The organism is Pseudocitrobacter sp. RIT415, from assembly GCF_003057695.2.
In the GTDB taxonomy this organism is placed as follows: domain Bacteria; phylum Pseudomonadota; class Gammaproteobacteria; order Enterobacterales; family Enterobacteriaceae; genus Pseudocitrobacter; species Pseudocitrobacter faecalis.
Genome location: NZ_QBJC02000020.1, coordinates 1 through 57335, shown reverse-complemented (window position 1 = coordinate 57335; position 57335 = coordinate 1). Strand labels below are relative to the sequence as shown.

52 protein-coding genes, 2 tRNA genes and 2 pseudogenes (1 of these 56 running past the window's edge) are annotated in these 57335 nt (G+C 53.5%); 38 read left to right on the top strand and 18 right to left on the bottom strand.

What is annotated here, in order from left to right:
- Window positions 1-2462: the 3' portion of an urea carboxylase gene (gene uca / locus DBY68_RS17765; RefSeq protein ID WP_108474464.1), read on the top strand. 1141 nt of this gene lie to the left of the window's left edge; the window shows 2462 of its 3603 coding nt (coding positions 1142-3603); the start codon falls outside the window, past its left edge; it ends in the stop codon at window positions 2460-2462.
- 22 nt (window positions 2463-2484) lie between these two features.
- On the opposite strand, the gene DBY68_RS17760 is transcribed toward uca, so the two are convergent.
- A complete protein-coding gene (locus DBY68_RS17760; protein ID WP_108474463.1) occupies window positions 2485-2676 on the bottom strand; it encodes a hypothetical protein in 192 nt (63 codons plus the stop codon).
- 280 nt (window positions 2677-2956) lie between these two features.
- Window positions 2957-3196 (bottom strand): DinI family protein, encoded by a 240-nt coding sequence (locus DBY68_RS17755; protein ID WP_108474462.1) that lies wholly within the window; start codon window positions 3194-3196, stop codon window positions 2957-2959.
- Between the two features lie 214 nt (window positions 3197-3410).
- Between DBY68_RS17755 and DBY68_RS17750 the strand changes: the two genes are divergently transcribed.
- From DBY68_RS17750 to DBY68_RS17710, 9 genes are all read left to right on the top strand, one after another.
- Window positions 3411-4385 carry an aliphatic sulfonate ABC transporter substrate-binding protein gene (locus DBY68_RS17750; RefSeq protein ID WP_108474461.1) on the top strand — a complete coding sequence of 325 codons (975 nt, stop codon included), beginning with the start codon at window positions 3411-3413 and terminating at the stop codon, window positions 4383-4385.
- Between the two features lie 4 nt (window positions 4386-4389).
- The gene (locus DBY68_RS17745) at window positions 4390-5202 is read left to right on the top strand and encodes an ABC transporter permease (protein WP_108474460.1); all 813 of its coding nucleotides are present in this window, start codon (window positions 4390-4392) and stop codon (window positions 5200-5202) included.
- A 2-nt stretch (window positions 5203-5204) separates the two neighbouring features.
- Window positions 5205-5939 (top strand): ABC transporter ATP-binding protein, encoded by a 735-nt coding sequence (locus DBY68_RS17740; protein WP_108474459.1) that lies wholly within the window; start codon window positions 5205-5207, stop codon window positions 5937-5939.
- 55 nt (window positions 5940-5994) lie between these two features.
- The gene (locus tag DBY68_RS17735) at window positions 5995-7392 is read left to right on the top strand and encodes an LLM class flavin-dependent oxidoreductase (protein ID WP_108474458.1); all 1398 of its coding nucleotides are present in this window, start codon (window positions 5995-5997) and stop codon (window positions 7390-7392) included.
- The gene (locus DBY68_RS17730) at window positions 7389-8606 is read left to right on the top strand and encodes an acyl-CoA dehydrogenase family protein (protein WP_108474457.1); all 1218 of its coding nucleotides are present in this window, start codon (window positions 7389-7391) and stop codon (window positions 8604-8606) included. Before DBY68_RS17735 ends, DBY68_RS17730 begins: the two co-directional genes overlap by 4 nt.
- Window positions 8607-9152: 546 nt before the next feature.
- Entirely contained in the window at window positions 9153-10364 is a 1212-nt protein-coding gene (locus DBY68_RS17725; RefSeq protein WP_108474456.1) for an SfnB family sulfur acquisition oxidoreductase, read from the top strand.
- Window positions 10365-10374: 10 nt separating this feature from the next.
- Window positions 10375-11040 carry a methionine ABC transporter permease gene (locus DBY68_RS17720; RefSeq protein WP_108474455.1) on the top strand — a complete coding sequence of 222 codons (666 nt, stop codon included), beginning with the start codon at window positions 10375-10377 and terminating at the stop codon, window positions 11038-11040.
- A 22-nt stretch (window positions 11041-11062) separates the two neighbouring features.
- On the top strand, window positions 11063-11836 hold the full coding sequence (locus tag DBY68_RS17715) for a MetQ/NlpA family ABC transporter substrate-binding protein (protein WP_108474454.1): 774 nt from the start codon (window positions 11063-11065) through the stop codon (window positions 11834-11836).
- A gap of 12 nt (window positions 11837-11848) precedes the next feature.
- On the top strand, window positions 11849-12859 hold the full coding sequence (locus DBY68_RS17710) for a methionine ABC transporter ATP-binding protein (protein WP_108474453.1): 1011 nt from the start codon (window positions 11849-11851) through the stop codon (window positions 12857-12859).
- 97 nt (window positions 12860-12956) lie between these two features.
- On the opposite strand, the gene DBY68_RS23005 is transcribed toward DBY68_RS17710, so the two are convergent.
- Window positions 12957-13124 (bottom strand): hypothetical protein, encoded by a 168-nt coding sequence (locus tag DBY68_RS23005; RefSeq protein ID WP_199538671.1) that lies wholly within the window; start codon window positions 13122-13124, stop codon window positions 12957-12959.
- 249 nt (window positions 13125-13373) lie between these two features.
- On the opposite strand from DBY68_RS23005, the gene DBY68_RS17700 reads away from it, so the two are divergent.
- The 5 genes from DBY68_RS17700 (at window position 13374) to agp (ending at window position 17830) form a co-directional block, all read left to right on the top strand.
- Window positions 13374-14201: an ABC transporter substrate-binding protein gene (locus tag DBY68_RS17700; protein ID WP_233503906.1), complete on the top strand. Its 828-nt coding sequence runs from the start codon at window positions 13374-13376 to the stop codon at window positions 14199-14201.
- 1 nt (window position 14202) lies between these two features.
- A complete protein-coding gene (locus DBY68_RS17695) occupies window positions 14203-15021 on the top strand; it encodes an amino acid ABC transporter ATP-binding protein (protein ID WP_108474451.1) in 819 nt (272 codons plus the stop codon).
- Window positions 15018-15806, top strand: a complete 789-nt coding sequence (locus DBY68_RS17690) for an amino acid ABC transporter permease (RefSeq protein WP_108474450.1) — start codon at window positions 15018-15020, stop codon at window positions 15804-15806. The genes DBY68_RS17695 and DBY68_RS17690 overlap by 4 nt, the downstream gene beginning before the upstream one ends.
- Window positions 15796-16485: an ABC transporter permease subunit gene (locus tag DBY68_RS17685; protein ID WP_108474449.1), complete on the top strand. Its 690-nt coding sequence runs from the start codon at window positions 15796-15798 to the stop codon at window positions 16483-16485. The genes DBY68_RS17690 and DBY68_RS17685 overlap by 11 nt, the downstream gene beginning before the upstream one ends.
- Window positions 16486-16588: 103 nt before the next feature.
- Window positions 16589-17830 carry a bifunctional glucose-1-phosphatase/inositol phosphatase gene (agp, locus tag DBY68_RS17680; protein ID WP_108474448.1) on the top strand — a complete coding sequence of 414 codons (1242 nt, stop codon included), beginning with the start codon at window positions 16589-16591 and terminating at the stop codon, window positions 17828-17830.
- Between the two features lie 187 nt (window positions 17831-18017).
- Here the strand turns inward: agp and DBY68_RS17675 are convergent, their stop codons facing one another.
- The 4 genes from DBY68_RS17675 to DBY68_RS17660 all read right to left on the bottom strand — a co-directional run bounded on the left by DBY68_RS17675 (window position 18018) and on the right by DBY68_RS17660 (window position 21540).
- A complete protein-coding gene (locus DBY68_RS17675) occupies window positions 18018-18245 on the bottom strand; it encodes a YccJ family protein (RefSeq protein ID WP_015964936.1) in 228 nt (75 codons plus the stop codon).
- A gap of 20 nt (window positions 18246-18265) precedes the next feature.
- Window positions 18266-18862, bottom strand: coding sequence for an NAD(P)H:quinone oxidoreductase (gene wrbA / locus DBY68_RS17670; RefSeq protein ID WP_108474447.1), 597 nt, complete (start codon window positions 18860-18862; stop codon window positions 18266-18268).
- 530 nt (window positions 18863-19392) lie between these two features.
- Window positions 19393-20901, bottom strand: a complete 1509-nt coding sequence (lysS, locus tag DBY68_RS17665; RefSeq protein WP_108474446.1) for a lysine--tRNA ligase — start codon at window positions 20899-20901, stop codon at window positions 19393-19395.
- Between the two features lie 96 nt (window positions 20902-20997).
- Complete coding sequence (locus DBY68_RS17660) at window positions 20998-21540, bottom strand: helix-turn-helix domain-containing protein (RefSeq protein WP_108474445.1); 543 nt, start codon at window positions 21538-21540, stop codon at window positions 20998-21000.
- Window positions 21541-21732: 192 nt separating this feature from the next.
- On the opposite strand from DBY68_RS17660, the gene DBY68_RS17655 reads away from it, so the two are divergent.
- From DBY68_RS17655 to rutR, 6 genes are all read left to right on the top strand, one after another.
- Window positions 21733-22026, top strand: coding sequence for a helix-turn-helix domain-containing protein (locus DBY68_RS17655; RefSeq protein ID WP_108474444.1), 294 nt, complete (start codon window positions 21733-21735; stop codon window positions 22024-22026).
- Window positions 22027-22097: 71 nt separating this feature from the next.
- On the top strand, window positions 22098-23423 hold the full coding sequence (gene potE, locus DBY68_RS17650) for a putrescine-ornithine antiporter (protein ID WP_108474443.1): 1326 nt from the start codon (window positions 22098-22100) through the stop codon (window positions 23421-23423).
- 4 nt (window positions 23424-23427) lie between these two features.
- Window positions 23428-25572 (top strand): lysine decarboxylase, encoded by a 2145-nt coding sequence (gene cadA / locus DBY68_RS17645; RefSeq protein WP_108474442.1) that lies wholly within the window; start codon window positions 23428-23430, stop codon window positions 25570-25572.
- Window positions 25573-25865: 293 nt separating this feature from the next.
- Window positions 25866-26042: a general stress protein gene (locus DBY68_RS17640; protein ID WP_015964929.1), complete on the top strand. Its 177-nt coding sequence runs from the start codon at window positions 25866-25868 to the stop codon at window positions 26040-26042.
- 158 nt (window positions 26043-26200) lie between these two features.
- Window positions 26201-27124 (top strand): DMT family transporter, encoded by a 924-nt coding sequence (locus tag DBY68_RS17635; RefSeq protein ID WP_108474441.1) that lies wholly within the window; start codon window positions 26201-26203, stop codon window positions 27122-27124.
- 65 nt (window positions 27125-27189) lie between these two features.
- A complete protein-coding gene (gene rutR, locus DBY68_RS17630) occupies window positions 27190-27828 on the top strand; it encodes an HTH-type transcriptional regulator RutR (protein WP_108474440.1) in 639 nt (212 codons plus the stop codon).
- Here rutR and DBY68_RS17625 read toward each other — a convergent pair.
- Window positions 27825-28226, bottom strand: a complete 402-nt coding sequence (locus DBY68_RS17625; protein WP_108474439.1) for a lysozyme inhibitor LprI family protein — start codon at window positions 28224-28226, stop codon at window positions 27825-27827. The genes rutR and DBY68_RS17625 overlap by 4 nt on opposite strands.
- 197 nt (window positions 28227-28423) lie before the next feature.
- Here DBY68_RS17625 and DBY68_RS17620 point away from each other — a divergent pair, with 197 nt between their 5' ends.
- From DBY68_RS17620 to DBY68_RS17610, 3 genes are all read left to right on the top strand, one after another.
- Window positions 28424-29764: an MATE family efflux transporter gene (locus tag DBY68_RS17620; protein ID WP_108474438.1), complete on the top strand. Its 1341-nt coding sequence runs from the start codon at window positions 28424-28426 to the stop codon at window positions 29762-29764.
- A 165-nt stretch (window positions 29765-29929) separates the two neighbouring features.
- Entirely contained in the window at window positions 29930-30610 is a 681-nt protein-coding gene (locus DBY68_RS17615; protein WP_229837676.1) for a C40 family peptidase, read from the top strand.
- Window positions 30611-30788: 178 nt separating this feature from the next.
- Window positions 30789-31286, top strand: coding sequence for a transposase (locus DBY68_RS17610; protein WP_108474436.1), 498 nt, complete (start codon window positions 30789-30791; stop codon window positions 31284-31286).
- A 196-nt stretch (window positions 31287-31482) separates the two neighbouring features.
- Here DBY68_RS17610 and DBY68_RS17605 read toward each other — a convergent pair.
- Window positions 31483-33195 (bottom strand): annotated as a pseudogene (locus tag DBY68_RS17605) (flagellar biosynthesis protein FlhA); the annotation flags it as partial.
- Here DBY68_RS17605 and lafU point away from each other — a divergent pair.
- Window positions 33167-33943: a putative lateral flagellar export/assembly protein LafU gene (gene lafU, locus DBY68_RS17600; protein ID WP_108474435.1), complete on the top strand. Its 777-nt coding sequence runs from the start codon at window positions 33167-33169 to the stop codon at window positions 33941-33943. The pseudogene DBY68_RS17605 and the gene lafU overlap by 29 nt on opposite strands.
- A gap of 98 nt (window positions 33944-34041) precedes the next feature.
- Window positions 34042-34245: pseudogene (locus DBY68_RS17595) on the top strand (putative lateral flagellar export/assembly protein LafU); the annotation flags it as partial.
- A gap of 131 nt (window positions 34246-34376) precedes the next feature.
- On the opposite strand, the gene putA reads toward DBY68_RS17595, so the two are convergent.
- Window positions 34377-38339 carry a trifunctional transcriptional regulator/proline dehydrogenase/L-glutamate gamma-semialdehyde dehydrogenase gene (gene putA, locus DBY68_RS17590; RefSeq protein WP_108474434.1) on the bottom strand — a complete coding sequence of 1321 codons (3963 nt, stop codon included), beginning with the start codon at window positions 38337-38339 and terminating at the stop codon, window positions 34377-34379.
- 478 nt (window positions 38340-38817) lie between these two features.
- Here putA and putP point away from each other — a divergent pair, with 478 nt between their 5' ends.
- From putP to phoH, 5 genes are all read left to right on the top strand, one after another.
- Complete coding sequence (gene putP / locus DBY68_RS17585; protein ID WP_108474433.1) at window positions 38818-40326, top strand: sodium/proline symporter PutP; 1509 nt, start codon at window positions 38818-38820, stop codon at window positions 40324-40326.
- Window positions 40327-40572: 246 nt separating this feature from the next.
- Window positions 40573-41406, top strand: coding sequence for an iron uptake transporter permease EfeU (gene efeU, locus DBY68_RS17580; RefSeq protein ID WP_108474432.1), 834 nt, complete (start codon window positions 40573-40575; stop codon window positions 41404-41406).
- A gap of 35 nt (window positions 41407-41441) precedes the next feature.
- Window positions 41442-42557: an iron uptake system protein EfeO gene (efeO, locus tag DBY68_RS17575; protein ID WP_108474431.1), complete on the top strand. Its 1116-nt coding sequence runs from the start codon at window positions 41442-41444 to the stop codon at window positions 42555-42557.
- Window positions 42558-42562: 5 nt separating this feature from the next.
- Window positions 42563-43822 carry an iron uptake transporter deferrochelatase/peroxidase subunit gene (efeB, locus tag DBY68_RS17570; RefSeq protein WP_108474430.1) on the top strand — a complete coding sequence of 420 codons (1260 nt, stop codon included), beginning with the start codon at window positions 42563-42565 and terminating at the stop codon, window positions 43820-43822.
- A gap of 611 nt (window positions 43823-44433) precedes the next feature.
- Window positions 44434-45222 (top strand): phosphate starvation-inducible protein PhoH, encoded by a 789-nt coding sequence (gene phoH / locus DBY68_RS17565; protein ID WP_189623323.1) that lies wholly within the window; start codon window positions 44434-44436, stop codon window positions 45220-45222.
- 803 nt (window positions 45223-46025) lie between these two features.
- Here phoH and DBY68_RS17555 read toward each other — a convergent pair.
- The 3 genes from DBY68_RS17555 to DBY68_RS17545 form a co-directional block, all read right to left on the bottom strand.
- Window positions 46026-46113: transfer RNA gene (locus DBY68_RS17555), tRNA-Ser, on the bottom strand.
- Between the two features lie 148 nt (window positions 46114-46261).
- Window positions 46262-46939: an isochorismatase family protein gene (locus DBY68_RS17550; protein ID WP_108474428.1), complete on the bottom strand. Its 678-nt coding sequence runs from the start codon at window positions 46937-46939 to the stop codon at window positions 46262-46264.
- 18 nt (window positions 46940-46957) lie between these two features.
- The gene (locus DBY68_RS17545; protein ID WP_108474427.1) at window positions 46958-47818 is read right to left on the bottom strand and encodes a pirin family protein; all 861 of its coding nucleotides are present in this window, start codon (window positions 47816-47818) and stop codon (window positions 46958-46960) included.
- A 114-nt stretch (window positions 47819-47932) separates the two neighbouring features.
- Between DBY68_RS17545 and DBY68_RS17540 the strand changes: the two genes are divergently transcribed.
- The gene (locus DBY68_RS17540) at window positions 47933-48835 is read left to right on the top strand and encodes a LysR family transcriptional regulator (RefSeq protein WP_108474426.1); all 903 of its coding nucleotides are present in this window, start codon (window positions 47933-47935) and stop codon (window positions 48833-48835) included.
- A 139-nt stretch (window positions 48836-48974) separates the two neighbouring features.
- Here DBY68_RS17540 and DBY68_RS17530 read toward each other — a convergent pair.
- Window positions 48975-49062: transfer RNA gene (locus DBY68_RS17530), tRNA-Ser, on the bottom strand.
- Between the two features lie 267 nt (window positions 49063-49329).
- Here DBY68_RS17530 and ghrA point away from each other — a divergent pair.
- The 4 genes from ghrA to DBY68_RS17510 all read left to right on the top strand — a co-directional run bounded on the left by ghrA (window position 49330) and on the right by DBY68_RS17510 (window position 52253).
- The gene (gene ghrA, locus DBY68_RS17525; RefSeq protein ID WP_108474424.1) at window positions 49330-50268 is read left to right on the top strand and encodes a glyoxylate/hydroxypyruvate reductase GhrA; all 939 of its coding nucleotides are present in this window, start codon (window positions 49330-49332) and stop codon (window positions 50266-50268) included.
- Between the two features lie 93 nt (window positions 50269-50361).
- The gene (locus DBY68_RS17520) at window positions 50362-51099 is read left to right on the top strand and encodes a phosphatase (protein ID WP_189623320.1); all 738 of its coding nucleotides are present in this window, start codon (window positions 50362-50364) and stop codon (window positions 51097-51099) included.
- A 20-nt stretch (window positions 51100-51119) separates the two neighbouring features.
- A complete protein-coding gene (locus DBY68_RS17515) occupies window positions 51120-51674 on the top strand; it encodes a molecular chaperone (protein ID WP_108474422.1) in 555 nt (184 codons plus the stop codon).
- 96 nt (window positions 51675-51770) lie between these two features.
- Window positions 51771-52253: a DUF1097 domain-containing protein gene (locus DBY68_RS17510; protein ID WP_146745478.1), complete on the top strand. Its 483-nt coding sequence runs from the start codon at window positions 51771-51773 to the stop codon at window positions 52251-52253.
- A 43-nt stretch (window positions 52254-52296) separates the two neighbouring features.
- Here DBY68_RS17510 and DBY68_RS17505 read toward each other — a convergent pair whose 3' ends face one another.
- Entirely contained in the window at window positions 52297-52701 is a 405-nt protein-coding gene (locus DBY68_RS17505; protein WP_108474420.1) for a curli assembly protein CsgF, read from the bottom strand.
- A 379-nt stretch (window positions 52702-53080) separates the two neighbouring features.
- Between DBY68_RS17505 and DBY68_RS17500 the strand changes: the two genes are divergently transcribed.
- Window positions 53081-53578 (top strand): hypothetical protein, encoded by a 498-nt coding sequence (locus tag DBY68_RS17500; RefSeq protein WP_108474419.1) that lies wholly within the window; start codon window positions 53081-53083, stop codon window positions 53576-53578.
- Between the two features lie 41 nt (window positions 53579-53619).
- A complete protein-coding gene (locus DBY68_RS17495) occupies window positions 53620-54876 on the top strand; it encodes a hypothetical protein (protein ID WP_108474418.1) in 1257 nt (418 codons plus the stop codon).
- 104 nt (window positions 54877-54980) lie between these two features.
- Here the strand turns inward: DBY68_RS17495 and DBY68_RS17490 are convergent, their stop codons facing one another.
- The 3 genes from DBY68_RS17490 to csgD form a co-directional block, all read right to left on the bottom strand.
- A complete protein-coding gene (locus DBY68_RS17490; RefSeq protein WP_108474417.1) occupies window positions 54981-55943 on the bottom strand; it encodes a CsgG/HfaB family protein in 963 nt (320 codons plus the stop codon).
- A gap of 163 nt (window positions 55944-56106) precedes the next feature.
- Window positions 56107-56487, bottom strand: a complete 381-nt coding sequence (locus DBY68_RS17485) for a CsgE family curli-type amyloid fiber assembly protein (protein ID WP_108474416.1) — start codon at window positions 56485-56487, stop codon at window positions 56107-56109.
- A gap of 5 nt (window positions 56488-56492) precedes the next feature.
- Window positions 56493-57143, bottom strand: a complete 651-nt coding sequence (csgD, locus tag DBY68_RS17480) for a biofilm master transcriptional regulator CsgD (protein WP_108474415.1) — start codon at window positions 57141-57143, stop codon at window positions 56493-56495.
- Between the last annotated feature and the right edge of the window lie 192 nt (window positions 57144-57335).

Genomic DNA, 57335 nt, shown 5'->3' with positions numbered 1-57335 from the left:
AGGTGCCGCCGTTCTTCGACCCGATGCTGGCTAAAATGATTAGCTGGCGTGATAACCGGGCAGAGGCGCTAACGGCCCTGAACAACGCGCTTGCCGAAACGCGTTTATATGGAGTTGAAACCAATCGCCTTTATCTCCAGCAAATTCTGACGTTTGCACCGTTTAGCCAGGGCGAACCCTGGACCCGCTGCCTGGACGCGTTGCACTATCAGGCGAATACCGTTGAGGTGATGAGCGCCGGAACGCAAACCAGCGTGCAGGATTATCCAGGGCGCCTGGGCTACTGGGCCGTCGGCGTGCCCCCTTCAGGCCCAATGGATAACCGGGCACTGCGTCTGGGCAATCGCCTGCTCGGTAACCCGGAAGGGGAGGCTGCGCTGGAGATAACCCTCAGCGGCCCCACCCTGAAATTTAATACGGCGGCGGTGGCGGTTGTCTGCGGCGCATCAATTCCCGTAACGCTTGATGGCATCGCGCAGGTGATGAACCGAACGTTCACCATCCCCGCCGGATCGACGTTGAAAATCGGCGAAATCACGGGGGCTGGCGTGCGAAGCTACGTATGTTTGCGCGGCGGCATCCAGGTACCCATGTATCTCGGCAGCAAAAGTACCTTCACCCTCGGCCAGTTCGGTGGACATGCCGGGCGCGCGTTGCGCGCGGGCGATGTGTTGCATCTGGGTGAATGCCATGACGCACAGCAGGCGACGCTGCCCGCATCGCTGGAAACGCACTTGCCGGATGTGCGCACGCTGCGCGTAATCTACGGCCCGCACGGTGCGCCGGAATTCTTTGCCGAAAGCTATATTGACACCTTCTTCACCACCGACTGGGAAGTACACTTTAACTCCAGCCGTACGGGGGTGCGCTTGATCGGCCCGAAACCCCTTTGGGCACGTGAGAGCGGTGGCGAAGCGGGGCTGCATCCATCGAATATTCACGATAATCCGTATGCGGTGGGTGCGGTTGATTTTACCGGCGATATGCCCGTCATTCTTGGGCCGGATGGCCCGAGCCTGGGCGGGTTTGTTTGCCCGGTCACCGTTATCGAAGCCGATCTCTGGCAGCTAGGTCAGCTAAAGGCGGGAGACAAAATCCGCTTTGTTCCTGTCAGCCTGAAAACCGCGCGTCAGCTTGCGCAGTCGCAGGATATGGAAATAGATACGCTGCAAGCCATCGACAATGGATGGCAGCCTGCCGCGTTAAACTCGCCGATCGTGATGAACTGCGGTGAGGGTGATAAGCGGTTGATTGCGCGCGTATCGGGCGACACGCATTTGCTGCTTGAGGCCGGGGAACCGGAGCTGGATCTGGTGCTGCGTTTTCGCATTCACGCCCTGATGCAGGCGCTGGAGCGCGCATCGCGGCCAGGTGTTATTGACCTGACGCCAGGCATTCGATCTTTACAGGTGCATTTTGAGCCGGAAACTTTGGCGCTTGATGCGTTGCTGGCGTGGGTGCGCGATGAATGGCATTCCGTTTGCGGCAGTGACGATCTACAGGTGCCCACGCGAGTAGTGCATCTTCCGCTCTCATGGGATGACCCGGCCTGCCGCAAGGCGATTGATAAATACATGACCACCGTGCGTCCGGATGCGCCCTGGTGCCCAAGCAACCTCGAATTCATTCGTCGGATCAACGATCTGCCCGATGAGCAGGCGGTCTGGGATACGGTGTTTGACGCCAGCTATCTGGTGATGGGGTTAGGGGATGTCTATCTGGGGGCGCCGGTGGCGACGCCGCTGGATCCTCGCCACCGTCTGGTGACCACCAAATACAACCCGGCGCGAACCTGGACTGCGGAAAACTCGGTAGGCATCGGCGGGGCTTACCTCTGCGTGTATGGCATGGAGGGGCCGGGCGGTTATCAGTTTGTCGGACGAACCCTTCAAATGTGGAATCGCTATCATCACGTCGCCGATTTCGACGGCAAGCCGTGGCTGCTGCGCTTTTTTGACCAGATCCGTTTTTATCCCGTTTCGGGAGAGGAATTACTGCAAATTCGCCGCGATTTCCCGCTCGGGCGCTATCCGTTGCGCATTGAGCACGGCACGCTGCGGCTGGCGGAGTATCAGCAGTTTCTTGAACGTGAAGCGCAGGATATTGACGCGTTTCGTGAACATCAGCAGCGGGCGTTCAACGAGGAACGCGATCGCTGGATCGCCAGCGGACAGGCGCATTTCGACAGCCAGGAGAGCGTGGCGCAAGAAGACGCAGATGCACCACTCCAGATGGGAGAGCAGGGTGTGGAGAGCCCCATCTCCGGGAATCTCTGGCAGGTGCAGGCCGCCGCAGGTAGCCGCGTGCGTGCAGGCGATGTGCTGGTGATTCTGGAGTCGATGAAAATGGAAATCCCGCTGCTGGCACCGTGTGATGGCGTGATCCAGCATCTGAGTGTGCAACCCGGCTCGTCAGTGCGTGCCGGGCAACGGGTTGCGGTGATTCTGGAGGAAGTCGCTTAGCCGTAAGGCTCGCGCGGTGTGATTACTGCAGATTCCCGGCAGTCAAATTTTCTGCATCAAAAGCGTGGCTGACATCGATATGATTCTGCCCTACGGACGTATCGATGTTTGAGCCCGCTTCAACGCGGGTATTATCGGCAGCCAGCGCGCTGGCGGATAACAGAGAAGCCAGTGACAGCGTCGCGACAACGGCAAAAGATTTGAGTGATTTCATGATAAGGCTCCTTGGTACAACCAGAGGGTAAGTAGGTTGTTGTTTTGATAACTACAAGGATAAAGTGTGACGGCGATCATGAAAATCGGAATGTTTTGCGGGTCTTGTTCAAAAAAATAGAATGATGGTTGGCTGATACGGGTCAGTTAAGGGGGGATTCACTTCTCAGCGCTTCTCCTTGTTGCGCTCCTGTTTTCAGGCAGGAGATCTAAAAGGATTTTTTGCTGAGAGGTGTCCGGGACAGAGCCTGGTGGGCTCTGCTCGTCGAATGCTTGGTGTTTTATTCTGCCACCATCCACATATCAGCGTCTTCGAACATCTCTTCCAGCATTCGGTTAAGTTTTTCCCGATCGCTTTTGCTGGCGTCACTATTGAGGCCATTGGCCTGCATCGGTTTTACGCGTACATCGGCATCTGGAAACAGGCGATGCACCCGTTTAGTCAGCTCCGCTAAGATGATTTCACGCGCGTCAGGCAGCCCTGCAACGTTACGTTTATCGTAAACCAGTTCTACAAACATACTGTCTCCAAATACTGAATGTTTATACAGTATTATGCGCTATAACCGGGGGCGGACGTCAACAGATTTGTCATCAGTATTCCGCTAATTACCCGCCATATTTCAAAAATGTTAATAACCTTCTGCGTAATTGTTATTTTGTGGCCTTAAGGCTATCCCCTACAGTGGCGAAACAGAAACAACAATAATCACATCGCACATTTGGGGCCGCACCATGCACGCTAAAAAAACCTTTTTCGCCAGAACCGCATCTGCGCTGGCGCTGACATTCGCCGCGTTTTACAGCCAGGCAGAGGCGTTACCGACACTAAGTCTCGATTACGCTTACTATGCCCCGGAAAGCCTCATCGTGAAGAAAAATCACTGGCTGGAAGATGAATTAAAACCGCAGGGGACGGAAGTGCGCTGGGTATTATCGCGCGGCTCGAATAACTCGCTGGAGTTCCTGAACAGCGGGTCAACCCAGTTTGCGCTCACCTCCAGTATCTCGGCGTTTGTCAGCCGCACCAACGGCCAGCCGGTGAAAGCGGTATACAGTTATCTTTGGTACGTTCCGAGCCTGCTGCTCATTCAAAAGGATTCACCGCTGAAATCCATTGATGAACTGAAAGGCAAGAAAATTGCCGCGACCAAAGGCACCGATCCCTATTTCTTCCTGCTGCGGGCGCTGGAAGCGAACCATCTCAAGCCGAGCGATGTGAACATTGTTCATCTTCAGCATCCTGATGGCCGTACCGCCCTGGAACAGGGGCGCGTTGACGCCTGGGCCGGGCTGGACCCGCATATGGCGGCGGGGCAACTGGCAGGAGATAAAGTGCTCTACAGCAACGATAAATTTGGCGTTGCGGCATTCCTCAATACTAACGAGAAATTCCTTGCGGAACATCCCGACACGGTCAAACAGGTGATTGCCGCTTACGACAAAGCGCGCCAGTGGATTATTGCCAACCCGGACGAAGCGGTGAAAGTGATTGCCGCAGAAACCAAACTGCCGGAACCGGTTATCAAACTCCAGCTCAGCCGTTACGACCTGACCAAACCGATTCCCGGTGAGGCGCATCTGAATGCCATCAAACCGGTCATCCCTCTACTACAACAGGACAAAATTTTGCGTTCCGGTACCGATCCTGATAAGGCGCTGAGCACGCTGGTGGATAGCGCGCTGGCCAAGCAGGTTGTGGGGGAATAAGCCTATGTCCGATATCTTGCGGGGGACGAAGGTTAAACCGCCACGACGATTTACCGTTAAGCGCTATAACCTGCGCGGCTGGGCGCTGCCGATTCTGGCGGCGCTGGCCGTGGAGATAATCGTGCGGCTGGGGATTATCCCGGCGTGGGTGATGCCGCCCCCGGAAGAGCTTTTCTACAGCTTTGTCGAGCTGGCGCAGGGGGAACTCTGGCAGCATATTCTGGCCAGTTCTCTGCGCGTGCTGGCAGGCTTTACCATCGGCGCGTCGCTCGGCGTGCTGGTGGGATCGCTGGTGGGGTTGAGCCGCAGCCTCGAAAGCTGGCTTGACCCAACATTTCAGGCGCTGCGCGCGGTGCCCAGCCTCGCATGGGTGCCGTTGCTGCTTATCTGGATGGGTATCGATGAAAGCGCCAAAATCACGTTGATCGCCATTGGCGCGTTCTTCCCGGTTTATCTCAATCTGGTAGCAGGGATCCGCAACGTCGACCGCAAATTGATTGAACTCGGCACGCTCTATCGCCTGAGCGGTGCGCAACTCATCCGCCGAATTATTCTTCCTGCCGCGCGGCCTTATCTGTTTACCGGCCTGCGCAGTGGGCTGTCGATGTCCTGGCTTTGTGTGGTGGCGGCAGAACTGCTGGCGGCGACGCAGGGTGTCGGCTATCTGCTGACCGATGGTCGGGAAAATTCGCGCCCGGACCTGGTGCTGGTGGCAATTATTACGCTTGCGATGATGGGCAAACTCTCCGATAGCCTGCTGAAAAAACTGGAAAACCGCATGATGACCTGGCGGGATAACTACGAAGGAGGTCGTTAATCATGGGGGCAATTTTACAGCTTGAGCACATTGAGAAAAGCTTTGCCGAACGCACTATTTTACGCGATATCCACATTCGCCTGGACGAGGGCGAAATCGTCAGCCTGCTGGGTGCCAGCGGCTGCGGCAAAAGCACACTGCTGCGAATTGCAGCCGGGCTGGACACGGATTATCGCGGACGTTGCCTGTATGGCGAAGAGCAGAGCACCCGCCAGGATCACCGCGTCGGCGTGGTGTTTCAGGAGGCGCGTCTGTTCCCGTGGCTGACCATTGAACAAAATATTGGCTTTGAAGATGACAACCGCGCCGATGAGGCCTGGGTGACGCAGTTGCTCAACGATGTCGGCCTCAGCAGCCATCGCGGCAAGCTGCCCAAACAGCTCTCCGGCGGACAGGTACAGCGCGTGGCGATTGCGCGCGGGCTGTACGGGCGCCCGAAGATTTTACTGATGGATGAACCCTTTAGTGCCGTTGACCCGTTCACGCGCATGAACCTGCAAAACCTGGTGCTCAATCTGGCGCGTCAATACGGGATTGCGGTGCTGCTGGTGACCCACGATCTGGATGAAGCGTTTTATCTCAGCGATCGGGTGGTCATTTTAGGCGGCGAACCGGGGCGTGTGCTGCGTGATGTCGCGGTTTCGCTCCCGCATCCGCGTGACCGTAACGCCAGTGAACTCGCCAGCTATCGCAAGAGCGCGCTGGATTTACTGGTCAGTCACCACGCCGTTTCCTGAATCCTTTTCATGCATTTCTTACCTTTTATCGCCGTGTTGCGAGGGGAGCCCCTTGATGAAAAAACAGATACGACTGAATGCTTTTGAGATGAATTGCGTCGGGCATCAGGCTTCCGGGCTGTGGCGACATCCGCGCGATCGCGCCTGGCAGTATAAAGATCTCGCCTACTGGACAGAGCTTGCCCGCCTGCTGGAGAAAGGGCTGTTTGATGGCCTGTTTATCGCCGATGTGATTGGTTATTACGATGTTTATGGCGGTAACACTGAGGCTGCGCTGCGTGATGCGGCGCAGATCCCGCTCAACGATCCCTTACAGCTGATTGCGCCTGTTGCCATGGTCACTGAACATTTGGGGATAGGCGTCACCATTTCGACCAGCTATGAGCATCCTTACACTTTTGCCCGCCGTCTGGCGACGGCCGATCATCTTTCCGGCGGTCGCGTGGGCTGGAATATCGTGACCTCTTATCTCGACAGCGGCGCGCGCAATACCGGGCAACAGGCGTTGCTGGAACATGACGCCCGTTACCAGCGCGCCGACGAGTATATGGAGGTGGTGTATAAGCTGCTGGAAGGCAGTTGGGAGCAGGATGCGGTGGTGCGCGACAAGGAAAAGGGCATTTTTGCCCATCCAGAGAAAGTGCATCCCATTCGTCACCACGGTGAACATTTTCGCGTGCCGGGCGTGCAGATGAGTGAACCCTCGCCCCAGCGCACGCCGCTGCTATTCCAGGCCGGTTCGTCCGGCGCGGGCGTCAACTTTGCGTCTCGTCACGCCGAGAGTGTGTTTGTGAATTCTCACACCCTGAGCGGCCTGAAGAGTTATGTCGCTTCCCTGCGCGAGCAGGTTATCGCCAACGGGCGACAGGGTAACGATGTGCTGGTCTACACCCTGGTGACGGTGATTGTGGAAGAGACCGACGAAAAAGCACAGCAAAAATATGAAGAGTATCAACGCTATATCTCACGCCCCGGCGCGCTGGCGTTGATCTCGGGCTGGACGGGTCTTGATCTCGCTGCGCTGCCGCATGATGTGCCGTATCCGCAATTACCGGAACCGGCTTCAGGGCTGGTGGCGCGTTTTGCCGCGGGCGACACCTCGTGGACACTAAACGATCTTGCTGATTATGGCGCTATCGGCGGCCTGGGGCAGGTCTTCGTGGGATCGGCATCAACCGTCGCGGACAAGCTTCAGCTGTGGGTCGAAGAGACCGATATCGATGGCTTCAACCTTTCGTATGTGGTGGCGCATGAAACCTTTAATGATGTGGTGAAGTGGCTGGTGCCGGAGCTTCAAAGGCGCGGCGTTTACCAAACACGTTACCCCCAGGGAAAAACGCTGCGGGAAAAAATGTTTGGCCGGGGGCCGCTGCTGCCGGAAAACCATCCGGCGCACGCCTACCGCGATCCTGCCCGCTATACCGACAACGTCAAGCAAGAGGTAAAACAATGACCGCATTCTGGACGCTACAGACCAATGATAACGATCCGCAATACGCCGCGCTGGCAGAAACCTTTCGCCCGGTATTTGCGCGGATTCGCGAAGGTGCACAGGCCCGTGAGCAGCAGCGAGAACTGCTGTTTGAACCGCTACAGTGGCTCAAAGCCGTGCGCTTCGGCGCGCTGCGCGTGCCAGTCACGGCGGGAGGCTATGGGGCCAGCTTGCCACACTTTTTTGCGCTGCTGACTGAGCTTTCTGCCGCCGATTCCAATATCACTCAGGCGCTGCGAGGGCATTTCGGGTTTGTCGAAAGCGTACTGGCGTCTACGGATGTCGGGAAACAATCGCGCTGGTTTACCCGACTTTCTCAGGGAGATTGGGTCGGCAACGCCTGGAGTGAGCCGGGTGATGCGAAGCAGGGGACGTTCACAACTCAGATTGTGCGTGAGGGCGAACACTATCGCCTGAATGGTAAAAAATATTACACCACCGGTTCGCTGTATGCCGACTGGATCAACACCGGCGTCAGCGATGAGCAGGGCGTGTGGGTCAATGTGGTGGTGAATCGCCATGCGGAAGGGGTGACGGTAGAAGATGACTGGGACGGTTTTGGCCAGCGCCTCACCGCCAGCGGCACCACGCTGTTTGCCGATGCACCGGTGCAGGCGGAAGAGTTGACGCGCCATGAATCGGCGACGTCCTACGATCCTGCGTTCTATCAACTGGTGCATCTCGCGACATTAACCGGCATTGGTCTGGCGGCGGCGCAGGATGTGGCACAGGCGGTACGTACCCGCACGCGCAGCTACTCCCACGGCAACGGCCCGCGCGCGGCGCAGGATCCGCAGATCTTGCAGGTCGTGGGTGAGGTTTACAGTGCTGTGTATGGCGCAAATGCCATTGTGGCGCAGGGTGCACGCGCCTTGCAGCAGGCGTTTGAGGCTATCGGACATGCCGAGGCGGCGGACGACGCCAATCAACAGGCGGAACTGGAGATCGCCCAGGGGCAAACGGTGGTGTCTGCGTTAATTCTGGATGCGGTAACGCGACTCTTTGATGCCCTTGGCGCATCGGCAACGTCCTCTGCGCAGGGATTGGATCGCTATTGGCGTAATGCGCGCACGCTGGTTTCGCATAACCCGCGCGTTTATAAGGCGCGCATCGTAGGGGATTACGCCGTGAACGGCACTCCGCCGGGGTATCAGTGGCGAATTGGTACGGCGTGATTGATTGCCGGGGGCGCTGCGCTTGCCCGGCCTACAACGGCTCAACCCGCCGTAGGCCTGATAAGCGCAGTTCGGCACCGTTGCCGGGGGCGCTTCGCTTGCCCGGCCTACAACGGATGAAAACCCCGTAGGCCTGATAAGCGCAGCGCATCAGGCGCAGTTCGGCGCCATTGCCGGGGGCGCTTCGCTTGCCCGGCTTACAACGGATGAAGTCCCCGTAGGCCTGATAAGCGCAGCGCATCAGGCGCAGTTCGGCGGCATTGCCGGGGCGCTTCGCTTGCCCGGCCTACAACGGATGAAGTCCCCGTAGGCCTGAAAAGCGCAGCGCCATCAGGCGCAGTTCGGCGCTGTTGCCGGGGGCGCTTCGCTTGCCCGGCCTACAACGGATGAAGTCCCCGTAGGCCTGATAAGCGCAGCGCATCAGGCGCAGTTCGGCACCGTTGCCGGGGGCGCTGCGCTTGCCCGGCCTACAACGGCTCAAACCCCCGTAGGCCTGATAAGCGCAGCGCATCAGGCAAGGACAGCAACCACCAAGAGAACAGAAGCATGTCAGCAGAAAACGATACACAGCGCATACCTCGCGCTCACCTTATTCAAAGCGATGATGAAGCGATAGCCATCGCTCATGAAATCGCGGCATATCTGCAAACGGGCGCATCGGAACGTGACCAGACAGGGATTGTGCCACCTGAGATTGTTGATACATTTTCCAACAGCGGGCTGTGGGGCATTACCGTTCCCCGCCGGTGGGGCGGAGCGGAAGTCTCTGCCGTGACGCTTGCGAAGGTGATTGCCATTATTTCGGCGGCAGATCCCTCGCTGGGGCAGATTCCCCAGAATCATTACTGTCTGCTGGAAGACATTCGTTTGCAGGGGAGCGACGATCAGCAGCAATTCTTTTTTTCCCTTGTGTTACAGGGCTACCGCTTCGCCAATGCGCTTTCGGAAACGGGCGGAAAAACGGTGCAGGATATCCAGACCCGTTTGACGCGCACGCCCGAAGGTTTACGTATTAACGGACGAAAAGGTTACTGCACCGGCTCGCTGTATGCCCACTGGCTGGGTGTGCTGGCGCTGGATGAAGAGGGACTAACACAACTGGCGTTCGTACCACGCAATACCCCTGGTCTGACGGTAATCAATGACTGGCAGTGCATCGGACAACGTAATACGTCCAGCGGTACCGTTCTGGCAGAGAATCTGGCGGTAGAGGCGTTTCATCTGATTCCCTCCTGGAAATCTTATGCTACGCCGACTCTTGCCGGGCCGTTTGCCCAGTTGACGACGGCCGCGATCGATGCAGGGATTGCTCGTGCCGCGCTCAATGATACCGTGCAGTTTGTCACGACCTTTGCCCGCCCGTGGATTGACGCGGGAGTGGAACAGGCAGGAGACGATCCCCTTACCATTTATCAGATTGGCGCACTGGATAGCCGACTTGCCGCCGCCGATGCACTGCTCGAGAAAGCAGGAGAAGTGCTCGATCTTTATAAACATGATCTTAGTGAAGAGACCGTTGCCCAGGCTTCTGTTGCTGTCGCGCGCGCCAAAATATTTACCACCGAAGCCGTGCTGGAAGCGGCGAGTCGCCTGTTTGAACTGGGTGGCACGCGTTCAACGCACCCGCGTTATAACTTCGATCGCCACTGGCGTAATGGCCGCGTTCATACGCTACACGACCCGGTGCGTTGGAAGTATCACCTGCTCGGTAATTGGGTGCTGAACGGTAAGCGCCCACCGCGTCACGATTGGAACTGAGGAGCGCTAAATGCTGGCGTTTCTTGCGCAAATTGACTGGCCCGACGTGGCTGAAGCCGGTATCGATACGTTGACGATGTTGGCCTGGGCGTTGGGCTTTACGGTGCTGATTGGCTTGCCGCTGGGTGTGATTCTCTATCTTACTGGACAGCCGCGTTTGCTCTACGCGCCGTTGCTGCATCGCACGTTGTCGTTACTGGTGAACATAATGCGATCGCTGCCGTTCATCATTTTGCTGATTGTGATGATCCCGCTCACCACGCTGATAACCGGAACCTCGCTGGGTGTACAAGGCACGATCCCCCCGCTCGTTGCCGGATGTGCGCCGTTTTTTGCCCGCCTGGTTGAAACCTCGCTGCGCGAAGTGGATCACGGTCTGGTAGAGGCAAGTTGGGCGATGGGGGGCAATACCTGGCAACTCATCTGGCATACCCTGCTGCCGGAGTCGCGGCCCGGTTTGATAGCGGCTGTCACGGTCACCGCCATTGTGCTGGTTGATTACACCTCCATGGCTGGCGTTATTGGCGGCGGTGGGTTGGGGGATTTAGCTATTCGCTTTGGTTATCAACGTTTTCAAACAGACGTGATGGTGGTGACGGTCGTGCTACTGATTGCGTTAGTGCAGATTTTACAAATGAGCGGTGACCGTCTGGTACGCCGAATGAGTCGAAAATAGAGTATTTAACGGATTGATAAAAATGAAAAAAACATTAATTGCCAGCCTGCTGGCGCTGTTTTCTGTCTCTGCGCTGGCGAATGAAACCTTAACGGTGGGCGCCACGCCGGTGCCGCACGCCGAGATTCTGGAATTTGTAAAACCGGAACTGGCGAAGCAGGGCGTGGATTTAAAGATTAAAGTGTTTAATGACTTTATTCAGCCGAACCAGCAATTGGCCGAGAAAAATCTCGATATCAACTACTATCAATATCGTCCGTTCCTCGATGATTACAATAAAACCCGTCACACCAATCTGGTGCCGGTTGTGGGGGTGCACATTGAACCGTTCGGCGCGTATTCGAGTAAATATAAGAGCGTGAAAGATCTGCCTGAGGGGGCCACTATCGCCATTCCTAACGATCCGGTTAATACGGGGCGTGCGCTGGTGTTACTCAGTGAAGCGGGTCTGATTACCCTGAAAAATCCGCAGGATCCGCAGTCAGAGGAAAAAGATATTACCGCCAATCCGCATCACTTTAAAATTCGCCCGCTTGAAGGCGCAATGCTGGCACGCGCAGTAAACCAGGTTGACCTTGCTTTTATCTTTGCGAACTATGCACTGGAAGCCGGCATTGATACCGATAAAGCGTTAATTGTTGAAAAGGGAAAAAGTCTGTACGTCGAATATCTGGTGGCACGTCCGGACGATGTTAACGATCCCGGTATCCAGAAACTGGCAAAAGCGCTTAATTCCCCGGAAGTCCGTCAGTTTATCCTGACGCGCTATCAGGGAAAAATCATGCCTGGGTTTTAAGAGGGTAATCGGATGAGCGTGACACAATCGACGCCCGAAATACAACTTCGCGGCGTTAGCAAAACCTATGCTAATGGGGTGAAAGCCCTGGATAATATCGAACTGGATATTTATGCCGGAGACATTTTTGGCATCATTGGCCGCAGTGGCGCGGGGAAATCGACGTTGCTGCGTTTGTTTAACGGCCTTGAGCAGGCCGACAGTGGCGATATCACTATTCATGGTGTGTCTGTTACAGGTAAACGGTCACAATTGCGCGATTTACGTCGCCGCGTGGCGATGATATTTCAGCACTTTAATTTGATGTCGACCAAAACGGTGGCGCAGAACGTTGAGCTGCCGCTGCGTATGGCCGGAATACCTGCACAAGAACGCCGGCAACGGGTGGACGAGATTTTGCGTCTGGTAGGCCTGGAATCACTTCGTGACAGCTGGCCGTCACGGCTTTCTGGCGGGCAAAAGCAGCGAGCCGGTATTGCTCGCGCCCTGGTCATGCAGCCGGAAATCCTGCTTTGCGATGAAGCCACTTCAGCGCTGGACCCGGAAAATACCCTCGCGGTGCTAACACTGCTGAAAGAGATCAATCAGCGGCTTGGGCTGACTATCATTCTGATTACCCACGAAATGGACGTGATTCGCACACTCTGCGATCGGGTGGCGGTTATTGAGAAAGGGCAAATCGTCGAGCAGGGGGAGGTGTGGCGTGTCTTTGGCGATCCGCAGCACGCGGTGACCCGAGGGATGCTCGGAACGTTGCATCATGGCCGCGCAGAAAGCGGTACTCAGGTGGAGGACGGTCAGCAACTTATTACTCTGCATTTTAATGGTGTCAGCGGGCTGGAGCCTGATCTCCAGCACATTACTCGCGTGCTGGGAGGTAACGCTCGGTTGGTTTACAGCAGTTGTGAGCCGATTCAGGGCCGGGTTGTCGGGCAGCTAAAAATTCGACTGGATACGCCGATGACGCGGGAGGTGTTGCGCCTGGCGGAGCAGGTAGCAGACAGGATTGCCATTCACGAATAGCGCGGCATTGACCGTCGTCCCAGGAGGTGACGCGGTCAATCAGTTAGCAAGGTGAGCGCACAGCTCATTCCAGTAGGTTTCGCGGATAAGACGTTTCTCAGCGTGCTTTGTCACGAAACCACTCCGGCTCAATATTGGCGACATCCACACCGTACAGGCTCGCGACCGGAAGCACCGATTCAATAATGCGCTCCACATTATGTTCATCTGACCCCAGCCATATTTGTTGCAGGCGCTGCAAAAGCGCTGTTAGCAATATTTTCATTCTTTTCTCCAACGTCATTTTAACCGTATAAAAACAGTAAACTCCTTCCTTTAAAAAGATGAAATAACAATATTGGCTGACCTTTTGCGATAACTGGCATTAGATTTTGTTAATTCATTTACCTTCATATAACAATGTTTTCACTAATATTTTTTTGCTCTTGATAATAAAGATTCGTTATTTGGTGAGAGCGAAAGCTTATGGGAGCGTAACAGCACACAACAAAAACAGGGATATCGGAGAAAAACTATGGCACTGAAATTACATACCGCACAGACGCTGGCAATATTTGTCGGGCTGGCCGTCAGTACGCTGGCGGTAATTCCGGCGCAGGCCGATCAGCTGGCAGATATTAAAGCCAAAGGCGTGGTGAAAGTGGCAACCTTTGACGCTAATCCACCGTTTGGCTCCGTCGATGCCAAAACCCATGAGCTGGTGGGGTATGACATTGATTTTGCTAAAGCACTGGCAAAATCACTGGGGGTGAAACTGGAACTGGTGGCGACCAACCCGGCTAACCGCATTCCGCTGCTGCAATCGGGCAAGGCAGACCTCATCGTTGCGGATATCACCATTACCCCGGAACGTGCGCAGGTAATTGATTTCTCAACGCCTTATTTCGTGACCGGCCAGCAGTTCCTGGTGCCAGCGGCGTCTGGCGATAAACTGGATGATTACAGCAAAGCGCGCATTGGTGCGGTAAAAGGCACTACCGGCGAACAGACGTTGCATCAGCGTTATCCGCAGGCGCGCGTGCTTTCCTATGACGATATTCCGCTGGCGCTTACCGCACTGCGCAACGGCAATGTTCAGGCGATAACGCAGGACAGTACCATTCTGGCGGGGCTGCTGGGAGAAGCGCCGGATAAAGCGAAATTCAAAATTATCCCGGATTTACTGAGCAAAGAAGAGATTGGCGTCGGCGTAAAAAAAGGCGAACCCGCGCTGTTAAAAGCGGTGAATGATGAACTGGTGAGCCTGGAAAAATCGGGCGAAGCGGTGAAAATTTACGACACCTGGTTTGGCCCGGCGACGAAAGCGCCACAGCCACGTTCCTTTACCATAGAAGCAAAATAATATGTTGTCGGCGTTATTCTCTCGTTCCGCGGCGAAGGCCGCGGATTTCTCTCATCTTCAGCAAGCGAGCGTGCAGTTTCGTCAGGCGGTGAAAAGCTATGGCGACCATCGTGTGCTGAACGGTATCGATTTAACCATTAATGCCGGGGAAGTCGTGGCGATTTTGGGGCCATCAGGCTCAGGGAAATCGACGCTGATTCGCCTGATAAACCAACTGGAAAATCTGAGCGGTGGTGAAATTCTGATTGATGGTAAAGCGACCTCTCAGCTCACGGGTAACGCACTGCGTCAGTTACGCAGCCGGATTGGCTTTGTTTTTCAGCAATTTAACCTCTACGCCCACCTGACGGCTCAACAAAACATCATGCTGGCGCTGGAGAAAGTGCATGGCTGGTCGCATGCCAAAGCCGAAACCAGGGCGCTGGAACTGCTGCGCAAGGTCGGGCTGGAAGAGAAAGCTGACCATATGCCCTCGCAGCTTTCCGGCGGCCAGCAACAACGCGTCGCGATTGCCCGCGCACTCTCATCCTCACCGCAAATAATTTTATTCGATGAACCGACGTCGGCGCTGGATCCCGAAATGATCGGCGAAGTGTTGCAGGTCATGCAGTCGCTGGCACACAGCGGCATTACGATGATTGTGGTGACGCATGAAATGCAGTTTGCGCGTGAAATCGCTGACCGGGTGGTGTTTATCGATGGTGGTGATGTGCTGGAAGTCGCGCCGCCGGCGACGTTCTTTGCGCGACCACAGCATCCCCGCGCCGTGCAGTTCCTGCAAAAAGTGCTCGATCCGCTGCATCAGGAGCGTGCCGAGTGACTCACTTGCTTGACTGGCAGGGCGTGCTGACCGGGCAGCCTTTGCAATGGATCCTTTCCGGTTTTCTGACCACCTTGTGGGTGACGCTGGCAGGCATAGTGCTGGCGAGCCTGCTGGCAATTCTGTTTCTGGCGCTGCGTTTGTCGGGGGGGCGCGCGGGGCGTGGGGTCACTGCCGCGTGGGTGTCGCTGTTTCGCAATACGCCACTGCTGGTGCAGTTGCTATTCTGGTATTTCGCCGCCTGGAATCTGCTGCCGCAGGGCATGCGGGATTTCGTCAATGACGACCACGCCTGGTCTACTCTGCCGGGTAATGTCTGGTGGCTCACACCGGAGTTTCTCTGTTCTGCATGGGGGCTTGGCGTATTTACTTCGGCGTTCTTGATTGAAGAGGTGGCATCTGGGCTGCACAGCGTGTCGAATGGTCAGCGGGAGGCGGCACTGGCTCAAGGGTTTAGCTCGTGGGGAATGTTGCAGCATATTCTGCTACCGCAGGGGCTGGCGAATGCCTGGCAACCGATCGTGGGGCAGTATCTCAATCTGATGAAACTCTCTTCCCTTGCGAGTGGCATCGGCTTTGCTGAACTGACTTATCAGGTACGACAAATCGAGAGCTATAACGCCCATGCGCTGGAAGCCTTTGCTGTTGGCACGGTGCTGTATCTCATCACCGGAGTTGTGTTGGGATTTCTGTTCACGCGTATCGGCCCGCCGCCAGTGGGAACCGCAAAAAGGGTGAAAAAGGTTTCGCTGAGTATCGCCGGGAGAGTTGAAGATGGACGCTAATCTGGCGGTTATTATTGATAATCTGGATTATTTACTCTGGGGCCGATTGATGGACGGCGAACCGGGCGGCGTGGTATTGACGTTGATGATGGCGTTGGGGGCCGGGGTGCTGGCGCTGCCCGGCGGCATTGTCCTCGCCTGCCTGGCATGGCGCTATGACGGTGTGGTTCGCAAGTTACTCTATCTGTGGGCGGAAATTATTCGCGGCATCCCGCTGATTTTCGTCATCTTCTGGCTCTGGTATCTGTTACCCATGTTGACCGGCAGTGACTTGCCAGGTGCTTTGACGGTCACGTTGGCCCTGGCCTGGTTTACGGCCGCATCAGTGATGCATTCGGTACTGGCGGGGCTTCGCGCGCTTTCAGCCGGGCAATATGAAGCCGCATTGACGCAAGGTTTTAGCGCGGGGCAGAGTTTGCGTTTTATCCTCCTGCCGCAGGTGCTGAAAAATGTTATGCCGTCATTGCTGGGGATATTCATCGGCCTGCTGAAAGATACGTCGCTGGCCTTTATCGTTAACGTGCCGGAACTGACCACCGTCGCGGGGCAGGTGAACAATCGGGTGCAAATCTACCCGATGGCGATATTTATCTTTGTCGGTCTGGTGTACTACCTGCTGTGTGCCGCGCTGGGGCTATTGGCGAAACGATGGCAACCCGGAAACTATTCGCCAACGTGATGAAAATACGCGCTTAATCCCAGCTTTGCGAGCTAACCCCCGGAAAATTGTCACATTACTGTCACAATCAAGCGGTGGGTTATCACGCAAAGAGGATTGAGGGATGAAAAAAGCCGTACTGGCCGTCGCGGTGGCGACGACACTATTAACCTCCGTTGCCGCGCAGGCAGAGACCTCCCCGGAGGGATACCAGCTTCAGCAGGTGTTGATTATGAGCCGACACAACCTGCGCGCGCCGCTCGCCAATAATGGCAGCGTGCTGGAACAATCCACCCCGCAAGGCTGGCCGGAATGGGATGTCCCTGGTGGGCAACTCACCACCAAAGGCGGCGTGCTGGAAATCTATATGGGCCATTACATGCGTGAATGGCTGGCGCAGCAGGGGATGGTGACCTCAGGCGAGTGCCCGACGGATAACACGGTATACGCATATGCCAATAGCCTGCAACGCACGGTGGCGACAGCGCAATTCTTTATCACGGGGGCATTCCCGGGGTGTGATATTCCGGTTCATCATCAGGCTGCAATGGGGACCATGGACCCGACCTTTAACCCGGTGATCACCGTCGATTCTGCGCAGTTCAGCCAGCAGGCCGTGCAGGCAATGGAAAAAGAGCGTCAGCAAATGCATCTCGACGAGAGCTATAAACTGTTGGAGCAAATTGCCGACTACCGTCAGTCACCGAGCTGCAAAGAAAAACAGCAATGCGATCTGAACGGGGCGAAAGACAGTTTCAGCGCGCAATACCAGAAAGAGCCGGGTGTTTCCGGGCCGTTGAAGGTGGGGAACTCGCTGGTGGATGCCTTTACGTTGCAGTACTACGAGGGTTTCCCGCTCGATCAGGTGGCATGGGGTAAAATCAAGACTGACCAGCAGTGGCGTGTCTTATCACAGCTGAAGAACGGTTATCAGGACAGTCTCTTCACCTCTAAAGAGGTGGCGCAAAACGTTGCTGCGCCGCTGGTGAAATATATCAATAACGCGCTGGTTGCAGATGCAGACAAATCTGCCAAAGTGACGTTGATGGTTGGGCATGATTCCAATATCGCCTCGTTACTGACCGCGCTCGATTTCAAACCTTATCAGTTGCATGACCAGTATGAGCGTACCCCAATTGGCGGAAAAATCGTTTTCCAGCGCTGGCATGACGCGAAAGGAAACCGTGATTTGATGAAGATTGAGTACCTGTATCAAAGCACGAAGCAAATTCGTGACGCACAGGCCTTGACCCTGCAATCACCACCGCAGCGCGTGACGCTGGCGCTGAACGGTTGCCCGGTGGATGCTAACGGTTTCTGCCCGATGGAGACGTTTAAAGCGGTGATGAAGGACACTGTGAAATAGGAGAGGTTAGTTGTTTACCCCTCACCCTAACTCTCCCCCCAAAGGGGCGAGGGGGCCTACCGATCGCGGTGTGGCTTTCTTCCTCTCCCTGTGGGAGAGGGGCGGGGTGAGGGCGTCAGCGCGCAAGGACTCATCCATAACAAAAAGGCTCCCATCGGGAGCCTTTGTCATTCACACAGCACGTTCATCAAACGTTTTTACGTTCGATGGTCTGCTCGCCCCAGAAGAGCGAATCTTTATCGGTTTTACTGAACGCCAGGGCGAGGACTTCATCACTGCCTTCTTCCCAGATCTGTTCGGCCAGTTTTTCATCATATTTGGCCACCTCAAAAATCGCCTGGGCGATTTCCGGCGAGGTGTTGCGCAAGCTCGCCCATTCGTTAACGTGGTGAGCTTTTGCTTCTTGTGTTGGCATAGAAATCCTCCTGCTGAAGATTAACCTTTTAACTTAACCGCAAGGCCGGCGACATATTCACCCTGATAGCGGGCAATGGCGAGTTCTTCTTCGCTCGGCTGACGTGAGCCGTCGCCGCCCGCGATGGTGGTCGCGCCATAAGGCGTGCCGCCGCGAACCTGGGAGACATCAAATAATTCCTGTGCGCCGTAGCCGATAGGAACAATCACCATCCCATGATGAGCAAGCGTAGTCCATGTTGAGGTTATCGTCTGCTCCTGACCGCCGCCGGTGCCGGTAGAACTGAAGACGCTACCGATTTTGCCGTACAGCGCGCCAGAAGCCCACAGACCGCCGGTTTGATCAAGGAAAGTACGCATCTGCCCGGACATATTCCCGAAGCGAGTAGGGGTACCAAAGATGATGGCATCATATTCAGCCAGTTCCTGCGGCGTGGCAACCGGCGCGGTGTGCGTTTTCCCGCCCGCTTTAGCGAAAGCTTCCGGTGACATGGTTTCAGGAACGCGTTTGACGACAACTTCGGCGCCAGAAACCTTATTTGCACCCTCTGCGACAGCTTTGGCCATCGTCTCAATGTGTCCATACATGGAATAATAAAGCACCAGAACTTTTGCCATCTGCAACACTCCTCGGTTTATCGTTACACAGCTTTTCGCTGTCCTTCTTTAAAGATAAGCCGTGTCGACAGGAGTGCAAACTTTAGAACCATTTCTTTGATTTGTAACAATGACGCATGTGATTGAATGTAAAATAAAGATTCACTGTTAATGTTTTGAAATGATCTGACAAATTGACCTGCTCAGAAAGCAGCCCAACCAATATGTCAGCGTAGCTACGCGGGCAAAAACTGCCCGCGTTGACGTTAAAATGTCACTCCGCGTGTTTTAAGCCAGTGACGCGCACACACTTCCGAACAGGTACGAAAGTGAATATCAATTGTGAGCCTGCTGTCTCGGGTAACGTTAAACACGCTGGCAGGCCCATTGGCGTCATGATCGCTGACCAGCAGATCGCCTGAGGCTGGTTTGTCACCTGATATCAATGTCCCAATGATGAACTCTCCATGCTCGTTAAGGCTGCAAATACACCCTGTTCTGGCACTGAAATGCAATACCACATTGCACAATTCGCTTCCTCCTGCGATCGCTCAGTTTACCGGGCGCAGAGTCGGAAAGAGAATGACATCGCGGATAGTGGCCGAGTCTGTAAAAAGCATCACCATCCTGTCGATCCCGATTCCCAGGCCAGCCGTGGGCGGTAATCCATATTCCAGCGCCGTGACGTAATCTGCGTCGTAATACATCGCTTCATCATCCCCTGCGTCTCTGGAGGCAACCTGAGCCATAAAACGTTCAGCCTGATCTTCGGCATCATTCAGTTCTGAGAAGCCATTGCCAATTTCTCGTCCACCAATAAAGAATTCGAAGCGATCGGTTATCTCGGGATCGCTATCGTTACGCCGCGCCAGAGGTGAAACTTCGGCCGGATATTCGGTTATAAAGGTGGGTTGAATCAGATGGCTTTCAGCGACGACGTCAAAGATCTCCGTGATGAGGCGCCCATTCCCCCAGTTCTCCTCTGGCGTAATCGCCAGACGATGTGCCAGCGCTAACGTTTTCTCCGGTGAATCAAGCTCCTCCGGTTGAATGTTATTGCCATATTTCACTATGTCTTCTTTCATGGTCAGCCGCGTAAAAGGTTTACCAAAGTCAAAAGCGTATTCGCCATAGGTCACCACTGTGTCGCCTGTAACCTCCATGGCGACCTGGCGGAATAGCGCTTCGGTCAGGTCGATGAGATCGTTGTAGTCGGCATAAGCCATATAGAGTTCCATCATGGTGAACTCTGGGTTATGGCGCGGTGAAATGCCCTCATTGCGGAAGTTGCGGTTAATCTCGAAAACGCGTTCAAAGCCGCCAACCACCAGGCGTTTAAGATAGAGCTCAGGAGAGATGCGCAGGAACATATCCTGATTTAACGCATTATGACGCGTAATAAAGGGGCGCGCTGATGCACCGCCAGGAATAAGCTGCATCATCGGCGTTTCGACTTCCATAAAGTGCCGCGTATGCATAAAGTTGCGAATCACCGACATGATTTGTGAACGCACCTTGAAAGTGTGGCGCGTTTTTTCATTGGCGATAAGATCCAGATAACGTTGTCGATAGCGCCGCTCCTGGTCAGTTAGCCCATGAAATTTATCGGGTAAGGGTTTGACGGCTTTGGTGAGAAGACGCATCTCTTTGCAGTCGAGGGTCAGCTCACCTGTTTGTGTTTTAAACAACACACCCGATGCACCGATAATATCCCCCTGATCGACCAACTTAAGAAGCGTGTCATATTTCCCGGCATTAAGATTCTTCTCACTGATATAGAGCTGAATTCTTCCCCCCATATCCTGAAGCGTTAAGAACGACGCTTTACCCATCACCCGCCGGGTCATCAGTCGCCCTGCAACAGATACGCTAATTTTATGCTCGCGAAGTGCTTCGGCACTGAATGCATCATAGAGATGGTGCAGGGATTCCGATGTTGCATCACGACGGAAGTCGTTAGGAAAGGCGTTACCTGACTGACGAAGCTGCGCAAGCTTTTGTGTACGTACACTGACTTCGTCTTGTAAGGTTTGCTCGTTATCTGAAGTTTCCATCCTCATAGCCTCCTGGGCAGTAGTCGCTATCGCGTACTTTACTGCCAGGGTGAGCGTTATTGCAAGAAAAATGATCTCGATAAAGATCATTTCGGGTTTAATCTAGCCCTCATTTTTTTGCTCAGACTTTAACGCATCAATCAGCGCCTGTGCGCGAAAATAGAAATCACGACGTTGAGAGGCGTTAAGTTCCGACAACGCCTGAGCCAGGTGGTGACGTTGTTCCGACTCACGCAAGATCCCCTGAATACCTTCTTTGTGAACCAGTTTCAGTACGGCTTCTTGTTCTTGTCGGTCGAGCGAATTGAATACCAGCATCCAGGCCATCTGTAGCGGTTCGCTTTGCGTGGGTTCGGCTCTGTTGACTTGATAAACCGGAGCGTCGTCACGAAGTGTAACAGAGGACTCGTCGCGATCCCCCCAGGCTAACCACTCGATGGTAACCCCTTCAAGTTCAGCGATTTTGGCTGCCACGCTAAGAGAGGGTTCCGTGCCCCGGGTGATGTAATTATTAAGGGTCGAGTAGGAGAGTTGCCAGGCTTTCGCTGCCGCCCGGGTGCTTCGACGACCAATCAGGTAGCGGAGCCTGTCCGCTAAAGAAATCAGTTCACCCTTCTCATCAATGTGCCGACCTTCATTACTCATTTTTATCCATCCATCGTCATTGAGCTCTGTGATTGGTTCACATAGAGATCATTAAAATACGATTTAAATCACAAAAACTGTGTTTAGTGCTTTTTGTTATCTCAAAAGAGATCAATGCTAGTGCCAGCAGCATCATATTGAATTCACTCCATGGGGTTAACCCAAGGGGTAATTGCAGAGGGTAATCCAATTATGGTCACAAATGAAGATCGTGCTGACTGGCACAGAGTAGATATTGTTGCGGCACTCCATAAACAGGGGCTCTCGATTCGCGCGCTTTCCGTTCGTTCAGGTCTTAAGCCCGACACGCTCAAGAATGCGCTCTCACGTGCCTATCCAAAAGCGGAACGCATTATTGCTGATGCGCTGGGTCTCACGCCGGAGAAAATCTGGCCCAGCCGTTATCCCAATATCGGGAACGCACCATCAAATCCCCCTTCATTAATGAATGAATCTCTTTCATACAAGGATCGTCTTATGACGTAGCGAAACTTTCAGCGTAGATAGAGTGTGTCGTATTCAAGGAAATTATAATTTTATTATAAAGAGAAGTCATTATGAGTAATCCCGGGAATAAAATGGGCGTAATGCACCTGACGATATTAACAGCGGTAAATATGCTGGGGTCAGGCATTATTATGTTACCGACAAAGCTTGCTGAAGTAGGCACAATGTCTATATTGTCCTGGCTGGTGACCGCATTTGGATCGCTTGCGCTGGCATGGGCATTTTCGAAATGCGGTCTCTTTAGTTCGAAAAGTGGCGGCATGGGCGGGTATGCAGAGTATGCATTTGGAAAGTCAGGAAATTTTATTGCTAATTATACGTATGCAATAAGTTTATTAATCGCCAATATCGCCATTGCAATTTCTGCCGTAGGTTACGGAACGGTTTTATTTGGCGCAGAACTTACTCCGGTTCAGGTTTGCCTGGCAACAATTGCAGTGCTGTGGGTGACCACTGTATTAAATTTCGGTGGGGCAAAAATAACAGGGCAAATTGGTTCTGTTACCGTCTGGGGCGTCATTATTCCTGTTGTAGGGTTATGTGTTATTGGCTGGTTCTGGTTTAGTCCATCGCTTTATATTAGCGCATGGAATCCCAATAATATGGATTTCTTCTCCGCAATTTCAACGTCAATCTCTATGACGCTGTGGGCATTCCTGGGATTAGAATCTGCCTGTGCGAATATGGATGCTGTCGATAATCCGCAAAAAAATGTTCCCATTGCCGTTTTCGGCGGTACGCTGGTTTGCGCCGTTATCTATATTTTATCCACTAACGTTATCGCGGGTATTGTTCCGAATCTCGATCTTCTGCACTCTACAGCACCGTTTGGTTTGGCTTATGCTTCAATGTTTACGCCGGTGGTCGGAAGCATTGTTATGTTCCTGATGGCGCTGGCCTGCATTGGATCGCTGCTAGGCTGGCAGTTTACCGTGGCCCAGGTCTTCAAATCTTCGGCCGATATCGGTTATTTCCCTCGCGTGTTTTCACGCGTCACGGCGAAAGATGCGCCCGTTGTTGGCATGATTATTTTAGGCATTATTCAGACGTTACTGGCATTGATGATCATAAGTCCGTCGTTGAATAAACAATTTAATAGTTTGGTTAATCTGGCTGTCGTAACTAATTTGGTGCCTTATGTTCTCTCCATGGCAGCGTTAATACCGATGCAAAAATTAGCAGCAATTCCTGGTGGGCAGATGAAAGCCAACACATTTATTGCACTGCTGGGTACTATCTATAGCTTCTATGCACTTTATTCATCTGGTGAAGAAGCCATGATGTTGGGGGCGTTAGTCACATTCTCTGGCTGGACTTTCTGGGGCATGTTTATCCAGAAAAAGGGTGAGAGCGCAGTAACGGCTTATCAGGGATAAGAAAATGAAAATAATTGCAATCATGAATCACTTTGGTGTTCTGGCAAAAGAAGCACCTATCGAAGAACTGCATAAAAAGTTACTGGCAGAACAGTATCGTATTATTTATCCAGAGGATGTGGATGACCTCATGGAGTTGGTCGAAAATAACGCGAAAGTGTGTGGTGTTGTTTTTGACTGGGATACATGGTCAGTGCTCTTACCAAAAAATATCTCAGGATTAAATGAACAGTTGCCAATGTATGCATTTTCAAGTCAGCGTAAGCAGCTCGAAATAAATGTAGAGGATCTTGGCCTTAACCTTCATTTTTTCGAATATGCTTTTGACGAGGTGGAAGAGATTGCCGCACGCATTCAGCGCGGAACTGACGCCTATTTTGATGCGATTCTTCCACCGTTTACGAAAGCGCTGTTTCGCTATGTAGACGAAGGGAAATACACGTTTTGCACACCGGGCCATATGGGCGGAACGGCTTTCCAGCAAAGCCCAGTGGGGAGTCTTTTCTATGACTTTTTTGGCGCAAATACCATGAAGTCAGATATCTCGGTGTCTGTGTCTGAACTCGGTTCGCTTCTTGACCACTCCGGCCCTCATCGTGAAGCAGAGAATTATATCGCCGAGGCATTTAACGCCGACCGCAGCTACATGGTGACAAACGGCACATCGACAGCCAATAAGATTGTGGGCATGTACGCCGCACCTGCGGGAAGCACTATTTTAGTTGACCGTAATTGCCACAAATCGCTGACCCATTTAATGATCATGAGCGACGTCACGCCAATCTACTTTCGTCCAACGCGAAACGCGTGGGGAATTTTAGGCGGTATTCCTCGCAGCGAGTTTGCTCGCGAAACGATCGAAGCGCGTATAAAACAGACGCCAGGTGCGACCTGGCCCGTTCATGCCGTGATCACCAACTCCACCTATGACGGGCTTCTTTATAACACCGACTACATTAAACAGACGCTGGATGTAAAATCCATTCACTTTGATTCTGCCTGGGTGCCCTATACCAATTTCAGCCCCATCTACAAAGGGTTGTGTGGAATGAGTGGCGAGCGTGTACCGGGTAAAGTGATATATGAAACGCAGTCTACACATAAATTGCTGGCCGCTTTTTCCCAGGCTTCAATGATTCATATTAAAGGGGAGGTGGAAGAGGAGACCTTCAACGAAGCGTTTATGATGCATACTTCTACGTCGCCTCACTACGGTATTGTTGCCTCGATTGAAACCTCTGCGGCGATGATGAAAGGAAATACGGGTAAGCGATTGATGGAAAACTCCATCCTGCGCGCCGTTCGTTTCCGTAAAGAGATTAAAAAGATTAAGTCCGCTTCAAATAGCTGGTTCTTCGACGTCTGGCAGCCAGACGATGAATCTTTGGCACCTTGCTGTTGGAATCTTACACCGGAAGCAGAATGGCACGGATTTAAAAATATCGATGATGGGCACATGTTCCTTGATCCCATTAAAGTCACTCTGCTCACTCCTGGTATGGATAAACAGGGCAAAATGGAGGAGCAGGGGATTCCGGCATCCATCGTGGCCAGATATCTCGATCAGCATGGCATTATTGTCGAGAAAACAGGCCCCTATAACCTCTTATTCCTGTTCAGTATTGGTATCAATAAAACCAAAGCGCTGAGCCTGCTGCGAGCATTAAATGATTTCAAATGTGCCTACGATCGTAACGAGCTCGTCAAAGAGATGCTGCCCTCGGTCTATGAAAAGCAGCCCACGTTCTATGCCGGTATGCGCATTCAGGAGCTGGCAAACGGCATTCATCAACTGATTCGCCAGCACAAGTTGCCAGAGTTAATGTTCCGCGCTTTTGAGAATTTACCCACGATGGTGATGAACCCTCATGCGGCTTTCCAGAAAGAGCTTCATGGCGAGATAGAGGAGATCTACGTCGACGACATGATTGGGCGGGTCAGTGCCAACATGATTCTGCCGTATCCGCCAGGTGTACCTCTGGTGATGCCCGGAGAGATGCTAACCGAGGAGAATCGCCCTACGCTTGAGTTCATACAAATGCTCTGTGACATTGGTGCCTGGTATCCTGGGTATGAAACGGATATCCATGGCGCTTATCGACAAGCCGATGGTCGTTATACGGTTAAAGTGATTAAGAACGTGCGTTAAGCGCACCTGACACCCTGCCCCTTATTGTTAAGGGGCAGACAGAAGCATCATGACACACTTTCTCTTATGCATTTTTTTGTTGAGATAAGAGTTAATTATGACGCGTTCTTATCGTAACGGTGTTCTGAGGCCATGAACCCATTACAAAATGTTACAAACCCCCTCATAAACCTGCGTAGTTCGCTAAGCTTAGTGTCACGCAGCACAAAAAATGGTCAACGCCATTGCTGCGGGGGAATGACTCCCTGATTTCACGTAATGCAATATGATGTCTAATCAACTGGAGGTCAGAAATGGCAAATCATCGTGGTGGTTCAGGTAACTTTGCTGAAGACCGGGACAGAGCATCAGAAGCAGGTCGTAAGGGTGGCCAGCACAGCGGCGGTAATTTCAAAAATGATCCGCAGCGCGCCTCCGAAGCAGGTAAAAAGGGAGGGAAAAACAGCCATGGTAGCAACCGCAACAGCTAACCTCTCACAGGGCTGAGTTAATCCGTAGCGAGTGTTTATGCACTCTGTAACCCCCTCCGCCGCCGATGGATCCGGCGGCTTTTTATTTTGCGTCTCCGCCTTGAACTGTGACCTTGCTCACTGCACACTGTAAGGCTGTTTGATTTCCCGGCGGCATCATGTCTTTTTTCTCACGCTACGCATTCTCTGTTAAGCCTCAGGAAGCTATCCTGATCCTCATCACCATGTTCTGGGGCGGCACTTTTCTCGCCGTGCAGTACGCGGTCTCCCTCAGTGGGCCGTTCTTTTTCGTTGGTGTACGCTTTGCGATGGCAGCGGTCGCCGTTGGAGTGCTTTGCGCGCGCTCACTGCGTGGTTTGACACGCCTTGAACTGAAAGCAGGCATGGTGATTGGTATCGCCATTGCGCTGGGTTACAGCCTGCAAACCTGGGGATTGCAGTCGATTCCCAGCAGTAAATCCGCTTTTATTACCGCCATGTATGTTCCGCTGGTGCCGCTGTTGCAGTGGCTCTGCCTGGGGAGAATGCCGGGTCTGATGTCCTGCGTGGGCATCGTGCTGGCTTTTATCGGGCTGATTTTTCTTGCCGGGCCAAATGGCGATTTGCTGGCGCTCGGGCAGGGCGAGCTGATTACGCTTGCCAGCGCGGTGGCGATTGCTGCTGAAATTATTCTTATCAGCGCCTGGGCAGGGAAAGTCGATGTGCGGCGGGTGACCGTTGTACAACTGGCGACGGCGTCGATTGTGGCGTTCGCCATGATGGTACCTGCTGGCGAAAGCGTGCCGCCAGTATCCTCTGGATTGCTGATAGTGGCGTTGGGACTGGGGATCTTCAGCGCCATTATTCAGGTGACCATGAACTGGGCCCAGCGCAGCGTATCGCCGACGCGCGCGACGGTTATTTATACCGGTGAACCCGTATGGGCGGGGATTTTTGGCCGACTGGCGGGGGAGCGTTTACCCGCGCTGGCGCTACTCGGCGCCGCCTTTATTGTGGTGGGCGTATTGGTCAGTGAAATGAAATTTAAGCGTAAAAAGATACCGCAATCGGCTACGGAAGCATCACTTAATCAGGAGCCGTAAGTATCACGCCTGTGTATGCCTCCCGCTTTTGCTATGCTGTGGAGGCTAATTACAGGAGAGGGCGTATGGCTCAGGACGCAACTAAGAAAAGCGGAAAACGCTCGCAGGCAGTCAGTGCAAAAAAACAAGCCATTCTTTCGGCTGCGCTCGATACTTTTTCCCAGTTCGGTATTCATGGCACACGCCTGGAGCAGGTGGCGGAGCTTGCCGGCGTGTCAAAAACCAATCTGCTCTACTACTATCCCTCTAAAGAGGCGCTTTATATCGCCGTGATGCGGCAAATTCTGGCTATCTGGCTGGCGCCCCTGAAAGCATTTCGTGAAGATCTCGCCCCGCTGGTGGCAATCAGAGAGTACATCAGGCTGAAACTGGAAGTCTCACGTGACTACCCGCAGGCGTCGCGACTGTTCTGCCTTGAGATGCTGCAAGGCGCGCCGTTGCTGATGAACGAACTGACAGGCGATTTGAAGGCGCTGGTCGAGGCAAAATCCGCGATTATCGCCGCGTGGGTCAATACAGGGAAACTCGCACCAGTCGATCCCCATCACCTCATTTTTATGATTTGGGCGACGACCCAGCACTATGCGGATTTTGCCACCCAGGTGGAAGCCGTGACGGGCGCGACATTGCAGGATGACGCCTTCTTTCAGCGCACGGTCGACAATGTGCAGCAGATGATTATCGAAGGCATTCGTGTCCGTTAATTGGCGTTCGCGGGCGGCAGCGGGCAACTCAGGTCTCCCTCTTCGCACTGTAACAGGGAAGCGAGAAAGGCTTCCCGCTCGGCGGTTTTATCCGTCAGGCACTGGTTACGCACCATTGGCTGCACGCTACCACCTTCGCTACTGGAACTGAGCAGTTCGCAATCGGCATCGCGGGAAGCAATCCATGCGTTCTGCGCTTTTTTCAATTGCTCACGCTGCGGTTCCTGTGCCCGCTTTTGTGCTGCCTGATACGTCTCGTTTAACTTCTTATCCGCCGCCTGATATTGAGCGGCAGTGCATTGATTCAGGTCGCTCTGGGTGCTGGCGTCATTGCATTCATCCGCCAGTGCCAGGCCGCTTGCCATCAGGGTTATCATCGCCAGTAAGGTACGTTTCATCTGTTCACTCCCTTAAAAAAGATGTCGATGAATATAGTACGAATCGCTTGCGCTGCGAAAGGGTTGAGTTGGGAATATCACCTCCTACCAGTGTGCGCTTTTCTGATTTTATACGCCGCCATAGACCACGTGAGTGAAGATGGTTGATCATCATTGACCGCTATTTAAAAAGTGTTCAATAACAGGGATGACGGGCGATGTGTGGTGGTGAAAATACCTTTCGGCTGGGGCTTTATACATTGGCCTGGCCGATATTTGTCGAGCAGTTGCTGCGATTGCTGATGAACTACGTCAGCGTGTTTATGCTGGGGCACTATTCCGATGAAGCTGTGGCGGCGACCGGTGTCGCCAGTCAGATTCTGGCAATATCGGTTATCTTTTACGGTTTTTTGACCGTAGGTGTGCAGATTGTTGTTGCACAGCTTATTGGCGCGAAAAAGTTTCACCGCGTGGAGTACGTGATAACTAACGGGCTGGTGGTGGCCTTCATCATCGGCGTGTTGATGAGTTTTCTCTTTATTTTTCTGGGGGAAGGTTTTTTGCGCGCGCTGGGGCTGAGCGAACGCCTGGTCAGCGTGGGTGCGCCGTTTATCCAAATTATTGGCGGCAGCTCGGTGATTATTGCGCTTTACTCCTCGGTGCTGCCTATTTTACGTACCCACGGTTACGTGCGTCAGGCGATGGTGGTGCCCATCACGGTGAGCGTGGTGAACGTAATTCTCAACTATATGTTCCTCTATGGCCCGCTTCATTTTCTGGACATGGGGGTGACCGGCGTCGGCATTGCCAGTAGCATCGCCAACATTGTGGGCATGGTGCTGAGCGTCTGGCTGCTGAATAAATACATTGGCTATCGTTTTCGCTGGCAGAAACTGAAACAGTGCTCGCGCAAAATGCTCAGTTCTATCCTGCAATACGGTCTGCCGTCCGCCGGCGAGAACTTATCCTACGCAGGCTCCCAACTGGTGGTGACGGCCATTATCGCGCTGTTGGGTACCGAAGCGCTGACCACCAAAATTTACGCTTCCAGCATCAGTCAGTTTGTCGCGCTGTTTGCCATGTCGATAGGCCAGGCCTCGCAAATTATCATTGGCCGGGCGATTGGCGCGCGAGAGCTGGATACCGCCTATCGTCAGGGAATGCGCAGTTGGCGAATTGGCTTGTTCATTGCCTTGCTGGTGAGTGCGCTGCTGGCAACGTTCGCAAGGCCTATAATGGCGCTGTTTACGCCAAGCGAAACGATTATTGAAATGGCGCGGGTGCTGTTTATGTACTCCATTTTGCTGGAGCTTGGGCGTGCCACCAACATCATCGTGATCAGCTCACTCAACTCAACCGGGGATGTGCGTTTTCCGTTTATCTGCGGAATTATTGTGATGTGGATTGTCAGCCTGCCGTTCTCGTACGTTCTGGGTATTTCCGCCGGTCTGGGGCTGGTGGGAGTATGGTTGGCGTACATTATTGATGAGGGCGTGAGAGCCGCGTTGATGTACCGACGCTGGCAGAGCCGAATCTGGACGACGAAATCGCTGTTTTGATTAGCGGCGAACCGGGGTTAATAATGTTTTAATAAGCCATTATTAACCCTGCTTTGGGCATCGGTTCGGTAAAATCAGCGTCTGTTTTTTACCCGGTTTTTGCCCGTTATGTCTGTGTACCCCCTCGCGCGCTGTTTGTTTACATGGTGCGTTCTGCTCCCTGCTATGTCGTTTACTGTCGCATCTCACGCTTCCTTCAGCTACGCCGCCCACGAGCGGATGCAAAACCGTGCGCGGCTGCTAAAACAGTACCAGGTACATTTGAAAAAACAGGCCAGCTATATTGTTGAAGGCAATGCTGAAAGTAGAAGGGCACTGCGGCAGCATAACCGCGAGCAGATTAAACTGCATCCTGAATGGTTTCCTGCGCCGCTCAAGGCGAATGACAGACGCTGGCAGGCGCTGGCGGAAAACAACCATTTCTTAAGCAGTGACCATCTGCACAATATCACCGAAGTGGCGATTCACCGTCTGGAGCAGCAGCTTGGCAAGCCCTACGTCTGGGGCGGTACGCGGCCCGATCAAGGCTTCGATTGCAGTGGGTTAGTTTTTTATGCCTACAACAAGATCCTTGAGGCAAAACTCCCACGCACGGCCAACGAGATGTACCACTATCGCCGGGCAACCATTGTGGCGAATAACGATCTGCGTCGGGGCGATCTGCTGTTTTTTCATATTCACAGCCGCGAGATTGCCGATCATATGGGCGTGTATCTGGGCGATGGGCAATTTATCGAGTCGCCGCGTACCGGAGAAACCATTCGGATAAGTCGGTTAGGGGAACCTTTCTGGCAGGATCATTTTTTGGGCGCGCGGCGGATTTTGACGGAAGAGACGATTTTGTAGGACGGATAAGGCGTTTACGCCGCATCCGGCGGTTGTGCGCTGGTGCCTGATGCGACGCTGGCGCGTCTTATCAGGCCTACGAGTCTGAGAATTTTTTTTGCGAGCCGCTTTCCCGATATAACACAACCTTATTGTCGACTTTTTCTTTTCTTCTTACCGTTGAGAAAAAGGAGTCGCTATGTCTGAATATCGTCGTTATTACATCAAGGGGGGAACATGGTTTTTCACGGTAAATTTGCGAAATCGTCGAAGCCAACTTTTGACCACCCAGTACCAGATCCTTCGTAACGCCATTGTTAAAGTTAAGCGGGCCAGACCTTTTGAAATTAACGCCTGGGTCGTTTTGCCTGAGCATATGCACTGTATCTGGACATTACCCGAAAACGATGATGATTTTTCCTCTCGCTGGAGGGAGATTAAAAAACAGTTCACTCAAGCTTGCGGATTGAAAAATATCTGGCAACCCCGTTTTTGGGAGCACGCCATCCGTAATACCAAAGATTATCGCCATCATGTTGATTATATTTATATAAATCCTGTAAAACATGGTTGGGTTAATCAAGTGTGTGATTGGCCATTCTCAACGTTCCATCGCGATGTCGCGAAAGGGTTATATCCTATCGATTGGGCGGGAGACGTAACGGATTTAAGTGCCGGTGAGCGTATTATTTTTTAACTGTGCGCTGTACCGGATGCGCTTACGCTTATCCGGCCTAGAACTCGTGCTTTAACCGTAGGCCGGATAAGGCGTTCACGCCGCATCCGGCGGTGGTGCGCAGATGCCTGATGCGACGCTGACGCGTCTTATCATGCCTACAAACCTGTATCGAACAAGGCGTTTACGCCGCATCCGGTGGGTAATGCACCGGGGCCTACATCAACGCCCCCATAATCTTCAACTCCAGCTCATCCGGCACTTCGTTATACGACAGCACATGCAGCCCCGGCGCAAACAATCTTGCGTAGCGCGCCAGCAAAGGGCGTAACTGCGGCGGCACCAGCAGCACCGGATCTTTTCCTGCCGCTTTCATCTGCTCCTTCACCTGCGGCATCGTCGTCTGAAATTGGTTGAGCATATTCGGGTCGACCGGCACGCTGTCGAGCATCACTTTGCCGGCCTGTTGCGCCTGATTCACCACGTTGGTCAGCAGATTTTCCAGCTCATTATTCAACGTATACACCGTCAGCTCCTGCTTGCGAACAAACGGATGGGTAATGCTGCGCCGCAGCGCCAGGCGCACATCGGCGGCCAGCAGAATATGATCCTTGGTCACCGTGCTACTGGCAACCAGCACGGTGGCGATGGTGACGATATCGCGCAGGGAAACGCCTTCGGTCAGCAGCGCGCGGTACACTTTCAGCAACTGGCTGTAATTCAGCGCCGCGCTCAAATCCTCTGCCAGCCGTGGTGCCATCGACGATAAACGGTTATGCAACTGCGTAATATCGTCATAGTTAAACAAATCAGGAATATAGCTGCGCACAATCTTATTCACATGGGTAGCAATCACGCTGGCGCTGTCGATCACCTGATACCCCATATTCAGCGCCTTCGCTTTCTGCGCAGGCTGAATCCAGGTGACCGGCATGCCGTACGCCGGGTCATTCCCCAGTACGCCGTCAATCTCGCCGTAGGTTTCGCTGGAGGGCAGGGCCATCAGTTTATCCGCCGGAATATCCGCTTCATCGGCCTTAATGCCGTTGATGAAAATGGCGTACTGGCTGGGCTTGAGGCGGAAGTTTTCCCGAATGCGGATCTCTGGCAACAGCACGCCGTTGCCGTCGGAAATCACCTGCCGCACGCCGCGAATTCGCTGGGTGAGCGGGTTGCCCTGCGCTTTATCCACCAGCGCCACCAGCTTGTAGCCGAGGCTTAAACTGATGGGCTCGATCAGCGGAATGGTTTTCCAACTGACCTGTTGCTCGCTGGTTTCGGTGATAGTGCGGGTCAGCGTTTCGAGGCTTTTCTCTTCCGCTTCCGCCGCCTGCGGGCGTTTGCTCATCCGCCAGCCGGTAAAGCCAAGCAGGGCGCTGAACAGCAAAAACGGCAGGTGCGGCATTCCCGGCACCACCGCCAGCACAAACATAATCCCGGTGGCGGTGTAGAGCACTGACGGGCTTGCCAGCAACTGGCTACGCACGTCGTGGGCGATATCGCCGTTGTCGCTGACGCGGGTGACAATAATCGCCGCCGCAGTGGAGAGCAGCAGGGAAGGGATCTGCGCCACCAGCCCGTCACCGATGGTCATCAGCACATATTGCTGGAAAGCGGCGTCGGCGCTCAGGTTGTATTTGAAAATCCCGATACAGACGCCGCCAATCAGGTTGATCGCGAGAATCATCATCCCGGCGATGGCGTCCCCGCGTACAAACTTCGACGCCCCGTCCATCGCGCCGTAGAAATCGGCCTCGCTGGCAACATCTTTACGCCGGGTTTGCGCCTGCGCCTGGTTGATCAGCCCGGCGTTAAGATCGGCGTCAATCGCCATTTGCTTGCCGGGCATCGCGTCCAGGGTAAAGCGGGCAGAAACCTCGGAGATTCGCTCGGCCCCTTTAGTGACAACGATAAAGTTGATTGTCAACAGCGTCAGTAAATCTGAGCGCGAAAGCATTATGGCGGCGCTGCACGGGCAGTCTATTTTTAACGGTGGCGGACTGTCGCCGTTAAATAAAATCAGCCCGACGCATCCGCCGAAACCGACCACCGTGGCGGTGCCGGAAGAAACCGAGAAAAAAGTTCGCGACGTGAATGAGAAAACGGCGCTGCTGAAGAAGAAATCCGCCACTGAGCTGGGCGAGCTGGCGACCAATATCAACACCATTGCCCGCAATGCGCATATGGAAGCCAATCTGGAGATGGAGATTGTTCCTCAGGGGTTGCGGGTACTGATTAAAGACGACCAGAACCGCAATATGTTTGAACGCGGCAGCGCGAAGATTATGCCGTTCTTTAAAACTCTGCTGGTGGAATTAGCGCCGGTTTTTGATTCGCTCGACAATAAGATCATCATCACCGGGCATACCGATGCGATGGCCTATAAAAGCAATATCTATAACAACTGGAATCTTTCGGGCGATCGCGCGCTGTCTGCCCGTCGCGTGCTGGAAGACGCCGGTATGCCGGAAGATAAAGTGATGCAGGTCAGCGCGATGGCAGACCAGATGCTGCTGGACGCCAAAAATCCGCAAAGCGCGGGTAACCGGCGTATTGAGATTATGGTGCTGACCAAAAGCGCGTCGGATACGCTGTATCAATATTTTGGTCAGCATGGGGATAAGGTGGTGCAGCCGCTGGTTAATAGGTTGGATAAGCGTGCGGGGGGCAGGGGATAACGGTGCGCGCTGTGCCCCTCACCCCGGCCCTCTCCCGCAGGGAGAGGGTGAAAACCAGCGCAGGTATTTCACATTTGCACTGACGGTCCCCTCTCCCCGCCGGGATGCCGGAAGATAAAGTGATGCAGGTCAGCGCGATGGCAGACCAGATGCTGCTGGACGCGAAGGATCCGCAAAGCGCGGGTAACCGGCGTATTGAGATTATGGTGCTGACCAAAAGCGCGTCCGATACGCTGTATCAATATTTTGGTCAGCATGGGGATAAAGTGGTGCAGCCGCTGGTGCAAAGGCTGGATAAGCGTGCGGGGGGGCAGGGGATAACGGTGCGCGCTGTGCCCCTCACCCCGGCCCTCTCCCGCAGGGAGAGGGTAAAAGCACAGTTCCCTCTCCCTTGAGGGAGAGGGTTAGGGTGAGGGGGCAAACCCGCACCGACTCAGCCGATCGTCATCAGACTCGCATTTCCTCCCGCCGCCGCGGTGTTCACACTCAGCGAGCGTTCGTGATACAGACGTTCCAGCAGCAGATTGGTTTCGCCGCGCGCGAAGCCCTGCACTGAAACAATCGCACCGTCGCGGGCGGCAACCTGTTCGCACAGTTTACGCAACTGATCGGAATCACCGTGGTAAATCACCGCATCGAAGAACTGGCTCATTAATACATCCGCTTTGGCGAAGCGAATGCGCTCGCTCACCTCTTTCGGCAGCTTTTTCGCCAGTTCGCGCTGGAGTGGGGCGTCCGGCCACAGCACTTCACTGCCGACCGCCATCACTGCCGCCAGTTGCGTCAGCGCATCCTGTTCGTCATCAGCGACGCAGAGTACACGCTCGCGCGGCATCAGCGTCCAGGTGTTGCGTTCGCCGGTCGGGCCCGGCAACACACGCTGCGTTCCGGCCTGCGCCAGTTCGCCATATTGCTGACAGAGCGCACTCAGCGAGGCATTACCGTTGCCCCAGTTTTTCAGCGCGGTAAGCGGTTTTTCCAGCAGTGCTTTCAGTTGTGCGTCTACCGGGTATTCCGCGTCCTGACGAGCAAGCGTCGTGCCCAACGCCGTTTCCGGGCGGCTGGTCAGCAGGCGATAGAGATAGAGCGGGCCACCCGCTTTCGGGCCGGTGCCGGATAAGCCTTCGCCACCGAAAGGCTGCACGCCTACAACGGCGCCGACCATGTTGCGGTTGACATACAGGTTGCCGACTTTCGCGCTACCCGTGACCTGGGCGATGGTTTCGTCGATACGCGTATGCACGCCCAGCGTCAAACCGTAGCCGGAGGCATTGATCTGCTCGATGAGTTTGTCCAGATTATTGCGGTTGTAGCGCACCACGTGCAGTACCGGGCCGAACACTTCCTTCTTCAGCTCATCAAAGCTTTCCAGCTCGATAAGCGTCGGCGCAACAAAAGTACCGGACTGCCATTCGCGCGCATCGTCACTGTTTTCGCGTGCCGCCTGGAAGACGGTGCGGCCTTTGGCGCGCATCGCCTGAATGTGGCGTTCGATATTGGTTTTCGCTTCGTCATCAATCACCGGGCCGATATCGGTGGTCAGGCGACCGGGGTTGCCCATCCGGCATTCACCCATCGCACCGCGCAGCATGGTGAGGGTGTGGTCGGCGATATCGTCCTGCAGGCAGAGTACGCGCAGGGCGGAGCAGCGCTGACCCGCGCTATCAAAAGCGGAGGCTACAACATCCACAACGACCTGCTCGGTGAGTGCGGAAGAATCGACGATCATCGCGTTCATCCCGCCCGTTTCGGCGATAAGCGGCGTCGGGCGACCCTGCGAATCGAGGCGGGTGGCGATGTTGCGTTGCAGCAGGGTCGCGACTTCCGTTGACCCGGTGAACATCACGCCGCGAACACGGTTGTCGGAAGTGAGTTGCGCACCGACGGTTTCGCCACGACCAGGCAGAAGCTGTACCACACCTGGCGGTACGCCTGCTTCCAGCAGAATCGCAATGCCCTGTGCGGCAATCAGCGGGGTCTGCTCGGCAGGTTTCGCCAGCACGCTGTTACCGGCGGCGAGGGCGGCGGCAATTTGCCCTGTAAAGATAGCGAGAGGGAAGTTCCACGGGCTGATACACACCACCGGGCCCAGCGGGCGGTGGGTTTCGTTATCGAAATCATGACGTACCTGACCGGCGTAGTAGTGCAGGAAATCGACCGCTTCACGCACTTCGGCAATCGCGTTGCTGAAGGTTTTCCCGGCTTCGCGCACCAGAATGCCAATCAACTGCTGCATCTGGCCTTCCATCAGCACCGCGGCACGTTCAAGGATGGCGGCACGTTCCTGCGGCGGGGTAGCAAACCAGATTGGCGCATTGTTCACCGCGCTGGTCAGCGCCTGTTCGACTTCCGTTTCTGTCGCTTCACGAACATAACCCACCACATCTTTAGGCTCTGCCGGGTTAAGCAGCGGCGTCATTTCGCCTTCGACGACCGGGTGTTCCAGCATCGGCAGCGCGCGCCATTTTTGCAACGCACTGTTCAGCAGCGAGGAAGAGAGCGAGGCCAGGCGATGTTCGTTGGAGAGGTCAAGGCCCGCAGAGTTGGTGCGGTCTTTACCGTAGAGGTCGCGCGGCAGGGCAATTTTCGGATGCGGCAGGCCAGCAGCACCTTCCTGAATCGCCATTTTTTCAACGGCTTCAACCGGATCGGCCACCAGCTCATCGAGCGGCAGCGTGGTATCCGCGATTCGGTTAACGAAGGAGGTGTTGGCACCGTTTTCCAGCAGACGGCGCACCAGATACGCCAGCAGCGTTTCATGGGTGCCGACCGGGGCGTAAATACGGCACGGACGGTTTAACTTACCATCAGCGACTTTACCCACTACTTGCTCGTACAGGGGTTCACCCATGCCATGCAGGCACTGGAATTCATACTGACCCGGATAGTAGTTCTGTCCGGCCAGTTGATAGATGGCTGCCAGCGTATGGGCGTTATGGGTGGCGAACTGCGGATAAATCAGGTTCGGTACGCCAAGCAGTTTTTTGGCACAGGCGAGGTAAGAGACGTCGGTGTAGACCTTGCGGGTGTACACCGGGTAACCTTCCAGGCCGTCCATTTGCGCGCGTTTGATTTCGCTGTCCCAGTACGCGCCTTTCACCAGACGGATCATCAGGCGGCGACGGCTGCGGGTCGCAAGGTCAATCAGATAATCAATGACGAACGGGCAGCGTTTCTGATATGCCTGAATAACAAAACCAATCCCGTTCCAGCCTGCCAGTTCTGGCTCAAAGCACAGTTTTTCCAGCAGATCGAGGGAGATCTCCAGACGGTCCGCTTCTTCGGCGTCGATATTAATGCCGATATCGTACTGGCGCGCCAGCAGCGTCAGGGATTTCAGGCGCGGATAGAGTTCGTCCATGACGCGGTCGTACTGTGCGCGGCTGTAGCGCGGGTGCAGGGCGGAAAGCTTAATGGAGATGCCCGGGCCTTCATAAATACCGCGCCCGTTAGAGGCTTTACCAATGGCATGGATCGCCTGCTGATACGAGACCATATAGGCCTGTGCATCGGCGGCGGTCAGTGCGGCTTCGCCCAGCATGTCGTAAGAGTAGCGGAATCCTTTCTCTTCCAGTTTGCGCGCATTCGCCAGTGCTTCGGCGATGGTTTCACCGGTAACGAACTGTTCACCCATCAGGCGCATCGCCATATCCACACCTTTGCGGATCAGCGGTTCGCCGCTCTTGCCGATAATGCGATTGAGCGAGCGAGAAAGGCTGGCTTCATTGTGCGTGGAGACCAGTTTGCCGGTAAACAGTAGGCCCCAGGTCGCGGCGTTAACGAACAGCGATGGGCTACGGCCAATGTGCGATTGCCAGTTGCCGTTGCTTATTTTGTCGCGGATCAGCGCATCACGTGTTGCTTTATCCGGGATACGCAGCAGCGCTTCGGCCAGACACATCAGGGCCACGCCTTCCTGAGAGGAGAGGGAGAACTCCTGCAGCAGGCTCTGAACCATACCCGCACGTCCGCTGGCGGTTTTCTGGTTACGCAGTTTTTCCGCCAGTTTCCAGGCCAGTTGATGGGCCTGAGCGGCGATTTTCTCCGGTAAGCGCGCCTGCTCCAGCAACATGGGCACCGCGTCGGTTTCGCTACGGCGGTAGGCGGCAGTAATGGCAGCACGGCTCACGGACTGCGGCAGGATCTGTTCGGCGAATTCGAGGAACGGCTGATGTGGCTCATCCTGGGCGGTGATGATTTCATCGCTTTCATTGGCGGCCCCGGCAAGCAGTGCCGGCAATTCCGGCAAGACTTCATCGTTTTCCAGTTTTTCCAGGTAATTAAAGATTGCCTGCTTAATTAACCAGTGTGGGGTGCGATCAATTCGTGTGGCCGCACTTTTAATTCGCTCGCGCGTGGCTTCATCCAGCTTAACACCCATGGTGGTGGTGCCCATGCCATCTACTCCTGTTGTTTTGTCGTCATATTTTCGGCGTAGCAAGAATATCCACTATGTTGCAACTTTGTGCAACCGTGTTAAATGTGACATCAATTACAACCTGAGAAATGAATTTATTGTTAAAAGAAAAACTGATGGTATGGAATGTAACCGATGTATCTGAAAGCTTGATTTTGAGGGCTGGTTAACAGTTCTAAAGGGTGCAACCCTAAAAAGCGTGAGGGAGTGCAACCTATAGGAAAATGGTATTACGACAGGGATGCATTCGATGTGAATGCAGTGTTAAATCATTTGTGAAAAATCTTCGCTTCCGTCAGGATACGGTCGCCTGAATAACAGAACAGGCCTTTACCTCGTTCCGGTAAGGGAATAACAACAAGTCGGGAAGTTGACGACGAATATACTCAAAATCATTCGAACTGCTTCAACGTAGAAGCCGCTTGACGGATGAAGAGTATAAATCTGGAGAGTTTTAATGAATATAAGCACACCGATGCTGGTGACTTTTTTTGTCTACATCTTTGGCATGATATTAATTGGGTTTTTCGCCTGGCGATCGACGAAAAACTTCGATGATTACATCCTTGGGGGACGGAGTCTTGGGCCATTCGTGACCGCGCTTTCTGCGGGTGCGTCGGATATGAGCGGCTGGCTGCTGATGGGCCTGCCTGGCGCAATCTTTCTCGCCGGTATCTCGGAAAGCTGGATTGCTATCGGCCTGACCGTGGGCGCATGGATCAACTGGAAACTGGTGGCGGGGCGTTTACGTGTACACACCGAAGCCAACAATAATGCCCTGACGCTGCCGGATTACTTCACCGGGCGATTCGAAGATAAGAGCCGCGTACTGCGCATTATCTCTGCGCTGGTGATCCTGCTGTTCTTCACCATTTATTGTGCGTCTGGCATTGTGGCCGGGGCGCGTCTGTTCGAAAGCACCTTCGGCATGAGTTATGAAACGGCGCTGTGGGCAGGTGCTGCCGCCACCATTATTTATACCTTTATCGGTGGTTTCCTGGCGGTGAGCTGGACAGATACCGTGCAGGCCAGCCTGATGATTTTCGCGCTGATCCTGACGCCGGTAATGGTTATTCTCGCCGTAGGTGGCCTGGATGATTCGATGGCGGTTATTAAGCAAAAGAGCATTGAGAATATCGATATGCTCAAAGGGCTGAACTTCGTCGCCATTATCTCCCTGATGGGCTGGGGTCTCGGTTACTTCGGGCAGCCGCACATTCTGGCGCGTTTCATGGCGGCAGATTCCCACCACAGCATCGTGCATGCGCGTCGTATCAGTATGACCTGGATGATCCTGTGCCTGGCAGGTGCGGTCGCGGTCGGTTTCTTCGGCATTGCTTACTTCCAGAATAACCCGGCAGTGGCGGGCCCGGTAAGCCAGAACGCCGAACGCGTGTTTATTGAACTGGCGCAAATCCTGTTCAACCCGTGGATTGCCGGCATTCTGCTTTCTGCGATCCTGGCGGCGGTGATGTCTACCCTGAGCTGCCAGCTGCTGGTGTGCTCCAGCGCGATTACTGAAGATCTGTACAAAGCGTTTCTGCGTAAAAACGCCAGCCAGAAAGAGCTGGTGTGGGTCGGGCGTGTCATGGTGCTGGTGGTCGCACTGGTGGCGATTGCACTGGCGGCAAACCCGGAAAACCGCGTGCTTGGCCTGGTAAGTTACGCGTGGGCAGGCTTTGGTGCGGCATTCGGGCCGGTCGTGCTGTTCTCGGTAATGTGGTCACGCATGACACGTAACGGCGCGCTGGCAGGGATGATTATTGGTGCGGTGACCGTGATCGTCTGGAAACATTTCGAGCTGCTCGGCCTGTACGAAATCATTCCGGGCTTTATCTTCGGTAGCCTGGGCATTGTTATCTTCAGCCTGCTGGATAAAGCACCGTCTGCGGAAATGCGTAAACGCTTCGAAGAAGCAGACGCACATTACCATTCTGCACCGCCGTCACGTTTACAGGCGGAGTAAAAACCTTGCCGGATGCGCGGCGTTTATCCGGCCTACAGGAGAATGTGTAGGCCGGATAAGGCGTTAGCCGCATCCGGCATTTTATCCTGCGAATTTTCCCGCCTTTCCCGCTTCCAGCTTTTACATTTGCTTATCATTTCCAACATATTTCACTTGTATTTCGTCTTTGCGTAATGATAATCGCTATCACTCACATTTACTTTTCTTTGCATCTTTTGACTGCGATTCACATTTAAGGACGTTCGCATGTTTGTGCCTTTTCTGATTATGCTGCGCGAAGGGTTAGAAGCCGCGCTAATTGTTAGCCTGATTGCCAGCTATCTCAAACGCACACAGCGTGGCGGTCTGATAGGCGTGATGTGGATTGGCGTTTTCCTGGCCGCGGCGCTCTGCCTTGGTCTGGGCATCTTTATTAACGAAACCACCGGCGAATTCCCGCAAAAAGAGCAGGAGCTGTTTGAAGGTATCGTGGCGGTCATCGCCGTGATCATCCTGACCTGGATGGTGTTCTGGATGCGTAAAGTGTCGCGCAACGTAAAACAGCAGCTGGAGCAGGCGGTGGATAATGCGCTGGCGCGGGGCAATCACCACGGTTGGACGCTGGTGATGATGGTCTTTTTCGCCGTGGCGCGTGAAGGGCTGGAGTCGGTCTTCTTCCTGCTGGCGGCATTCCAGCAGGATCTCGGTATCTGGCCACCCCTGGGCGCAGTGTTAGGGCTGGCGACCGCCGTCGTGCTGGGCTTCCTGCTCTACTGGGGCGGCATTCGCCTGAATCTCGGTGCGTTCTTCAAATGGACTAGCTTGTTTATTCTGCTGGTCGCCGCGGGGCTTGCCGCCGGGGCGATTCGCGCGTTCCACGAAGCCGGGCTGTGGAACCACTTCCAGGATGTCGCGTTTGATTTCAGCGGCACGCTGACCACCCACTCGCTGTTTGGTACGTTAATGGAAGGCATTTTTGGCTATCAGGAAGCGCCAAGCGTCAGCGAAGTGACCGTCTGGTTACTCTATTTACTGCCTGCCCTGGCGCTTTTTTTCTGGCCGGCGCGAGCGCCAAACGCGGCATCACGTATCGCCCCCTGAGGCGAATAGCTTTTACTCATTGAAAGGGATGGATCATGACCACTATTTTTCGCCGTAGCGTGCTCGCTGCACTGTGCTCCTTCGCGTTTTCTGCGCAGGCTGCCGGTATTCCGAAGGTCAATGTCACGGTAAACGATAAGCAGTGTGAGCCGATGACGCTCACCGTTAATGCGGGCAAAACACAGTTTATCATTCAGAACCACAGCCAGAAGGCGCTGGAGTGGGAGATCCTCAAGGGTGTAATGGTGGTGGAAGAGCGTGAAAATATCGCGCCAGGCTTTACGCAGAAGATGACCGCCAATCTGCAACCGGGTGAATATGAGATGACTTGTGGTCTGCTGACCAATCCGAAAGGCAAGCTGATTGTAAAAGGTGAAGCCACAAAGGATGCGGCGAAAGCGGATGCGGTTTTGAGCCTGGGCGAGGCGATTACCGCGTATAAAACCTACGTCACTACACAAACGGCAGATCTGGTCAAAGCCACCAAAGCCTTTACTGATGCGGTGAAAGCGGGGGATATCGAAAAAGCGAAATCTCTGTACGCACCTACGCGTCAGTATTACGAACGTATTGAACCGATTGCTGAGCTGTTCTCTGACCTCGACGGCAGCATTGATGCCCGTGAAGATGATTATGAGCAGAAAGCCGCTGACCCGAAATTCACCGGTTTCCACCGTCTGGAGAAGGCGCTGTTTGGCGACAACAGCACCAAAGGTATGGAGAAATATGCCGATCAGCTTTACAGCGATGTGGTTGAGCTGCAAAAACGCATTGCAGAATTAGCCTTCCCGCCGTCAAAAGTGGTGGGCGGGGCCGCCGGGTTGATTGAAGAAGTGGCCGCCAGCAAAATCAGCGGCGAGGAGGATCGCTACAGCCATACCGACCTGTGGGATTTCCAGGCCAACATCGATGGCGCACAGAAGATTGTTGACCTGCTGCGTCCGCAACTGCAAAAAGAGAACAGCGCGCTGCTGGCGAAAGTCGATGCCAACTTTAAGAAAGTGGATGCCATCCTCGCGAAATATCGCACTAAAGACGGTTTTGAGACCTATGACAAGCTGACGGATGCGGATCGCAACGCGTTGAAAGGGCCGATTACCACGCTGGCGGAAGATTTAGCGCAACTGCGCGGGATCCTGGGTCTGGATTAAGTATCATGGATGAGCAACATAAAACGGGCGTGGATGAACCTTCACGCCGTCGCTGGTTAAAAGGCGTCGGGGCACTGGCGCTGGCGGCGGGTTGCCCGGTGGCGCACGGTGCGAAAGCCGATTCGCCAGCGGTGACCGGGCGCGATGAGAAACAGCCTTTTTACGGGGTGCACCAGGCGGGCGTGCTGACGCCACAGCAGGCATCAATGATGCTGGTGGCGTTTGACGTGCTGGCGACCGATCGCGCTGACCTGCAGCGACTGATGCGCCTGCTGACCACGCGGATTGCGTTTCTTACCGAAGGCGGCCCGGCACCGGAGACGCCAAATCCGCGTTTGCCGCCGATGGATTCCGGTATTCTCGGGGCGTGGATCGCCCCGGATAACCTGACCATGACGGTCTCCGTCGGGCAGTCACTGTTTGATGAGCGTTTCGGTCTGGCATCCCAGGCGCCGAAAAAACTGCAAAAAATGACGCGCTTTCCGAATGATTCATTAGATGCGACGTTATGCCACGGTGACCTGTTATTGCAAATCTGTTCCAATACACAGGATACGGTGATCCATGCGTTGCGCGACATCATCAAGCACACGCCGGATCTCCTGAGCGTGCGCTGGAAGCGGGAAGGGTTTATCTCTGACCACGCCGCGCGCAGTAAAGGTCAAGAGACGCCGGTGAATCTGCTGGGTTTCAAAGATGGCACCGCGAACCCGGACAGCGGTGATAAAGCGCTGATGGACAATGTGGTGTGGGTGACGAAAGACCAGCAGGAACCTGCGTGGGCGGTGGGTGGTTCGTATCAGGCGGTTCGTATTATCCAGTTCCACGTCGAGTTCTGGGATCGTACGCCGCTTAAAGAACAGCAGACCATTTTTGGCCGGGATAAGCAGACAGGGGCACCGCTCGGCATGCAACATGAGCACGATGTGCCCGACTACAGCCGTGACCCGGACGGTGAGGTGATTGCGCTGGACAGTCATATTCGGCTGGCTAACCCGCGTACCGCTGAAACACAATCCAGCCTGATGATGCGTCGGGGGTACAGTTATTCTCTCGGCGTGACCAATTCGGGGCAACTGGATATGGGGCTGTTATTTGTTTGCTATCAGCACGATCTGGAAAAAGGATTTCTTACGGTACAGAAACGGCTGAATGGAGAAGCGCTGGAGGAGTACGTCAAACCCATCGGTGGCGGCTACTTCTTTGTGCTGCCGGGTGTGCCGTCATCGGCATCCTACCTTGGACAAACGCTGCTCGAAGCCTGAATCAGGCTAAACCGCCCGGGCCTACAAAATGCCGGCCTGAATGTGTAGGCCGGTTAAGGCGTTTACGCCGTATCCGGCATTAACCAGGCGCACGTTGTCAATAATCTGAAAAACGCCTACCCCTTTGGGTAGGTGTTTTATCCACTCTTTTTTTCTGATTCTATCCCATTGATATAATTCTGTAATATAAATGTAAGAGACTGTATGTGAACGGATGCGATCTGATTTGTTACTTTTTGGTAAAATTTAAATTGCATTCTTAATTATTTTTGATGTATTTAATAAGTAGTAGCGGTAGTTCCCGGTTGTGATGCAGTTCACTATGGAGATCGCGAATGGTAGCGTCCTTTATCGGACAGGGTAAAAACAGTCACCGCACCACTTTGCGCGGAGGTTCAGCTTCCGGCAGCGATTTCGTCACCTCAAAAATCTCTCACGCTGAAAACAACACTCTCTTTTCCGATGTGGAACGCGATGCGCGTAGTCGTGCTTTCACGTCAGTTCGACAGGCAAGCAATGGCTTACAAGGAAGCCAAACCTCAGACGTTCGTGCGCATAATCGTGCTGCCAACGGCACGTGTGATGTAAACCTACAACTCAAGGTGCTATCCATGGGAAGACAAAAAGCAGTGACTAAAGCTCGTCGTGAAGCGAAACGTGTGCTGAGACGGGATTCACGTAGCCATAAACAGCGTGAAGAAGAATCGGTCACCTCGCTTGTGCAGATGAGTGGCGTGGAATCTATCGGTATGGCGCGGGACAGCCGCGATAACTCACCGATTAAGGCCCGCAATGACGCTCAGGCGCATTATCTGAATGCGATTGAAAGCAAACAGCTGATCTTCGCGACCGGCGAAGCAGGCTGCGGGAAAACCTGGATAAGTGCAGCAAAAGCGGCTGAAGCTCTGATTCATAAGGATGTGGAGAGGATAATCGTTACCCGCCCGGTATTGCAGGCTGATGAAGACCTCGGCTTCTTGCCCGGTGATATCTCCGAGAAGTTCGCGCCTTACTTCCGCCCCGTCTATGACGTGCTGGTGAAGCGGTTAGGTGCGTCCTTTATGCAGTACTGCCTGCGTCCGGAAATTGGCAAGGTGGAAATCGCGCCGTTCGCCTATATGCGCGGACGTACATTTGAAAATGCGGTGGTCATTCTCGACGAGGCCCAGAACGTCACCGCTGCGCAAATGAAGATGTTTTTGACGCGCCTTGGGGAGAACGTGACGGTTATCGTCAATGGTGATATCACCCAGTGTGATCTGCCGCGCGGCGTGCAGTCCGGGCTGAGCGATGCGCTGGAGCGTTTTGAAGAAGATGAAATGGTCGGGGTGGTACGCTTTACCAAAGAGGATTGTGTACGCTCGGCACTGTGCCAGCGGACGCTGCAAGCGTATTACTGATGTAGTGAGAGTTGTGGCAAAGCCCGGGTGACCGGGCTTTGGCGTTTTTGGGGGTGCGGTGTTTTCCCCTCACCCTAACCCTCTCCCCAAGGGAGAGGGGATCGAATGTGCTCGCTGTTAAGTTCGGCGCCGGTTTTCTCACTCGCCCCTTGGGAGAGGGCCGGGGTGAACGAATGTGCTGGCTGTTGCATTCGGCGCTGGTTTTCTCCCTCGCCCCTTGGGAGAGGGCCGGGGTGAACGAATGTGCTGGCTGTTGCATTCGGCGCTGGTTTTCTCCCTCGCCCCTTGGGAGAGGGCCGGGGGGAACGAATGTGCCGGCTGTTGCGTTTGGCGCTGGTTTTCTCCCTCGCCCTTGGGAGAGGGCCGGGGTGAGGGGAGCAGACGGCACCTGAACAACATACGAAAAAAAAGCCCGTACTTTCGTACGAGCTCTTCTTAAAATATGGCGGTGAGGCGGGGATTGACTCGCTACGCTCGCCCTGCGGGCAGCCCGTTCACTGCGTTCGCGGTCTGTCCAACTGGCTGCGCCAGTTGTCGAACCCCGGTCCGGGCTTCTCACCCCGCCTGGTTATGCAACATGCGAAAAAAAAGCCCGTACTTTCGTACGGGCTCTTTCTCGAATATGGCGGTGAGGCGGGGATTGACTCGCTGCGCTCGCCCTGCGGGCAGCCCGTTCACTGCGTTCACGGTCTGTCCAACTGGCTGCGCCAGTTGTCGAACCCCGGTCCGGGCTTCTCACCCCGCCTGGTTGTGCAACATGCGAAAAAAAAGCCCGTACTTTCGTACGAGCTCTTCTTGAAATATGGCGGTGAGGCGGGGATTCGAACCCCGGATACGTTGCCGTATACACACTTTCCAGGCGTGCTCCTTCAGCCACTCGGACACCTCACCATATTGTTTTGCTGCCGAACTGCTTGGGTGGCAACGGGGCGCTACTATAGGGAGTTGCCCTAAAACGGTCAAGCATAATTTCTCAATTATCTTTCGTTCGGTTAAGCATTGAACATATTCCCCGTCCGGATACGAACGGGGACGGAAATCAACGCTGTGAATCGAGCAATTCGTTGTTTTTCACCACGTCCTGCGCTTTCCCATAGCTTTCAATCAATAACTGATAGGCCGGGAAGATGTGGGTATATACCTCCGCCCACTCGGCTGCGTCCTCGCGATTCCAGGTACCTTGCAATTCTGCCGCGACGGCAGCCGTGTCCATTGGCACGACACCTGCCTGAACCACCCGCGCCAGGGTAACTTCTTGCGCCATTTTACTGTAGGTGCCGGAGGCGTCGATCACCGTGAAAACTTTATACCCCTCTGCGGCAGCGGCAATGGCCGGGAAAGCCATACACACGCTGGTGATTGTACCGGCGATAATTAAAGTCTTACGGCCGGTCGCTTTTACTGCTGCGACAAACTCTGGATTATCCCAGGCGTTAATCTCCCCCCGACGCGCAACGTACTGTGCGTGTGGAGCGTTCTGATGAATCTCCGGGATTAAAGGGCCGTTTGGCCCCTGTGGAACCGATGCCGTGGTAATGACCGGTAGTTTTGCCAGCGTGGCCATTTTTGCCAGGGCAGCCGCACGGGCGCGCAGTTCTGGCATAGGCATATCTGCCACGGTCTGAAACAGGCCGCTTTGATGATCGATCAGCAGCATCACGGCATCATTAACATCAATCACCGGGCGTGCACCGTTAAAATTAGCGGGAATAGACATGTTATTTACCTCGTGTTGTTAAATCTGGCCGAAACGACCTGAATTAAAATCGCGAATTGCTTCAGCAATTTGCGCCTTGTTATTCATCACAAATGGCCCGTATCCAATAATTGGTTCGTTCAGAGGTTCACCTGCCAGTAGCAGCACGCTGGAATCCGTTTGCGGCTGAAGGTGGAATGCTTCACCATGCTGGCTGAATACTACCAACTGACCTTCGTGGGCTCGTTCACCACCGTTAATGGCGACGTCTCCTTTTAACACCACCAGTGCGGTGCTCCAGCCATTGGGCTGCGTAAAGTCAATGTCGCGCCCTTGTTTCAACTGCATATCCCAGACATTCAGCGGCGAGAAGGTGTGCGCCGGGCCGTTGACGTCCTGAAAGCGGCCTGCGATGACGCGCAGGTTGCCGCTTCCATCGGGTAAAGCGATGTGCGGAATATCCTCGGCGCGAATACTTTGGTATCCGGGCGTCGCCATCTTGTCTTTTGCCGGCAGGTTGACCCATAGCTGAATCATCTTCAGTTCACCACCGGTCTGACTAAAGGCTTGAGAATGGAACTCTTCGTGCAAAATTCCGGCACCTGCGGTCATCCACTGGACATCACCCGGGCCAATCACGCCGCCTTTTCCTGTTGAATCGCGATGCTCTACTTCACCGTCGTACACCAGCGTGACGGTTTCAAATCCACGGTGCGGATGTTCGCCGACACCGCGCTTCTCGTTTCCCGCCGGGAAGGTGAACGGCCCGGCATAGTCGAGCAGAAGGAAAGGGCTCAATTGCTCGCCATGGCTCTGGTAAGAAAACAGTGATCGTACCGGGAAGCCGTTGCCTACCCAGTGGGGGACGGGAGGGGTATACACGCCAGTAATCTGTTTCATCGTTATCTCCTGCGTTTCTGTTTCTGATGTCATTAAGCTTATATTTGTGGTTAATCACCCGGTAGATAGCAAAATGGCACTAGACTGTTCCAAAAATAGAACGATGAGGTGGATATGCAGAATCTCAATGATTTCGCGTGGTTTGTACAGGTGGTGGATCACGGAGGATTTGCAGCAGCAGGCAGGGCGCTCGATCAGCCGAAATCAAAACTGAGTCGGCGTATTGCGCAACTGGAGGCGCGGCTTGGCGTGCGGTTAATCCATCGTACCACCCGGCACTTTACGGTGACAGAGGTCGGGCAGACGTTCTACCAGCACTGTAAAGCCATGCTGATTGAGGCGGAGGCGGCGCAGGATGCGGTGGCGACACTACAGTCAGAGCCGCGCGGGACGGTGAGGATCGTTTGCCCGGTAACATTGCTGCATGTGCACGTTGGGCCGATGCTGGCGCGATTTATGGTGCGTTATCCTGGCATCAATGTGCAGCTTGAGGCAACCAACAGACGCGTGGATGTGGTGGCGGAAGGGGTAGATGTCGCGATACGCGTACGTCCCCGGCCTTTTGAGGACAGTGATTTGGTGATGCGCGTGCTGGCAGATCGCGGGCACCGGTTGGTAGCCAGCCCTGAACTGGTTGCGCGTATGGGAAAACCCCTGGCACCCGCAACACTGAGTGGCTGGCCGGGTTTAAGCCTCGGAGCGGGTAAGCAGCATCGCTGGGAGTTAACCGGACCGGAGGGCGCGCGTGCTGAAGTCTGGTTTACGCCGCGCATGGTTACCAGCGATATGCTGGCGCTGCGTGAAGCCGCCATAGCGGGTGTAGGTATTGTGCAATTACCCCTGTTGATGGTGCGGGAGCAGTTGGCATCAGGTGAACTGGTGTCGGTTCTCGATGAGTGGCAACCACGTCGCGAGGTGATTCATGCGGTATTTGCGTCCAGGCGCGGGTTATTGCCGTCGGTCAGAGCATTGGTCGATTATCTGGCTGAGGAGTATCAGAAGATGGAGGAGGAATAAAAGGGGGGGCCTACTGCGTTCGCGGTCTGTCCAACTGGCTGCGCCAGTTGTCGAACCCCGGTCCGGGCTTCTCACCCCGCCTGGTTGTGCAACATACGAAAAAAAAGCCCGTACTTTCGTACGAGCTCTTTCTCGAATATGGCGGTGAGGCGGGGATTCGAACCCCGGATACGTTGCCGTATACACACTTTCCAGGCGTGCTCCTTCAGCCACTCGGACACCTCACCATATTGTTTGTTCCGTTGCTGCTGGAACGGGCGCTAATTTAGGGAAATCCGCTGCGTGCGTCAATAAACTTTTTTAAAAAATAGCGCGTTTAGACAAACTTCAAGCAACTTGCTGTTAAATCAGTCATAAATCGCCTTTTTTGCCACCACGCTGCTTTTTGCAGGAGTGATAAGATAATTTTGCTATGCTGAGGATCCGCTAAAAAAATCAATCAACATCGCGCCAAAGAGATAAAAATACGATGGCGCTTTATGTCAGGAGTAGTTATGGAGATCATCTTTTACCATCCGACCTTTGATACCCCGTACTGGATTGCTCAACTGAGTAAGCAACTGCCGGGCGCGAATGTTCGCGAATGGAAAAAGGGCGACAATCAGCATGCCGACTATGCGCTGGTCTGGCATCCGCCGGTTGAGATGTTGCAGGGCCGCGATTTAAAAGCGGTGTTCGCGCTGGGCGCGGGCGTCGATTCTATTCTCAGTAAACTCAAAGCCAACCCGGAAATGCTGCCAGAGTCTATCCCGCTGTTCCGCCTTGAAGATACCGGTATGGGCCTGCAAATGCAGGAATATGCCGTAAGCCAGGTGCTGCACTGGTTCCGCCGTTTTGATGATTATCAGGCGCAGCAGCAGAAATCTGAGTGGCAGCCGCTGGCTGACTATCATCGTGACGATTTTACTATCGGCATCATGGGCGCGGGCGTATTGGGCGGTAAAGTGGCTGAAAGTCTGCTGGCGTGGGGCTTCCCGGTACGCTGCTGGAGCCGTAGCCGCAAAACGATGCCGGGTGTGAAAAGTTTTGCCGGAACCGAAGAACTGGGCGATTTCCTGCGTGAAACGCGCGTTTTGATCAACCTGTTGCCGAATACGGCGGAAACTGTCGGCATTATTAATCTCACTTTGTTGAATCAGTTGCAGGATCACAGCTATCTGCTGAATCTGGCGCGTGGCGTGCATGTGGTGGAGGACGATCTGTTGCAGGCGCTTAACACTCATAAACTGAAGGGCGCGATGCTCGATGTCTTCAGCCGTGAGCCGCTGCCGCAGGAGAGCCCATTATGGCAGCATCCACGCGTGGTGATGACCCCGCACATCGCGGCGGTAACCCGCCCGCAGGAGGCCATTGATTATATCGCCCGAACGATTACGGGGCTTGAGCGCGGCGACCACGTAAGTGGCCAGGTTGACCGCCAGCGCGGTTATTAGTCGCTCCCACAAACCCGGCTTCTGCCGGGTTTTCGCTAATAAAAGGCCTGGTTTCCTGCTATTCTTGGCGCTAACACGTTAGAGGAGAATGTGATGTATCCTGTTGACCTGCATATGCACACTGTTGCCAGCACGCATGCTTATAGCACGCTGCATGACTATATTGCCGAAGCGAAACGAAAAGGCATCAAACTCTTTGCGATCACCGATCATGGCCCGGATATGGCTGATGCCCCGCATGCCTGGCACTTTATTAATATGCGTATCTGGCCGCGTATCGTTGATGGCGTGGGGATCCTGCGCGGTATCGAAGCGAACATCAAAAATACCCAGGGTGAAATTGATTGCACCGGGCCAATGCTGACCTCGCTTGATTTCATTATTGCAGGCTTCCACGAGCCGGTTTTCCCGCCGCAGGATAAAGCCACGCATACGCAAGCGATGATTGCTACCATAGCCAGTGGTAACGTGCATATGATTAGCCACCCGGGTAACCCGAAATTCCCGATTGATATTCAGGCAGTCGCCGAGGCGGCAGCCAAATATCAGGTGGCGCTGGAGATCAATAACTCGTCATTCCTGACATCGCGCGTCGGGAGTGAAGGTAACTGTCGCGCCATCGCCGCGGCGGTTCGTGATGCGGGAGGCTGGCTGGCACTGGGCTCTGATTCCCACACAGCGTTTACTTTGGGCGAGTTTACTGAATGTCGGAAGATCCTTGATGCCGTCGATTTCCCCGAAGATCGTATTCTGAACGTTACCCCACGTCGTTTTCTGAATTTCCTGGAGTCACGCGGCAAAGCTCCGGTTCCTGAATTTGCCGAATTTTAATCAATAAGATGGATTAATTAATGAACGAGTTTTCAATTCTCTGCCGGGCGCTGGGCTCGCTGTACTACCGTCAGCCGCAGGACCCGCTGCTGGTTCCGCTGTTCACCCTGATCCGCGAAGGGAAGCTGGCGGCGAACTGGCCGCTTGAGCAGGATGAACTGCTGACCCGTCTGCAAAAAAGCTGTGATATTCAGCAAATTGCCGCAGATTACAACGCCCTGTTTGTGGGCGAAGAGTGTCGTGTTTCGCCATACCGTAGCGCGTGGGTTGACGGAGCGACAGAGGCCGATGTACGCGCGTTTCTCACGTCGCGCGGCATGCCGCTTGGCGAAAATCCTGCCGACCATATCGGTACTTTATTGCTGGCGGCTTCCTGGCTTGAAGATAATGCCGCGGAGGATGAAAACGAGGCGCTTGAGACGCTGTTTGAAGAGTATCTCCTGCCGTGGGTCGGCACTTTCCTTGGCAAAGTGGAAGCCCATGCGACGACCACGTTCTGGCGTACCCTGGCGCTCCTGACCCGCGAAGCGATTAGCGCAATGTGGGATGAACTTCAGGAAGAGGAAGAAGAGTGATTTAAATCACGTTTATGATGCAATTAATGTAATCGCATTGTCTGAAACGTGTTCATGATCTCACTAACTCGGCGGGCATCTGTTAAAATGCCCGCCATGAACATACTTCTCTCTATAGCTATCACCACGGGCATTCTCTCCGGCGTTTGGGGCTGGGTAGCGGTGTCGTTGGGATTATTAAGCTGGGCCGGTTTCCTCGGCTGTACCGCCTATTTTGCCTGCCCACAAGGTGGGCTGAAGGGGCTGCTTATTTCCGCTAGTACCACAATGAGCGGCGTACTGTGGGCGCAGGTAATTATTTACGGCAGCGCAATGGCGCCGCATCTGGAGATTGTCGGCTATCTGATGACGGGCGTGGTGGCGTTTCTGATGTGTATCCAGGCAAAGCAGCTTTTACTGTCATTTGTTCCCGGTACCTTTATCGGAGCCTGCGCAACCTTTGCCGGGCAGGGTGACTGGCGTCTGGTGGTGCCTTCACTGGCGGTGGGGTTGATATTTGGCTTTGCGATGAAAAACGCTGGGCTGTGGCTGGCCAACCGGCGAACATCGGCTTCAACGCAACGCGCAGTAGAAGAATGAAAACCGGCGACCATGTGTCGCCGGTTTTCATTCCAGAGGTGTGTTAGTTGCTCATGCCACTAATTTCAATTTGCGAAGTTTGATTGGTTTTTCTGTCGGTAATATTCATCACCAGCTGTCCATCCGTGTTGGTCACATTGACGATGAAATCTTCCGTCACCAGTTTACCGGGTTTCCCCTGACTGACGTTACCCATCAAACTCCCCAGCAACTGGGACTGGATCGATGATGTAAAGGCACTGAGTGCTGAAGTTTGATCATACGAATCATCAGAGTTCGGCGCAGAATAGCCGTTTTGCGCCTGCGCTTCGGAAAGCAGCGTGGAGCCATTCAATGGATTACCGCCAAAATTGGGGTTTACCGGCGTATAGACAAGTTGCCCGGCAATACAGACGTTGGCCAGCATAATGCCCGCCAGACTCAACAGCACTTTATGACGTTTTGACATGGTGTGCCCTCAATCAAATATTGCGATATTGTTTTTGAGAACGCGTGGTATCACGACATTTTTATCATAGTTCCCGAGGAAAAGAATTCCACGACATTTCATGTAGAGACGTTCAATAAAAAAGTATAAAATAAAATTATTGATTAAAATCAATCGCATTTTTATTTACAAGATAATGCCAACCCAGAAAAATAGTACTTTTTGCTGACAGTCACGGACAAATCCTATTTTTGTATGAGTGCGAAATAATCGCTGGTGAATACGCTTATTACCATATGTGAAATTTCGTATATACCTGGTGGCGTACCGGGATGCAGTAGCTTATTCATTTTTACGAGGGGGTACACAATAGTTTAATAATATTGACTGGAGGTATTCTATGAGAGGCTATGTCCTCGCAGCACTATTGTCATTCACTCCTGTGGGAGTTTATGCGCATTCTCAATCAAATGAACATCCTGATTTGTCCTCTCTGTCTGCTGAAGATTACGCATTACCAGATAAATTGAACTTACCTCGCAATGCGACTAACGCATGGATCAAACAGAATGGGGATGGGCTCCGGGCTGATATTGATCAATACCATACCGGTAGAAATACCAACGCTATTATTCAACAACAAGGTGGAGGGCATACGGCTGACATTACCCAACTCTATGGTAATAATGATCTTGCTATTATTAGTCAGGCGGGTTGGGGCAATGATGCTGAAATAATACAAAAAGGTTCTGGGAACGCAGCGGCTATTTCTCAGGACGGTTATTCAAATTATGCGAAAATTGTTCAGGTTGGAAATAACCTGGCAGGTATTAAAGTCAGTCAAACTGGAGTAGGTAAAACTATCAGCGTAAAAGTCACTCATGGCTATACGAGGTAGTCCATTTAACCCGTTACGTTAACTACATAATAGGTACTACTATGAATCTCTGGAAATTGACAGCAATTGCATCATTAGTTATTTCTGGAAGTGCCTTCGCGCAATATACCGGACCTGCGGTAACCAACGGTGGTAATTCCGAGCTCACCTCAACCGCGGGGCTTGCTAACGACGCGGTTGCCGCGCACAGTAGCGAATTGCCAGGCTTTGGGCCGAATGCGGGTAGCAACAGCGAACACGTTGCCATCTACCAGGGCGGCTCCAGCGGCAGTGGCCACGGCGGTCATGGCGGTTGGGATGATAAAGGCGGCTTGGGGTATGGTAGCGGCAATAATCTGGCCAACGTCGAGCAGGATGGGGCAAAAGGCTCATCAACGCTGATTTATCAGGAAGGGGGCAATAACTCACTGAGCACCCTGCAAACCGCAAAAGACAGCCTGTTGTATATCCGCCAAAGCGGGGGTAAAAACAACACCATCGGTACAGGCCTGCTCGACTCTAAAGGTGGCTCTTCCGGTAATACCTTCACCCAAAGTGGTTCCGATAACCAAATGGTGATTAACCAGGACCAGAGTGATAACCACATCTACAGTCCTGGCCAATCAGGTACACATAATAAGGCGGTGATTTACCAGAAAGGGAAAAATGACCTGACGGCGAACCTCTCCGGTAACTATAACGAAGCCTATATTAGCCAGAATGGGCAAGGCAACGGCGCCACCGTCAACCAGTCGGGTAGCTTTAACGACCTGAATTTGAAACAGAAAGGTAACTACAATACCGCAGATCTGACGCAAACCGGCGGTGGCTTCTACAACGGTAAAAACGATCGTAAAGGCGGCAGTGGTCACAGCAGCGGCGGCAACGTGCTGGATGTGACACAGCTTGGTTTCAAAAACGATGCTACGGTTAACCAGAATGGTAGCAGCAACACCATTACGCTTGAACAAAATAGCAGTAATGGTATCGCCACTATCGATCAAAGCGGCGGAACCAGTCGTAACACGGTCACCGCAATTACTAACGTTAATAATGGTCTGGTGGATGTTGACCAGACTAGTGGTACCAAAGACAGCGATGTTGTCATTAATCAGAGTGGTGGCAGCAGCTGGGATAAATCGTTTGATGATGATAAACACGGCGGCAGTTACGGCACCCTGGTCGCAGCGGCTAAAGTGCTGCAAACCAGCGCTAATGGCAGCAGCGTGAACATTAATCAGACCGTCGCAGGCGTGTCAACCACGGCATATGTGAAACAGACCGGGTCTGGTAACACAGCCATTGTGAATCAACACTAAGCAATATTTTGCCTGATGAGCCGCCACGTTGTGGCGGCTTTTTTATGCGCAGAATAACGGAATTAAAAAACCGGCTGCGAAAAGGTGACAGCCGGCATATGCCATCAGGAGCTGCTCTCGCTCGCGGCTTTCGGCAACGGTGCTTGCGGCGGGGCGAGATTTTGCTGTGCTGACTGCGCCGGTACAGTGGGGCGAACCGTTTGCGGCGGCGGCGCTTGCGTGAGTTCATCGGGCATCAGCAAGCCTTCTTCCGCTTCTTTGCGATAACGCGTCAGGACTTCAGAGTGAATATCTGCGGCATTACTCAGCGCCCACAGTTTTTTGTTAATCCCATCATTGATCAGGTGGATGACGCCTTCCTCAATGGCTGACATCAGGCAGGTCATTACCGGTTCGTTGGTGGTAAAGCCCGCTTCGCCTTCTAATAGTCGCTGGTAATCAATAAAGCGGAAGACGCCCGCCTGAATTTCATAAGAGAGGATCGTTTTGCTGGTATTTACCGAGGAGAGCACTTCGCCGGTATGGACATTCACAATACGCAGATTAACCGCCACCTGATCTAATTGATACTGGGTACTGCCGCCAATACCAAAATAGCGCGCGCCAAAACCGCCGGTTTTAACATTACTGGCGTAGCCAATTATTGAACCCTCGACAATCACATTAGCCGAATAAAGCGAAGGCAGCGGGCTGGCGTTATTATCGCCCACGGTACCATTTTGCTGGGCGGCACGAATAATTTTTCGTTCATTGAGCAGGTTATTTAACCCCTGACGCTCCAGAGGAACAAACCAGCGCGAGTCTTTCAGAGAGGAAACCAACATTGCTGTGGCGCTTTGCGGAACTGATGTAGAAAAGTTACTGGCCGGATAGGGCTGGAACTGGCCCGTCTCATCCTGGATATTATAGACGGCGACATATATTTTTCCGCGCGGCGGAGGGAGCGATACCAGATCTTTATAGGTCGCATCGCGTGGGAGTAATGTGGGCCTGGCGGCTTCTTGTGGTGGCGTTGTAATGCACCCAGACAAGAGTCCAGCTACAACTGCCAGAGTAACGATACGCATCTTGTTCTTGCCTCTCTGAATGGTGACATTTAAAGACCCCTCTGTGAAATATTTACGCAAGAAGCCGTGAGCGCAATCAATAAGAATTAATTGCGCTACGACTAATTTCCGGGTTGTAAATTACATCAGCACAAAAGGACTATTTTCGATAAAATATTCCAGATTAATATTCGTCGGAGGAAAGGTCTCCAGTTTGTAATAATGCTTGATTTATAATCCTTTTTTGTATTTCTTCCTGTACTGATGCGACGGCTTGAGTAATGACCGCATCATAATTTCGCATGACAGGTGAGACAATCGTCTGAAAGACAATGTCTTGATCATAACGAATAGTCATAATACTGCCCCAGCGTGCGCTGGGGCGTTCAATAATACTCAGGTTTATTTTATTATCTGTCCAGTGTTCGCTAAAGTCACGGCAGAATTTTTGTCCTACCGAGGTTACGGCACGTGTGACAATCAACCCTGGAACTTCAAGTTCTGCAGCCGTGGCTGGCGCCAGGTGTAAAAGCAGAACAGTCGCCAATAGAGGAACGGTTTTCATTGTCGTCACCGTAGGTATTTGTTCGCCCAAAATACGGCCTGAGTTCGGTTCTTCACCGAAAGCTTTTTGAAGAGATTGTAGATATGCGTTTTGACAGTGTTTTCACTGATGAACAGCAGATGGGCAATTTCGATGTTAGAAGCACCTTGTCGAAGTTTACCGAGAATCTGCTTTTCGCGATGTGTCAGGTCAACGGTTTCATTCCACTGCGGATGGGACAAATTTAGCTGCTGTGTAAGATAGTCATTAATCGACTTTGGAAAGAATTTTTCACCCCGGCATACGGTTTTGATACCTTCAATTAAATTTTCTTCGCCGGTTTCTGTATGAAATATACCGCTAATCATCGGCCATTCGACAATTTCACGGTGATGATAATGCGGCGGTATATTAAAAAGTAGTGTTTTAAACTTTTTCTGGCAGTTTTGTAAATCCTGGCACCACTGCCGTGATGTGTGTTCTTCAAGGGACATCATGTCGAATAAAAGAAGATCGCCATCTTCAATCGCCGAACTGTCGATGACATCACAGTGTTTAAGAGTGACTTCGTTGTAGAAGCGCTTTTTAAGTGCTTGTAACAAAAGCGTTGATTGTAATGACGGCTTGGTTATCAGAAACAAGAATCTGGGCTCTGACGGATTTTTATTGATTCTCATGGTTCACTCCAGAGAGATATATGCCAATTTATCTAATTGAAATATAAGGTATTAAAACAACACAAGCATGCTCAGGCCACCGCAAGAAGCGCGGCAATGCCAATCAACTACGAAATATGAATTAATCTAAAATTTAGGTAGGCAAAATTAATTAAACAAGTTTTAATAATGTAACAAAATGTAAAACTGGCT

Bases quoted from the DNA above. Each gene is read 5' to 3' on its own strand.
- phoH (WP_189623323.1), top strand. From the start codon at position 44,434: ATGGGAAGACAAAAAGCAGTGACTAAAGCTCGTCGTGAAGCGAAACGT.
- DBY68_RS17725 (WP_108474456.1), top strand. From the start codon at position 9,153: ATGTCAGCAGAAAACGATACACAGCGCATACCTCGCGCTCACCTTATT.
- cadA (WP_108474442.1), top strand. From the start codon at position 23,428: ATGAAAATAATTGCAATCATGAATCACTTTGGTGTTCTGGCAAAAGAA.
- DBY68_RS17760 (WP_108474463.1), bottom strand. From the start codon at position 2,676: ATGAAATCACTCAAATCTTTTGCCGTTGTCGCGACGCTGTCACTGGCT.
- DBY68_RS17520 (WP_189623320.1), top strand. From the start codon at position 50,362: ATGTATCCTGTTGACCTGCATATGCACACTGTTGCCAGCACGCATGCT.
- DBY68_RS17660 (WP_108474445.1), bottom strand. From the start codon at position 21,540: ATGAGTAATGAAGGTCGGCACATTGATGAGAAGGGTGAACTGATTTCT.
- DBY68_RS17720 (WP_108474455.1), top strand. From the start codon at position 10,375: ATGCTGGCGTTTCTTGCGCAAATTGACTGGCCCGACGTGGCTGAAGCC.
- DBY68_RS17550 (WP_108474428.1), bottom strand. From the start codon at position 46,939: ATGTCTATTCCCGCTAATTTTAACGGTGCACGCCCGGTGATTGATGTT.
- DBY68_RS17685 (WP_108474449.1), top strand. From the start codon at position 15,796: ATGGACGCTAATCTGGCGGTTATTATTGATAATCTGGATTATTTACTC.
- efeB (WP_108474430.1), top strand. From the start codon at position 42,563: ATGGATGAGCAACATAAAACGGGCGTGGATGAACCTTCACGCCGTCGC.
- DBY68_RS17510 (WP_146745478.1), top strand. From the start codon at position 51,771: ATGAACATACTTCTCTCTATAGCTATCACCACGGGCATTCTCTCCGGC.
- DBY68_RS17545 (WP_108474427.1), bottom strand. From the start codon at position 47,818: ATGAAACAGATTACTGGCGTGTATACCCCTCCCGTCCCCCACTGGGTA.
- csgD (WP_108474415.1), bottom strand. From the start codon at position 57,143: ATGAGAATCAATAAAAATCCGTCAGAGCCCAGATTCTTGTTTCTGATA.
- DBY68_RS17515 (WP_108474422.1), top strand. From the start codon at position 51,120: ATGAACGAGTTTTCAATTCTCTGCCGGGCGCTGGGCTCGCTGTACTAC.
- potE (WP_108474443.1), top strand. From the start codon at position 22,098: ATGAGTAATCCCGGGAATAAAATGGGCGTAATGCACCTGACGATATTA.
- DBY68_RS17700 (WP_233503906.1), top strand. From the start codon at position 13,374: ATGGCACTGAAATTACATACCGCACAGACGCTGGCAATATTTGTCGGG.
- agp (WP_108474448.1), top strand. From the start codon at position 16,589: ATGAAAAAAGCCGTACTGGCCGTCGCGGTGGCGACGACACTATTAACC.
- DBY68_RS17485 (WP_108474416.1), bottom strand. From the start codon at position 56,487: ATGAAAACCGTTCCTCTATTGGCGACTGTTCTGCTTTTACACCTGGCG.
- efeU (WP_108474432.1), top strand. From the start codon at position 40,573: ATGTTTGTGCCTTTTCTGATTATGCTGCGCGAAGGGTTAGAAGCCGCG.
- DBY68_RS17730 (WP_108474457.1), top strand. From the start codon at position 7,389: ATGACCGCATTCTGGACGCTACAGACCAATGATAACGATCCGCAATAC.
- DBY68_RS23005 (WP_199538671.1), bottom strand. From the start codon at position 13,124: ATGAAAATATTGCTAACAGCGCTTTTGCAGCGCCTGCAACAAATATGG.
- wrbA (WP_108474447.1), bottom strand. From the start codon at position 18,862: ATGGCAAAAGTTCTGGTGCTTTATTATTCCATGTATGGACACATTGAG.
- DBY68_RS17675 (WP_015964936.1), bottom strand. From the start codon at position 18,245: ATGCCAACACAAGAAGCAAAAGCTCACCACGTTAACGAATGGGCGAGC.
- DBY68_RS17505 (WP_108474420.1), bottom strand. From the start codon at position 52,701: ATGTCAAAACGTCATAAAGTGCTGTTGAGTCTGGCGGGCATTATGCTG.
- DBY68_RS17490 (WP_108474417.1), bottom strand. From the start codon at position 55,943: ATGCGTATCGTTACTCTGGCAGTTGTAGCTGGACTCTTGTCTGGGTGC.
- DBY68_RS17615 (WP_229837676.1), top strand. From the start codon at position 29,930: ATGTCGTTTACTGTCGCATCTCACGCTTCCTTCAGCTACGCCGCCCAC.
- DBY68_RS17740 (WP_108474459.1), top strand. From the start codon at position 5,205: ATGGGGGCAATTTTACAGCTTGAGCACATTGAGAAAAGCTTTGCCGAA.
- DBY68_RS17500 (WP_108474419.1), top strand. From the start codon at position 53,081: ATGAGAGGCTATGTCCTCGCAGCACTATTGTCATTCACTCCTGTGGGA.
- putA (WP_108474434.1), bottom strand. From the start codon at position 38,339: ATGGGCACCACCACCATGGGTGTTAAGCTGGATGAAGCCACGCGCGAG.
- DBY68_RS17495 (WP_108474418.1), top strand. From the start codon at position 53,620: ATGAATCTCTGGAAATTGACAGCAATTGCATCATTAGTTATTTCTGGA.
- DBY68_RS17715 (WP_108474454.1), top strand. From the start codon at position 11,063: ATGAAAAAAACATTAATTGCCAGCCTGCTGGCGCTGTTTTCTGTCTCT.
- DBY68_RS17750 (WP_108474461.1), top strand. From the start codon at position 3,411: ATGCACGCTAAAAAAACCTTTTTCGCCAGAACCGCATCTGCGCTGGCG.
- DBY68_RS17640 (WP_015964929.1), top strand. From the start codon at position 25,866: ATGGCAAATCATCGTGGTGGTTCAGGTAACTTTGCTGAAGACCGGGAC.
- efeO (WP_108474431.1), top strand. From the start codon at position 41,442: ATGACCACTATTTTTCGCCGTAGCGTGCTCGCTGCACTGTGCTCCTTC.
- ghrA (WP_108474424.1), top strand. From the start codon at position 49,330: ATGGAGATCATCTTTTACCATCCGACCTTTGATACCCCGTACTGGATT.
- lysS (WP_108474446.1), bottom strand. From the start codon at position 20,901: ATGAGGATGGAAACTTCAGATAACGAGCAAACCTTACAAGACGAAGTC.
- putP (WP_108474433.1), top strand. From the start codon at position 38,818: ATGAATATAAGCACACCGATGCTGGTGACTTTTTTTGTCTACATCTTT.
- DBY68_RS17620 (WP_108474438.1), top strand. From the start codon at position 28,424: ATGTGTGGTGGTGAAAATACCTTTCGGCTGGGGCTTTATACATTGGCC.
- DBY68_RS17695 (WP_108474451.1), top strand. From the start codon at position 14,203: ATGTTGTCGGCGTTATTCTCTCGTTCCGCGGCGAAGGCCGCGGATTTC.
- DBY68_RS17635 (WP_108474441.1), top strand. From the start codon at position 26,201: ATGTCTTTTTTCTCACGCTACGCATTCTCTGTTAAGCCTCAGGAAGCT.
- rutR (WP_108474440.1), top strand. From the start codon at position 27,190: ATGGCTCAGGACGCAACTAAGAAAAGCGGAAAACGCTCGCAGGCAGTC.
- DBY68_RS17655 (WP_108474444.1), top strand. From the start codon at position 21,733: ATGGTCACAAATGAAGATCGTGCTGACTGGCACAGAGTAGATATTGTT.
- DBY68_RS17710 (WP_108474453.1), top strand. From the start codon at position 11,849: ATGAGCGTGACACAATCGACGCCCGAAATACAACTTCGCGGCGTTAGC.
- DBY68_RS17755 (WP_108474462.1), bottom strand. From the start codon at position 3,196: ATGTTTGTAGAACTGGTTTACGATAAACGTAACGTTGCAGGGCTGCCT.
- DBY68_RS17625 (WP_108474439.1), bottom strand. From the start codon at position 28,226: ATGAAACGTACCTTACTGGCGATGATAACCCTGATGGCAAGCGGCCTG.
- DBY68_RS17610 (WP_108474436.1), top strand. From the start codon at position 30,789: ATGTCTGAATATCGTCGTTATTACATCAAGGGGGGAACATGGTTTTTC.
- DBY68_RS17745 (WP_108474460.1), top strand. From the start codon at position 4,390: ATGTCCGATATCTTGCGGGGGACGAAGGTTAAACCGCCACGACGATTT.
- DBY68_RS17735 (WP_108474458.1), top strand. From the start codon at position 5,995: ATGAAAAAACAGATACGACTGAATGCTTTTGAGATGAATTGCGTCGGG.
- DBY68_RS17540 (WP_108474426.1), top strand. From the start codon at position 47,933: ATGCAGAATCTCAATGATTTCGCGTGGTTTGTACAGGTGGTGGATCAC.